We start from the raw sequence: 42,516 nt of genomic DNA on the forward strand, positions 1-42,516 counted from the left end.
TGTTTTTAGCAAAAAAATGAGGAGCTCCAGCCGAAGGATGTCTAATAATAACCGCATCAGCTCCAAGCGCCTCTATTGTTTTTGCAGTATCCCTAAGGGACTCACCTTTAGTTAAACTACTGTTCTTTGCGGAAATATTTACGACATCAGCGCTCAATCGTTTTGCTGCTAATTCGAAGGAAATTCTTGTTCGTGTGCTAGGTTCGACAAATAAATTTACAACTGTTTTTCCGCGTAAGGTAGGAACTTTTTTAATATCACGAGCTAATATCTCTTTGAAAGATTCTCCCAACTCGAGAATACATTGGATCTCTTCCTTTTTTAGTCCTTTAATGCCAAGTAAATCTTTTTTCTCAAATGCCATTTAATCCTCCGTCAAAAAAATCCTCACTTTAAATGAGGATTAATTAATATCTTCACGTATATCTACCGAATCTATCTGGTTTTCTTCTTTTAAATTGACCCAAACGCGTTCCTTCTGTGATGTCGGAATATTTTTACCAACATAATCAGCGCGAATAGGCAACTCGCGGTGCCCTCTGTCAACTAATACGGCTAGCTGAATACTCGTCGGGCGACCAAAATCTATAATCGCATCTAACGCAGCTCTTACGGTTCTGCCCGTAAACAAGACATCATCAACTAAAATTATATTTTTTCCAGAAACGTCAAAGGGGATTTCGGTTCTTGAAACACGATGAGGTATTAGTCGATTGGCTACATCGTCCCGATAAAAAGAAACATCTAAAATACCCATGGGAACTGATTTTTTCTCTATTTTTTCAATGTATTTGGTTAATCTTTGAGCCAGATATATGCCCCGGCTTTGGATACCTACTAACGCTATTTTTTCAGCTCCCTTGTTTTTTTCCACAATCTCATGGGCAATCCTCTTTAATGCCCTTTTTATCGTGGCCTCATCCATTATTAATTTTTTCTTTTTAAACTTCATTTCATTCATTTAATCTCCTGAATAAAAAAAATACCCTCCGATATCATTAAAGGTAAGGTATTTCGTTAAACTTTTCTAAATTATTTTTTTTCAAATCACTCTGCTCCTTCCTGATCTCTCGGGACCAGTTTAAAGGTTAAGTTATATTATCAATTTTATTGTGTAATGTCAACAGATAGCATTAACCTTAATTTTTGACCTATTTTTAGTTACTTGTTAACTTTTGTATTTATCAATCATTCAATCAATAAACCCTAAAAACTCGCACCTTATAGTCGTGTTTTTTTATTTAAGCTCAATCATTTCAATAGAAGAAGTTTCGCAATCCAGAAACAAAAGTCGATTCCTTAAGGGTTTCCCAATCTTTAAAAGAATTTTAACAACCTCTTGAGCTTGAAGAGCGGCAACTAACACTGGGGTAACAACTGGAATACCTAAAGATACCTCCACCCCTCTTTCTTCTTTTCGAAAGAAGCTGTCAATTAAATCCAACCCGGGGTCTTCGGGAAAGATAGTGGATATTTCTCCAATAAAACCTGCAATTGCACCATGTATTAAAGGAATTTTTAATTCTTTAGCGGCTTTTTGAAGAGCCAAACGCGTAGAAAAAGTATCCAAAGCGCTAACTATTACATCACTATCCTTTAAAATTTTCTTAAATTCCTTTTCGCCGGCTTTTATTTGATAAGGGCAAACTTTGACAGAGGAATTAATTTTAGCCACTCTCTTAATAGAAGATATAGTTTTCTCTTCTCCAATATTTTCTTCGGTCACTAAAAGCTGCCTATTTAAGTTGCTTTCCTCAAAAATATCTCCATCAATAACCAGTATTCGGCCAACTCCAAAGCGGGCCAAAAGCTCAACAACGGTTCCTCCTAAACCACCTAACCCCACTACGGCAACTTTTGATTTAAGTAGTTTAATTTGACCTTTGATGTTAATTGTTCCAATATTACGCAAATATCTTCGAGGAATAGTTTCATTTTCAAGAGCCATAATTTCAACTTGATAACCATAAAGATTAAATGAGATGGCAATTTTTTGCACCTCTTTAAGAGAAATGCTGTTTACCAGGGTCCCATTCGATACTTTGATCTTTTTAAAATGTTTTTTTATCTCAATAATAATTTTTTCTTTTCCATGGTCATCCATATTTTTTCGCCTTATTTTCTTTGCTATCCTCCTCCAACTGGTGGGAAGAGAGCCACTCTATCTCCATCTTGAAGCACTTGCTTTGAATCAGCGTTTCTCCCGTTAATTATTATTATATGAACATCCTTTTCGGGAATATTAAATTTATTTAAAAGACTTGCAATCGTTGTCCCCTCCTCAATCTCTACAGTTGAAAATTGAGGAATCTTGTTTTTTTCGGCATATTTTATAAGTGTGGCGTAAAACCGCAATTCTATTTTCATTTTATGCCTCAATTTTAGAAAAAGGCCTGGCGTACGCCAGGCCTTTTTCTCTCTAGTCTTCGTGCACGCTGTCTAAATCTTCGTTGGAAACATCAAACACCGTGTTGTGAGGCGGCAGCTTCTCCTTGGTCATAAAGAGAGGTAATCTATCATGTGCCTTGGTAAAACCAACCCTCTTATTGAAGTCCCGCTCCGTCTGAAGCACTTTTTTGCCCAGTTTCGTTACATCATCACCTGTAAGTTTCAAACCATACATAGCATTCAGCATATCAACTACAGCTGGATTAGCACGTTCATTTGTGAGGGTTGCAAAAGCAACAAAGAGACATAGCCCTGTGCAGTCAGTCGCGGCAGTTGCAACCTGAAAGGCCTTGGAAAGATCCGCTTTTCCTTTTGGATCCAGCGGGTCAACTTTCCCGCCACACCCGGCAATCTCCATAGCTATAACGTAACCGGCAGTGTGGTCAGCGCCCATCGGAGATGTGGCGTAAGTAACTCCTGTGCCCTTCGTGGCCCTTGGGTCGTAAGCAGGCATTCCCTGTCCTTTAACCTGGGGCACACGTTCAATGCCATAGACTTTTCCGAGGCAAGTACAACCGCTCCCCACAATTTTTCCTAAGGGAGATCCTTTTTCGGCCTCTTTAAGAAGGTTGATAGCGCCTTCCCCGTCGCCGAAAGAAATTATTCCGGCCTCCATGGCCACTCCGATTGTGTCACCCATCTCTATGGTATCCAACCCGATGTCATCACAGAGTCTGTTTAGTCGGGCAACGATGTCGAGGTCACCAATACCACAGTTGGCCCCCAAGGCCCAGATACTCTCGTACTCAAAACCACCGGTTATTTCAGTTCCATCCTCAAGTTTGTAAACGTTGGAGCAGTCAATTATGCAACCCGGTGAACAAGGATGGGTGGGATTTCCTTTTCTCTTAAGGATGATCTCCCTCATCGTTTCCCCACTGATATTATTTGCTTCCTCAAAACGGCCGCTGGAGAAATTTTTTGTAGGAAGCGCTCCGGCTTCGTTTAGGATATTGATGAGAATAGCCGTTCCGTAAAGAGGTAGCCCTTCACCGCTAATTGAGTCTTTTTTAAGGGTATCGGCAAAAACCTTGGCTGCCTTGTTAAAGGAATCTTTATCTTTAATGTTGACTCCTGGCGCGTCTGTTCCGTCAACCACAATGGCTTTTATCCCCTTGGAGCCCATTACCGCACCAAGCCCTCCTCTTCCAGCTTGCCTGGTTGGAACGCCATCAATATCAGTAACCGAAATATTGGCCGCGGCCATCTTGGCTTCACCAGCCGGGCCTATGCAAGCAATAGCTACTTTCTCGCCATATTTTGCCCGCAGCTTTTCAACGGCGTTATATACCAGTTCGTTCTTTAATTCGTTAGACGGTTTAAGAGTAGCGCCATCTTTATTGACCAATAAAACATAAGATTCGCCATCTTTCGCCTTGCCTTCGATAATTATCCCCGCAATCTGTAATTTGGCGAGTCTTACGCCCAGCGTTCCTCCAACGTTTGATTCCTTAATCCCTCCGGTAAGAGGACTTTTTGCCCCAAAAGAAACCCTACCCGAATTCGGGCAATTTGTCCCTCCCAATAAACCAGGGGCAATCACTAACTTGTTTTCTTCACCCAACGGATGACATAATGGATTTACTTCTGCCGCCACTACGGCTGAAGTAAATCCTCGTCCGCCCAGTCCATCATATTCCTTGGAAACATCCTCCAATTTTACTTCTTTTTTTGTTAGATTAACCCTTATTATTTTTGACATGCCATGCCTCCTTTTTCCTAATAAACCACCTAAAAAAATTTGTTCTAAAATTCAAATTATCTAAGACTAACCACTTTCCTAAAAAACAAAACTGAACTCGGAGCACTTAGTTTAATTTTAATCCTTTCATATTGAAAAATATTCTTAATAGATTTATCGGCACAACCCAATAAATTCTTTATTTTTTTAAAGAAAGCGAAAATGTTTCCCATAAAACAAACTATTACCGCAAACAAGTCAGACAACATACCTTCTTAAGCAAACAAAAAACTGAAGTTATCAATATCTTACCTGAAATTCTTCAAACTCACCCTTATAACCTTCCTTCTTAACCTTAACATTAGTTACCTTAGCTGAGGGCGGACCTTGATATACCAAATCAATAACTTTTTTAACATCTTTTTCTTCACCTTCCAAAATCATTTTAACCGAGCCGTCAGACGCGTTCTTTACCCAACCAATTACTTTATTGTTTTCGGCAATCTCCTTGGTATATGAACGAAAATACACTCCTTGAACCTTTCCGGTAACTTTTACATAAACACAAACTTTTGCCATATTTTCACCTTGAAACATTTACATTTTATAGTTTCAACTATTCACTCTTGTTGATTGATAATAATGATTAAAACTTTTAATTAACGCCTGCTGATTTATCGCTATTACTTATATCGATTAACGGTAAACCTAAATAGCTCAACTTGTTCATCAGGGTTAATGCACGCTTTTTGCCTGGCTATATCAACTTGTTTTTTGGCGGTTTCAATACCTTCAATATCCGGTAATAGAAGACCTGTTCTGAACCCTGACCTCACAATGACTCCATATTTTTTAGGATTTAAATAACTTTCATCCGGAATTAATTCAGAGGGATTTAAAATATCAACTGAATAGGTTAAATTGGTTAATTCAGATTCGGTAAGAGGAGAAAATCTTGGATCAGAGGTCGCTGCTTGTGCTGCATTTTTTATAATTTCTTCTGCAATATTTTTTTGGCAAGGGAAAGTCGTGCCTACGCAACCCCTAAGTGTCTTACCACGCTTTATGCTTATAAAAACCCCTGCTTTTTTATTTAAAAGTTCTTTAGTCAAGTCGTTTGGTGGATTTAACATCTTTCCTTTTTTTATATAATGCTCAACCGCACTACGAGCTAACTTTACGGGATTGCTCTCTTTTTTTCTAAGTTCCTTTATTCTTGCAGATTCTTCAGCCATTATCTTTGTTAAAAAACTCTTCTCTTTATCTTCTTCAACTGGCGTAACCATGGCAACCATATAACCCACACCAAAAGGTCCTTCGTATGACAATACTTGCGACTTAGTCCTCCATCCATCGAAAACTCCGCCTAAAGTTATGAAAGAACGCAATCCACATTCTCCGGCATCTTCAATGAGAGCTTTATCGATTTTAAGCAATTCTTCAAAAGCACCTTTCTCGATTATTTTCTTAACCTTTAAGTCGAAGTCTATACCTCTTGGACTATATCCAATCGGAGCAGAAGGGGTAAGCCTATGTGAAAGATCGCCACTTGCAATAAAAGCGACTTTTTTATTTAATTTTTTAGCAGCTCTTTGAACAGCTATGCCCAACTGATAATGTTTTAAATAACTTAGGTATGAAATAGACAATGAAACTATGGGAACCTCAAATTTTTTTCTAAAATAATACAACGGAACCAATACTCCGTGGTCAAGTTCCTCAAGATATTTATATCTCTCACTCCCCAAATCAACCATAGGTATGTCCAAATTAACAGCTTCCTCAATTGTGAGGTTTGCCATCTTCAGATCATTCTCAATATTAAATTTTAGAGAAAATTCCCCAAATTGGGCAAAAGAACCTTTAAGTTCAGGGGATGTCTTTACTGCTATTGCATCGGAAAAAGCGGGGCTATGCGGAGATATAAAAACTAATATATCGGGATTTAAAGAAGCTACTTTCTCTGCCATTTCATGCATGGCTTTTTGAGTGGCCTTTATTTTTAATAAACTATTTCCGCCAATTTCAGGTATCAATATTGGCGGATGAGGCGTTATGTAACCAATTATAATAGACATGAAGTCCTCCACTCACATGACTATACAAGCTCCCCTTTTAAAGACCAAGAACGTGCCTCTTTTATCTTAACTCTTACCAGCTTGTTAATCAACGATGGCCGGCCTAAAAAATTGATCACTTTGTTAGTTCTGGTTCTACCCGTTAAAACATCACCATTCTTCTTGCTCAAACCCTCAACCAAAACTTCAACTTCATCCCCAACAAAAGATAGATTACATTTAAGACTGTTTCTGTTTTGTACCTCTAAAAGCCTGTTAAATCTATCCATCTTAACTTCATCTGTAATTTGATTTTTCATTTCAGCTGCTTTCGTTCCTTCTCTTGGTGAATAAATAAACGTAAAGGCATTATCAAACTTTGCTTGTTTAACAACATCAAGTGTATCCAGAAAATCTTCTTCTTTTTCTCCTGGAAAACCAACCATTATGTCAGTTGTTATGCTGCAGGATGGAACAATTTCATAAATTTCTTCAACAAGATTCAGGTAGCTCTCTTTTGTATATCCTCTTCCCATAGCTTTTAAAACATTGTCTGAACCAGCTTGAATCGGAAGATGCACGTGTTCACAAACCTTTTCGCGTTCAGCAAGAGCTAAGATTACATCGTTGTTAAAATCACGCGGATGGGAGCTAATAAACCTAATCCTCTTAATTCCCTCGATTTTATTTAATCTTTTTAAGAGTTCAGCAAATCGTAGTTTATTGTAAATATCTCGTCCGTACGAATTTACATTTTGGCCGAGCAAGGTTATTTCTAAAAATCCTTCATCGGCTAGTTTTTCAACTTCGAAAACAATATCTTCAAATGGTCGGCTCATCTCCCTTCCCCGCACATAGGGAACGATACAATAAGAGCAAAAATTGTTACATCCGGTTGATATACTTACCCAAGTCCTAACAAGATTTTTACGTTCAATGGGAAAAATTTTGAGCTCGTCGCGTGGAGCCCGTAAAATTTCACAAACAACCTTCTTATTCTTCGCTTTCTCGATAAGGTTTGGAAGACTTGCAATATTGTGTGTTCCAAAAACCACATCAACGTGAGGTAATATTTTTTGCAGATTTACCCCCTCTTTTTGAGCAACACAACCACCCACTGCAATTATTAACTCTTTTTTCTTTTCTTTAAGCGATTTTAACGAGCCAACAACTCCAAAAAGTCTATCTTCAGCAGACTTACGTACACAGCAGGTATTAAAGACCACAATATCTGCGTCATTTATATCCTTTGCCCATTTGTAGCCGCAAGATAGAAGTAAACCGGCAATCTTTTCGGAATCATGTTTATTCATCTGACAACCATATGTCACTATAAAAAACTTTTTATTCATCTCTTCACCAAAAACAGTAGTTTAACAGGAAAATTATATCATAAATTAATTCTAACCAAACCCACCGAAATTAATTAAGAAAATGATGTTTTAGTGGAAGAATAGTTAGTAAATAGCTATTAACAAATTAAGCCTTTAACTTTTTCAAATCATCAACAATTGAGTCAGGAACATTGATCGAACCAATAAGCAATTCTCTGCTTAATCCATGACAATCTGATCCGCCGGTTACTATTAACCCAAATTTATTCGCCATTTTTTTGTATTTTCGAGTTTGAGCACTATTATGTCTGCTATGATATGCTTCTAACCCTTGAAGACCCGCCTTAACAAAATTAGGAATAAATTCATCAACTTTTGAAACACCAGGATGCGCCAGTACTGGTATTCCTTTGACTTTTTTTATAATTTTTATAACTTCTTCCGGAGTATATATGCTTTTTTTAATATAACATGGCCCTTTTTTGCCTATATATTTATTAAAAGCCTCTTGAATATTGTCAATGTAACCTTTTTCTAACATGGCCTTAGCCAAATGTACCCGCCCCACCGCAGTACCATCTCGGGTGTACTTGAGAACGTCTTTTAATAAGATGTCTAGGCCTATCTTTTGAAGGCGCTCAACCATTTTAAGAGCTCTTTCATATCTTGCTTCACGTAAATCTTTAAGATGTTTTTTAAACCATATATGTTCGTAATCAATACAGTATCCGAGAATGTGTATATCCTGACCGTCTAAATCTGAGCTTAGTTCGATGGCAGGAATTACTTCTACCCCCAACCGATTACCTTCTTTAATGGCTGGTTCAATCCCATCAACATTGTCGTGGTCGGTAATCGCGATTGCTCTTAACTTGAGTTTGGCTGCAAGCATAACAAGTTCCTCGGGCGTATAGGTTCCATCTGAAGCTGTGCTGTGTAAATGAAGGTCTATCATTTTTTAATAAACTGGGCTTCGTTAATTTTAAAATATTTCTAATGAAGCATCCTTACCGTAGCTCAATCAATGGCTTGGATTTCAGTCTCCCCTTTCTCGTGAATTATTATTGATAATGTTTGCCCACAGAGTTTGAATTAGCCTCAAAAAAACCTTTAATACCCTTATGTTTCCTTTTTTATTCTATAACAAACAAGCATCAAATTAGAGTAAATTATCACCGTCCACAGGGCCGGTGGCTTTCCTGCCCCCGGTGAGGTCGGTATCTTGCCGACTTAAATTGGTTCTGGATTTTATTTAAATTTTTACTCTATCGTAAAATTATCAAATTAAATACCATATCATTTTTGTTTTCACTTAAAAATGTTTTTTTCCTGCTTAAAATCAAACTTATTCTTCCCCTTCAACTTCCAATACGATTTTTATTTGATTTTTTTCCCTCAAAATTTTTGGAGGGTTTTTTAAATATAAAAAATATTTTTTACCTATTTTGCCAAACTCTTCTTCCACCAAACAAGATAGCTTGTCTAAATCATCTTTTTGAATATATTTTACGAGGTTTGATGGATAGTTGAAATTGGCGTTAGTTGATAATTTAATCTCTCTCTTTTTGCCCTTTTTAAATAAAGCTGAATATAAGTCATCAAGGGGTTCTACATCTCCACTAAAAATTCGGTTAACATTTCGTTTAGATACATCCAGGCCATAATAATCATTCGATGTCTCTGCAAGAACGTTCACGCTTCCAATGCAACCAAGGCATTGCCAGAGAGGCAAGCTTCCTTTTTCAAAATTTTCAAGAAATACTGCCTTGCCACCTTTATTTGAATTTAATAAATTTTGACTTAAATAATACATTGTCGCTAAAACTTGAGTTGGAAAACCAAAAAAAACCTTTATTTCTTGATGTTCAATACAAAACTCAACCAGTAACCTTAAAATATTATGAGGCCCTTTAGTAACATGGGCTTCTCCATGGCGTATTTTTATTACAGGTAATGTAGATTGGTCTTTGCGTTCTGGGAGTTTTGTGGTATCTATGTTGACCTTAATAATGCTTCCTCTGTTGGCCGCGGACATTACAACATTTATTTCTTCTGTGTTATTTTTTATGGCATACAATGCCATTCCGCGACCATGAATGCCATATTTATCTGTAACGATACTATCTAATTTGGAAGTAACCCGTGGCTCAAAAATTTTCGGTACTAAATTAGATGGAATTCCACATCCATCGTCTACGATAACAATATTCCTATCATTTTTTTCTTTATGAAAAGCAATAAATATATTTTTACAACCCGCGTCTCTAGAGTTACGGATAAGTTCCACTACAACATCTTCGACCGAGCGTATATCATGTTTTGCTTGTCTTTTTTCCGCTTCGCTTATATTTAAGCGAACAAAACCATTTCCTAAATATTCCTCAACTTTTTGATATTTGTCCCCGGTAACTCCCTCAATGAAATTTATTAATTCATCTGTTTTTTTTGAAGACAAGGCTACCTCACAAAAATCAGTTATTTAGCGTATTCTGTTGCCCTTTGCTCACGAATTACCGTGACCTTGATTTGTCCAGGATATTCCATCTCAGCTTCTATTTCCTTGGCAATTTCTTTAGCAAGCAAAGCAGATTCCGCATCATCTATTTTTTCAGGCTTCACCAAAACTCTAACTTCTCGTCCGGCTTGCATAACAAAAGATTTTTCAACACCCTTGTGCGAATCTGCTATCCTTTCAAGATTTTCTAATCGCTTGATATAACTTTCAAGAGTCTCTCGCCTAGCACCTGGCCGAGCAGCAGAAATTGCATCTGCTGATTGAACAAGGACAGCTTCAATAGTTTTAGGTTCAACGTCTAAATGGTGCGCCTCTATTGCATGGCAGACCGCTTCTGATTCTTGAAACCTTTTGGCTAAATCCGCGCCAATAACAGCATGAGAACCTTCCACCTCATGATCGATTGCTTTACCAATATCATGTAAAAGTCCTGCTCTTTTTGCCAGCTTTACGTCTGTCCCAAGTTCAGCAGCCATAACCCCCGCTAAATGACAAACCTCAATTGAGTGCATTAAAACATTTTGGCCATAGCTTGTTCTATATTTTAACCTTCCAAGTACTCTAATTAACTCTGGATGTAAATTCTGAACATTTGCGTCAAAGGCAGATTGCTCTCCCACCTCTCTTATTTTTGTTTCCACTTCTTGTTTGGCCTTCTTATACATCTCTTCAATTCGCGCTGGATGTATCCTACCATCAGCTATTAATTTTTCAAGTGCAATTCTAGCAATTTCCCTTCTTACTGAATCAAAACAAGAAATCACAACAGCTTCAGGTGTATCGTCTATTATTAAATTGACACCAGAGACATTCTCAAAAGCTCTGATGTTTCTTCCTTCACGCCCTATTATCCGCCCTTTCATCTCATCACCCGGTAGAATAATTGATGATACGGTAGTTTCAGCCACATGATCCGCCGCGCAACGCTGAATAGCCAAAGAAACAACATTCCGAGCCCTCTTTTCGGACTCTTCTCGAGCTTCACTTTCAATGTTTCTCACCATTAAAGCGGCATCGTGTCTTGCATCATCTTCCACTTTTTTTAATAACATATTTTTTGCCTCTTCAACCGACATTTTTGCAATTTCTTGCAGCATCTCTTTTTGTTTGCTAATAACTTCTTTTAAATCGGTTTCAAGAACTTCGATTTTCTTTTTTCGTTCGATTAAACCCTTTTCTTCTTGGTTTAAATCTTCTCGTTTCTTCTCAAAGATCTCTTCTTTTTGAGTAAAACGCGATTCCATTCTTTGTATTTCTGCACGGCGCTCCCTAATTTCCCTTTCAGCTTCCGTCCTCATAGAGTGAATTCCATCCTTAGCTTCAAGGATAGCTTCCTTTTTCTTTGTTTCAGCTTCTTTGTTTGCTTCAAGAATTATCTTTTTTGCCTCTGCTTCAGCAGAATCAATTCTTGTTTCCGCTAAATATCTTCTTAGAAAAAAACCCGCGACTACGCCTAATATGCTGAATATTAAAATTAGTAAAATGTATGTTATTGGCACTTTAAAATCCCCCTTTTTTAAGATTAAAAATAAAAAAACCGAGCGTTGCTCGGCAAATTAAAATTTACTTAGTTACTTTATAAAAAAATTTCTATTTTTAAAATTTTTAAATACATTGATTAAAATAAATTTTAATTTTTAATCTAAAATCTATATCAATCAAGAAAGAAATTTTATAAGTAAATTAACCGCCGAAACAACAATTAATAAATCAATTTATTTTTAATATTATTACATATTAATTAATAATATTATTAAACGCTATACAATGTCAATCTATAAAAAAATCATGATCCAATAATTTCTCGCATGTTCTTCTTAAAATATTAGGTCTAAAACCCTTACTTGCCAAATAATTATAAAGCCTTCTTTTTTTAGTATCGTCATTAAGTCTCTCGTATTTCTTTAATTGTTTTCTTGCCACCTCAAAAACTATTTTTTCCTCTTCTTCCTCGGGGTAGATACTATTAAGTTCTTTTTCAATTAAGTTCGCATTAACTCCCTTTAGAAGCAGTTCTGATTTTAATCGATTTCTACTTAACGATTTACCTTCTTTTCTAGACTCAATCCAAATTCTAGCAAATAATAAATCATCTAAATAGCCAAAATTTTCGAGATATTTTATAACTTTCTCAATAAGTTTTTGACCATAACTTTTTCGTTTTAAATAATCAACTACCTCTTTAGTGCTTCGAGGCCTATATTTAAGATAGTTTAGGGTTTTGTTTATTGCCCCCTTCTCCTCATCGGAAAAGGTTTTTTCCTCAAACAACGCTATGCCTTTACCTCTTTCTTATCTTTTTTATCTTTTTTATCAACTTTTTTTCCATTTTCAACTAATCCTACAGCAATTTTAACTTTTTCTTCTATCTCGTTGGCTATTTTAGGATTTTCTATTAAAAACTGTTTTGCGCTTTCTCTGCCTTGACCCAATCTCTCATCATTGTACGTATACCAAGCTCCGCTTTTATTTGCTATTCCATGTTCAATCCCCATATCTAATATGTTACCTTCTTTTGAAATTCCCTTACCATAGATAATGTCAAATTCGGCTTTTTTAAAAGGAGGGGCTACTTTATTTTTAACCACTTTTGCCCTGACTCGATTTCCAATGATATCTAACCCCTGCTTTATCGATTCAATTCTTCTGATATCTATTCTAATCGTGGCGTAAAACTTAAGCGCTCTTCCGCCTGAGGTTGTTTCGGGATTCCCGAACATTATGCCAATCTTTTCTCTCAGTTGGTTTATAAATATAACAACGGTTTTCGACTTACTGATGGCACCGGACAGCTTTCTGAGAGCTTGCGACATTAATCTTGCCTGAAGGCCCACGTGTGAATCTCCCATCTCCCCCTCAATTTCAGCCCGAGGAACCAATGCCGCAACGGAATCAATAGTTATAATATCAACTGCTCCACTTCTTACAAGCATCTCGGTAATTTCAAGCGCTTGTTCGCCTGTATCGGGCTGAGAAACAAGCAAATTCTCTACGTCTACGCCCAAATTACGAGCATAACCTGAATCAAGAGCATGCTCGGCATCAATAAAGGCTGCCACCCCACCATTTTTCTGTGCCTCCGCAATAATTTGTAATGCCAAAGTAGTCTTGCCGGAAGCTTCGGGTCCATATACCTCAATAATTCTTCCCCTGGGAACACCTCCGATACCCAAAGCAATATCTAAGGCTAAAGAGCCAGTAGGAATTGTTTCGTAATCGAGCCTTGTCGGATGATCCCCGAGCCTCATAATAGCGCCCTTCCCATATTTTCTTTCAATTTGTTCCTTTGCCAATTCTAAAACTTTTTCGCGCTCCATTTTTCCTCCCAGAATCATATTTTTCTAAAATTTTATACGAACTAATGTTCGATGTCAATCCGTTTTCAGTTTTAATTCTAAAATTTTTTCATATACCGGCCCTTGAGACATCAAGCTGCTTCTTAAAAGAGAGATGTTACTAACTTCTACTCGACTTTCCGAAAAACCTTTCGCCTCTATTTTTTCAAAAAATTTCTCAACATTATACAAATTTTTTAATCTCGCAAATGTAATGTGAGGAAAAAATATCTTTTCGTCTTTAGCAAAACCAATTTTAGCAAAATTTTCCTCTATCGCTTGTTGCAATTTAACTATATTCTCTCCCCCGCTCTTTATCCCAACCCAAAGAACACGAGCTCTTTTAATTGAAGGAAAGACCCCTAAACCATTTATGTAAAAATCGAAAGGACTAAATTTTTTAAGAGAATTTTTAAGACCAGATTCAATTTCCGGTAGTAATTCCTCCTCACAATTTCCTAAAAATTTTAAAGTTATATGAAGATTTTCCTCCGATACCCATTTAACATCTTTTATTTCCTTGTGTGTTTCGTTTTTAAACCAAGCCATCTCATGCTTAAGGTGGCTTGGGAGTTCTAATGCCACAAACAATCTCAACATAAAATTAATTCCCCTTTATTTTTTAGCAAAAACGACCTAATAATTTCCAATGCTTTTTGAGAAGCTTCCCATTTTATTTCTTCCCTTAAACCAGAAAGCTGAAATTTACCACAATAAGTATCTTTTTTGCTCCACAAAGCAATAAAAACAGTCCCAACAGGTTTGTCCTTACTTCCACCAGCCGGGCCGGCTATTCCGGTAAGTGCCACCGATATATCAGTATCGCAAATTTGAGCTACTCCCTTGGCCATTGCTTTTGCGGTTTGAGAACTTACGGCTCCATAATTTTTTAAAATTTCCCTGGGTACACCAAGAACAGCACTCTTAACATCGTTGTTATACGAAACAATTCCGCCTTGAAAATAATCAGAGCTTCCGGAGATGTTAGTTATACGATTTGAAAGTAGCCCTCCCGTACAAGATTCGGCAACAGAAAGAGTTTGTTTGCGTTTCCTCAAAAGCTCGCCAATCACTTTTTCTAAAGTCTCTTCATTTACTTCAAAAACATAATCACCAAGATTCTCGCGAATCTTTTTTTCAGCTTCAAGTAAGACTTCGCGAGTAAAAACAGGTTTTCCTTTGACAGCAATTTGTATATTTACCTCACCAGGGTGAGGTAACAGGGAAACAGTTAATTTTTCATCTGCTAATAGCTCCTCGATCTTTTTTTGAATCTCAACCTCACTTAACCCACACACTTTAAAGGTAGCAATATCTATAATTTCACCGCAATTAACTCTTTTTTTAAGATAAGGAACGACCGCTCTGTGAAACATTTCCTTCATTTCAGTGGGAACACCCGGCAAAGCTAAAATAATTTTCTTTCCAATCTCGATAATTAGTCCGGGGGCCGTACCTAAGGTGGGAATTATAGGAACAGCACCCTCGGGAAGATATGCCTGTTTTAAAACAATTTCCGGCATAGGCCTTTTTAAATTAAAATATCGCTTTTTAATTAAATTTGCCGAATCATTGCTTAAAAAAAGTTTCTTTCCTGTATGTTTAGCAATAGCATCCCTGGTTAAATCATCAGCCGTTGGTCCCAAACCACCCGTTATTATTAATAAGTCAACCCGATTAAGCGACTCCTCTATAGTTGAAGATATCATTTTTACGTCATCAGGAACACTCAATATACGCTTAGCTTCAATTCCAATTTTTCCTAGTTCTCTGGCAATATAATAAGAATTTAAATCCAAAGATAAACCCAATGTTATTTCTGAACCTATTGTTAAAATTTCACAATTCACTCGGCTCACGCCCCCGCACCATCCAGATATCGATTGATTTAATAAAGTAATCAATTCCAGAGTAAAACGTAAAGAAAATTGCCACAATTAATATCACATACGTCAACAAGGTATTTGGCAAAACAATCAATGCAATAACCATCACAATTTGACTAATGGTTTTTAATTTTCCCCAAATGCTTGCGGCAATAACCTTGTTTTCCGCAATAGCCATAAGTCTTAAGCCGGAAACTAAAAATTCTCTGGCAATTATGGCCGTTGCAATCCATGCAGATAAAAGATTTAAATCAACTAAAGAAATTAAAGCGGCTGAAATTAGCAATTTATCGGCCAGAGGATCCAGAAATTTTCCAAAAACTGTAACAAGGCCTTTTGAGCGCGCAATGTAACCATCTAAACCATCAGACATGGCTGCCACTATAAATATCCCAATAGAAATCCAGTTACCGTATTTGATGTTTGAGAGCAAAAATGCCATGAATACAGGAATTAATAAAATCCTTAAAATCGTAATTTTGTTAGCTGTGTTTAACATTCAACTTCACCCACCAAATCATATCCATCAACTCCCACTATTTTTGCCGAAGCAAAGGTTCCGGTTTTAAGAGTTTTTTCTTTGTTGTTTTTTATATAAACAAGACCATCAATATCAGGCGACTGATATTGATTTCTACCTAAGAACACTGCATCCGATTCAAAAGACTCAATTAAAACTTTCATTTCTTGCCCTTGATGTCTTCTATTTTTTTCAAAAGCTATTGAATCCTGTAAAGTAGTTAATTGATGATAACGTTCTCTTTTTATTTTGTTAGAAACTTGGGAAGGTAAGGTGGCCGCTTTTGTTCCCTCTTCGGCAGAAAATTCAAACACCCCGATATAATCAAGTTGAGCCAATTTTGTAAAATCGAGCAATTCCTCAAAATCTTTATCTGATTCCCCGGGGAAACCTACAATTAAAGAACTTCTAATAACCAGATTGGGAAGATGCCCTCTTATTTTTTTTATTAAATCTAAATAATCATCAACAGAACCTTTGCGCCCCATTATATTTAATATTTTTTTGCTTGAGTGTTGGAATGGCAAGTCAATATAATGACACACTTTGGGATTGTTTGCCATAACCGCAAGCAACTCTTCTGAAAAACCACTGGGCTGAATATATATTAATCTTATCCAGTCAAGTTGCTCTATTTTTGAAAGTTTTAAAATTAATTCAGGTAATTTTCTTTCGCCGTATATATCAACGCCGTAATCGCTTGTGTCTTGGCCAACGAGGATAATTTCCTTAACTCCCTTACTTGCTAAAAATTTTGCCTCCTCAACTAATTTGTTTATTGGAAGACTTTGATAATTCCCTTTTATAGAAGGTATCGCGCAATAAGTGCATTTGTTGTTGCATCCATCTGATATTTTTAAATAAGCATAAGGCAAAAGAGGCTCTATTCGTTTAAGCTCCTCCTTGACATATGCTAAAGGTTTACTCACTTCAACGAGGCGTTTTCCGCTGGTAAATTCGTTAATCTCCTCCGGAATTTTTGATAAATTATTCACGCCCAAAAGAATATCAATCTCCGGAATCTCCTTGAACAATTCATCGGGGTATCTTTGAACCAAACATCCCACAACAATAAGTACTTTACATATTCCTTCTTTTTTATAGCAAGCATACTCAAGTATTGTTTCTATGGATTCTCGTTTAGCGAATTCAATAAAGCCACATGTATTTATTATTATAACGTCGGCTATTTTTGGGTTAGAGACTAAATTATAGCCAAAACTAAGAAGCTCGCCCTTTATATGGTCAGAATCTACTTCGTTTTTGGGACAACCAAGCGTAATAACCATTATATTTAAACCCAACTTCTTACCCCCTATCTATAATTTTGAAATTGCAGAGGGATTGAAAAATCGGAGGACTTAACTAAAGCAATTGCTTCTTGAAGCTGGTCTTTATTTTTGCCAAAAACCCTTAATTTATTATCCTCAATTTGTACTTTAACTTTAATCTTTTTTTCCTTAATGAATTTATTTATCTTTTTTGCAATTTCCTGCGATATCCCCTGAACGATATCAAACTTTTGTCTAACCCTACCACTAATTGCAGGTTCAACTTTGCCAGCACTCAAAGCTTTTAATGAAATTCCCCGTTTAACAAATTTTTGCTTTAATACATCTGAAATATTTTTAAGGACAAAGTCGCTCTCTGCAATGATGACTATTTCACTTTCTTTTTTATTTAAGATAACCTCGCTGTAACTTTTTTTAAGATCATACCTCGTTTTAATTTCTTTAATTGTTTGATTAATCGCATTATCTACTTCTTGCATATCAATTTCGGATACTATATCAAATGAATTTTCTTTTGCCATACAATCAACTCCTGATTATTTTGATGTAAACGTTTTTTCCTCTAAACCGATTCCTAATTCCCCGAGCAACTCTCCGTCCTTTTCTATTTGAACTAATTGCCCGTTGCCACTTTTTATGATCACCGACCCCTTAGCTATCCACTCTTTAAACTCACCTTTTTCCAATATTCTTTCCAAAACTTTTTCTCCGTCAACAAATACACGCAACCAAACTGTATCAAGCGCCGTCACTTTAATTTTAAATTCTTCTCCCGTAAGGTTAGGCGCCTCGTTAGGAGCAAGCACGTCGTTTGCAGGTTGTTTAGCATCCTCTATCGCGGATTCTTCCTTAGGCGGTAAAACTTCTTCTAAAGGAACTTCGTTTTTTTCCTTCGCCCCAGGAACAACTTCAGATCTGCCTCGTAATGCTCGTGCTCCCAAAACAATGAGGGTAATTAATATAAAAATTCCTACCACAAAAAAGACAAAATTTAATCTTCGACGCATATACACACTTGTTTTATTAAAATCAAGATATTTTTCTTCTTGCTGTCTTAATGATTCTCCATATCCGCTTTCGTACTCTTTAATAAGAGGATTGCTGTCTATTTTTAAAAAAGAGGCGTAAGTTCTAATAAAACCCTTAACATAAGGACTACCAGGAATAATACCAAAATTGTCGTTCTCAATTGCTTCAAGATAACGTTTTCTTATTTTGGTATTATTTTCTACATCTTTTAGGCTTATTCCCAGTTGTTCCCGTCTATTTTTAAATATTTTTCCTATTGAACCCACTTTAATCTCCAACTCTTAAACAGCAACACCTTACTATCTTAATTGTTGCTTATATAATTCATCAACACATTAACGTTTCCTTTTAATTTAAAAAGTTAATTTAAATTAACTTTTTATTTCTTTTTCATTTTTTCTAAATCTTCTTTAGTAAGCAATACTATCCGCGGCTTACTCCCCTCTGACGAACCAATAATTCCTCTTTCTTCCAGAATATCAATTAACCTTGCAGCTCGAGTATATCCTATCCGCAAACGTCTTTGAAGCATAGATACTGAAGCCATTCCAACCAAAACAACAAGTTCCATTGCATCATCAAAAAGATCGTCTTCGTAATCGCCTAATGAAAATTTAGGTTTTTTGCTTTCCAGGACCTCTTTTTGGTAGGCCGGCTGTGATTGTTTCTTTATAAAATTCGTGACCAATTCCACCTCTTGTTCGGTAATAAAAGCGCCTTGTAATCGGACGAGCTTGTTTGATTGAGAGGTCATAAAGAGCATGTCCCCCTTGCCCACTAATTTATCCGCCCCGGCACCATCGATAATAACTCTCGAATCCACCTGTGACGACACAGAAAAAGCTATCCTTGAAGTTATGTTTGCTTTGATTAACCCGGTAATAACATCAACCGAAGGCCGTTGCGTTGCAATTACAAGATGAATTCCAACTGCTCTGGCTAATTGAGCTAAACGACATATTGAATCTTCAACTTTCCCCGGCGCAACCATCATCAAATCAGCTAATTCATCTATAACAATGACAATATAGGGCATGTGGTCATCTTTGTTTTTCAATTGCGCATTATAGCTATCAATATTCCTCGTTCCTTGCTCAGCTAAAAGCCCAAGTCTGTTCTCCATTTCTTTTACAGCCCAAACTAAAGCATGTGATGCTTCTTTAACATTAGATATAACCGGAGTTATCAAATGAGGGATTCCATTGTAAAGGTTTAGCTCTATTCTTTTTGGGTCAATCAGTATCATCTTTACTTGATCGGGCCGGGCTCGAGCTAAAAGAGAGATTAAAATACAATTTACACATACGCTCTTACCGCTTCCCGTAGCCCCGGCAATTAAAAGATGAGGCATACCCCCAAGATCAGCCACCACTGAATTACCCGATATATCCTTACCCAGACAAATCTTCAAAATTTCATCTGATTGAGCTTCATTGCTAACCAGGATATCTCCAAGGGTCACAAGCTCTCTTTGCTTGTTCGGAACTTCAATTCCCACTGCTGATTTACCTGGAATAGGAGCTAATATTCTAATGTCAGGAGAGGCCAAGGCCAAAGCAATATCATCAGCCAAGCTAAATATGCGATTAACCTTAACTCCAGAGGCCAGATGTATTTCATATAATGTTACCGTCGGACCTTTTACAACCTTATCAATTGACGCATCAACTCCAAAGTTACTTAATGTCCTTTCCAGAATTCTTACGTTTTCTTTAACATCTTTTTTTAATTGTGGGCCCTTTGAAATTGTTCTTTTTAAAAGAGCGGGAGACGGAAGCTGGTATTTTCCTATCTCAATCTTGGGTGTTTCAATTTTTATTTCAGTTGTTTTCTGAGATGCAAAATTATTTGCTTCTTCAGAAGATATCCTTGTTTTGGCCTGGGTTTCTTTGTTGTTTAAACTTAGTTGCTCATAAAAATTCAGCTTTTTCTCTTCTGAAAAGTCTAAATCAGCTTGCCTATCGTCAAAAAAAACTTTATTTTTAGTTTTAAATTTTAGGCTAAATAGTGCTTTTACGCTTTTAACTAAGAAGGAAAGCTGTTGCAAAATAGAAATACCTGTGAAAATCACAATTCCAATAACAAGTAGAGCTATAAGAACTATATAAGCACCAATATTTCCCAGAAGAAATCTTAAAACATAGGTAAAAGTTGCACCAACATAGCCTCCACATGAAACAATATATTCAAAACTAAACTCTTGAGATGGCGGCGTATTTAAATGAATTAAGGAAATGGTACTGATAAAGGAAATGGCAAGTCCTAAGCCAGTTGATTCCACATTTACTTTAATGTTTTTTTTTGCGAAAAACGAAAAACCCCACACTGTAAGAAAGACAGGAATAATATATCTTCCCATGCCAACCGAGTATTTAAGCCCCTCTACAACATATTTACCTATTAATCCCCTATCTCCGGCGAAAAGACTTATCATTAAAATTGCAGAAAGTGCAAACAGAGCCACACCGTAAACATCACTTAAATTCTCTTTGTTTTTTTTATTTTCTACCAAAGTTTTTCTTTTTTGATTAGCCATACCTCTCTCCAATTTATCTAATTAAAAGAAACGCTGCTCCCACAAACCAACAATAATACGCAAAAATCGTGAGTCTTCCCTTTTTCAAATAATTTAATAGGTACTTAATACACAAATAACCGCTTACAGCAGCCGCCAAAAAACCCGCTAACAAAGGCATGCTTTTTTGCTCTCCGTACAAACAAATAAAATCACCTGTTTTTAAAATAACCGCGCCTAAAATTATCGGTATCGCCAACAAAAACGAAAATCTTGCCGCGGAATCTCGGTTTAAACCCCTAAAAAGACCGGCGGCGATTGTTGCCCCTGAGCGAGAAATCCCGGGAGCTATAGCGCATCCCTGAGCCAACCCTATTATCAGGGTATCAGAAAGGCTTATATCATCCAAAACCCTGAGTTTTTTTGAGGCCGCTTCGCTTATCCACAAAAAAGTCCCGGTTACCATTAAAAGCAAAGAAACAGTTAAAGGATTTGAAAAAAGTCCCTCGAAAAAGTCTTGAAATAGCAATCCTATAAAAATAGCCGGAATTGTGCCGATTATTATCAACCAAGCCAGCTGGCATTCCGGTTTTTGCCGCGCCGTTTTTTTCTTAAAGCCATTAACAAACGCGATAAATAACTCCGAGATTTCACTCCTAAAAAAACAAATCACAGCCGTCAAGGTACCCAAATGCAACATTACATCAAAACTCAAATCAGGCTGCGCCCATCCCATTAAATCTGGTATTAAAACTAAGTGTGCCGAACTGCTTATTGGAGCAAATTCTGTTATACCTTGCACGATTCCTAATATAACAGCTTGGAAAAGACTCAAAATTTTACACCTCTATGCCTCGATGATAACCGGCATAACCATTGGGCGCCGCCGCGTTTTGTTATAAAGAAACTTATTTAAATCTTTTGTTATTATTGATTTTAATACAGCTTTGTCTGTAACTCCTTCAAGAGCGGTTTTTGATAAAGTTTCTTCAACTTTTACTATTGCTTCATCAATAAGCTCTTTTGTTTCTTTAACATAGACAAAACCCCGCGATATAACATCCGGCCCTGCAATTATTTCGGCACTTTGTTTGCTTATCCCAACAACTACAATAAAAACCCCATCTTTTGAAAGAAGTCGTCGGTCTCTCAGCACAACGTCTCCTATATCCCCAACCCCTAAACCATCGACAAAAACATCACCCGAAGAAACTCTTCCGGCTTTTTTGGCTCCTGACTCATCAAACTTTAACACATCACCGTCTTCACAAATAAAAATATGATCTGCCGGTATGCCAGTTTGTTCTGCCAAATTGGCATGGTGCCTAAGATGTCTATATTCACCGTGGATTGGGATAAAATATTTAGGCTTAACTATATTGATTATAAGCTTGAGTTCCTCTTGAGCTGAATGTCCCGATACGTGAACACCTGAAATTTGCTCATAATAGGCCTCGGCACCAGATTTATAAATTTGATTTATGATTCTAGATACTGACCTCTCGTTACCTGGAATCGGCGATGCGGATATTACCACAGTATCTTTAGTCTGCATTTTTACTTGTTTATGGTCGTTTGAAGAAATTCTTGCCAAAGCTGATAATGGCTCTCCTTGGCTTCCCGTGCATAGTACAACAACTTTACTGGGGGGATATTTTTCAATCTCTCTAACATCTATTAATATATCCTCTGGCATTTTTAAATATCCAAGCTCTGAGGCTATTCGCGCGTTATCTACTATACTTCGCCCCGATACCGCCAGCTTCCGGCCAACCTTTACAGTCACATCCACTATCTGCTGAATACGGTGAAGGTGCGAAGCAAAAGTTGCAATAATTATCTTCTGCTCAGCATCTTCAAAAATTTTAAGCAAGTTAGCGCCAACAGTTTTTTCGGGAAGTGTGTAACCGGGGGTTTCCGCGTTTGTACTATCGGATAATAACGCCAGTACTTTTTTTGGACCCAAAGATACTAGTTTTTGAAGCTCCATGGGTCTTCCATCAACTGGAGTTTGGTCTATCTTGTAGTCTCCGGTATGAACAATTAAACCCAAAGGAGTCTCGATAATTATTCCAACACCATCCGGGATACTATGGCAAACTCTAAAAAATTTAAACTTAAAAGACCCAATTGTTAATTCATCACTTGGTAAAATTTCTCTTGTATCAGCATCAAGGTTATGTTCATTAAGTTTTTTTTCAATCAAGCCAAGTGTTAGCTTTGTTCCGTAAACAGGGGCTGATACTTCCTTTAAAAGATAAGGCAAAGCGCCAGTATGATCTTCGTGACCATGAGTTATTATTATGGCTTTAAGGCGCTCTTTATTATTAACTACATAGGAAAAGTCGGGAAGAACTAAGTCTATGCCTAACATTTCTTCTTCAGGAAACATTAATCCTGAATCTATTAGCACCATATCTTTTCCGCTTTCAATAACCATCATGTTTTTACCGACTTCGCCGACTCCGCCGAGAAAAACAATTCTAACATCTGCTGTTTTTTTTCTTTTAAACATATAAGTTTTCCTTAATTTAGAGTACTTCCAGCTTTTCCATTATTTTTTTAAGTTTTGATATCTGTTCATCGTCTGCATCTATCATTGGTGGCCTAAGCCCTCCCACATCAATTCCCTTGAGCTTAACCCCAGCTTTAACCATTATTGGATTAGTTGTTAAAAACAATACATCAAACAATGGCAATAACCTTAAGTGTATTTTCAGGGACTCTTTGTAATTCCCATTTTTTAAACAAGAAACCATCTTTTTAATTTCCTTACCAACAAGATGCGAGGCAACGCTTATTACACCGCACCCACCTAATGCAAGTACTGGATATGTGGCAGAGTCCTCTCCGCTATAGAGAAAAAAATCTTCGGGAGTTTTGCTTTTAATTTTGGCAATTTGCTCAAAATTCCCGCTTGCTTCCTTGACTCCAACAATATTGGGAACCTCCGAAAGAGCAATCACTGTATCGGCTTCTAAGTTTCTGGCCGTTCGTCCGGGAACATTGTAAAGAATCACAGGAAGCGACGTGCTCTCTGCAACCATTTTAAAGTGATTATATAATCCCTTTTGAGGGGGTTTGTTGTAATATGGAGTCACCAACATACAACCATCGACCCCAATACTCTCGGCTTTTTTGGTGAGATCTATACTCTCTTTTGTACTATTGTAACCTGTTCCTGCTATAACAGACCCCTTGCCCCCCACTACTTCTTTTACTACTTTATATAAGTTTACTTTTTCATCATCAGAAAGCGTTGGTGACTCACCTGTAGTTCCTGATACGACAACCCCGTCAGAGCCATTATTTATTAAATAAGACGCTAACTCTTGGGCACGAGCGTAATCAACACTTAAATCCTCCTTAAAAGGAGTAACCATCGCAGTTAAAACTTCTCCAAACACTTTTTAAACCTCCCTAAGTTTACAAATCTGTTATTTTATCTAAACCGTAAGTTAGCCCTTTGTGTTTTTGAACTCTCTTTACCGCCAAGAGCACCCCCGGCATAAATGAGGTTCTCTCTATTGAATCGTGGCGTATTGTCAGGGTTTGTCCTTTCGAGCCAAAAATAACTTCTTGATGAGCAACTAAACCAGGTAATCGAACGCTGTGGATATGAATATTGTCAAAGACGCCTCCTCGAGCACCTTTTAATACTTCTTTTTCAACCAAATCGGGGGCATCTTTTTTTTGCGAGACAGAAATCATTTCAGCTGTTTTTATGGCTGTTCCCGATGGAGCATCGATTTTTTTGTCATGATGAAGTTCAATTATCTCAACATTTTGAAAATATTTGGAAGCTATTTCGCTAAACTTCATCATAAGTACTGCCCCGATTGCAAAATTTGGAGCAATAAAAACGTTAACATTCTTGTTTGCTATTAAGGATTCAATTTCTTTTAAATTATCGGTACCAATCCCCGTAGTCCCTATAACACTGTTGACCCCACAATTTACAGCTGTTCTAATATTGTCCATAACCACATTCGGATTTGTAAAATCGACCACTACTTGTGGTGATAAGTTGCGTAAAACAGTATCTAAATCGTTTTCGATAAAAATATTTAACTTGTTGTGTCCGATTAATTCTCCAACATCTCTTCCAACACAACTTACATCAACAGCACCAACCAAAGATAGTTCGGAATCTTCGCAAACCGCCTTGCAAACCTCAAGCCCCATTTTACCAGCGGCACCAGAAACAACTACTTTTATCATAAAATCATCTCCATCAATTAAATCACAAACATATCTTTTTTAACGGGTCCAATTATAGTAAGAACAGTTTTTTCCGGTAAAAATATATTTCGGGCAACCCTCTGTACATCTTCTAATTTAACTTTCTCAATACAATTAATCAATTCACTTAGCGATAATATTTCCCCATGTGTTATCTCAGACTTACCCAGCCTCATCATCCTGGTCCCTGTGCTTTCTAAACCTAAAATAAGCTGTCCTTTTATCTGTTCCTTGGCCCGATTTAATTCGTCAACTTTTATTCCTTTCGTTACAACCTTATTTATCTCGGTTTTTATCAAGTCTAAAACCTTTTCAGCATTTGCTGGCCTCGTTCCCGCATAAACAACAAATGAACCGGTGTCTCTATAAAATGAATGATAAGAATAGACGGTGTAAGCAAGTCCGCGTTTTTCTCTTATTTCTTGAAAAAACCGGGAACTCATTCCGCCACCCAAAACGCTATCTAAAATACTTAAGGCAAACCTATCCTTGTGAGCCGCAGGTAATCCCTCGCAACCATAACAAATATGAGCTTGTTCCGTTTTTTTATATTCTATTTTCACGCGCGATTTTACATCTATTTTAGTTTTTTTGTTAAAAACACTGTCTCTATCGGTTCCCCTAAGATAAGTGTGGGCTAAATTAAAAACATCTTCATGTTTTAGATTACCGGCTGCGGTGATAATCATGTTTTTTGGAGTATAGTGTTTTTTGAAGCAGCCAATCACATCCTCGCGTTTAAATTTCTTAACTGTGTCTAAACTGCCAAGTATTTTTTCGCCAAGAGGATGTCCATCCCATAAAGTTTCAGCAAATAAATCGTGTACTCGTTCATCGGGAGAATCTTCATGAAGGCTTATTTCTTCTAAAATTACCTCTTTTTCCGATTTAATATCATCACTTCTAAATGCTGGTTTAGAAAGCATGTCTGATAAAACTTCTGCAGCAATCGGTAAATTTTTATCAAGAAGACGAGCATAATAACAAGTACACTCTTTGCCGGTAAAAGCGTTTATTTCCGCTCCAAGACCATCAAATGTTTCGGAAATTTCTTTGGCAGACCTATTTTCAGTCCCTTTGAATATGAGATGCTCAATAAAATGAGACATCCCATTCAAAGATTTATGCTCGTCTCTTGAGCCGGTTTTAATCCAAAATCCTACCGAAATCGATCTAACATAAGGTATTGATTCAGTTACAACCTCGATTCCGTTCTTAAGAAAACTCTTTTGAACCTTTTTTTCCATAAACCGGCACCTTTTTATCTTTCTTTTTCTAATTGAAAAACTCTTCTTAGCTAAAGTTGATGCTTATTTATTTTCTTCAACATCAATTGCTGAAAGATTTATTCTGCCCAACTTATCAATCTCAATAACTTTAACTAAAATCTTATCTCCAACCTTAACTACATCTTCCACCGAAGCGATTCTCTCTTTTGCAAGCTTCGAAATGTGAACAAGCCCATCTTTTCCCGGAAGAATCTCGACAAAAGCGCCAAAGTTCATAATCCTCACAACGGTTCCCATGTAAACCTCGCCAGCTTTGATTTCTTTCACTAAAAGTTCTATTATTTGCCGAGCTTTTTCTCCACTTTCCCCGTCAATTGAAGATATATAAATCGTCCCATCGTCTTCAATGTCAATGTTGGCTCCTGTTTCTTCAATTATGCCTCTAATTACCTTGCCTCCGGAACCAATTACTTCCCTAATCTTCTCTTGTTTAATCTTCATTGTAATTATTCGAGGAGCAAATTTTGACAATTCTTCTCGGGGTTCTGAAATTACGGATATCATCTTATCGAGAATAAATAAGCGCCCTTTTTTTGCTTGCTCTAATGCTTTTTTTAAAATTGCCGTATCTACACCACTTACTTTCATATCCATTTGCAAAGCGGTAACGCCATTAGAAGTACCGGCAACCTTAAAATCCATATCACCCAAAGCATCCTCTACGCCTTGAATATCAGTAAGAACAGCAACTTTATCATCTTCTTTAACCAGTCCCATGGCAACTCCGGCGACCGACGCGTTTATTGGAACACCGGCATCCATAAGAGCAAGCGTGCTTCCGCAAACACTCGCCATCGAAGAAGAACCATTTGATTCAAGAACTTCTGAAACCAGTCTAATTGCATAAGGAAAATCTAGCTCGTTGGGTAAAACAGGCAAAATTGCCTTTTCAACCAAAGCCCCGTGTCCTATTTCCCTTCTTTTTGGACCCATTAATCGCCATATTTCACCTGTACAAAAAGGTGGAAAATTATAATGGTGCAAAAAGCGCTTAGATTCTTCTATTTCTAATCCATCCAAACGTTGAACCTCGCTAACTGTTCCCAATGTGAGAACAGTTAAGGCTTGGGTCTGCCCGCGAGTAAAAAGACCCGATCCATGAGCTCTCGGAAGAACTCCGGCTTCACATGAAATTGGTCTTATCTCATCCAGCTCTCTTCCATCTGGACGAATTCCTTTATCTAATATCATCTTACGAACTTCTTCTTTCTCTATTTTTTTAAAGACGCTCTTAATATCTTTTTCTTTATCAGGAAACATATCTAAAACTTTTTCCAGTGCGTCTTTTTTAACAGAGGTGATGGCTTCTTCGCGCGCCAATTTGTCCGAATTAATAAGCGCTTCCTTTATTTTTTCGGTAATTTCCTCGCGAGCCTTTGTCTCAATTTCGCCAGTCACATTAAACAAAGGAATTTCCCTCTTTTTCTTGCCCAATTCACGCTGAATTTCCTCAATAAATTTAATAAACTGTTTTATGGCTTTATGGCCCTCTTCTAAAGCTTGCAATACAGTTTCTTCATCAACTTCTTCGGCTCCGGCCTCAACCATAACTATTGAATCTTTGCTTCCAGCTACAATTAAATTTAATTTTGATTTTCCGAGTTCCTGAAAAGTAGGATTGATTCTCCAATTACCATCAACTCGCCCAACTCTAACCGCAGCTATAATTTTTTCTACGGGGATATCCGAAATTGCCAATGCGATTGAAGCCCCGTTTAAAGCAAGCACATCTGGCGGATTAACGTTATCCACTGAAAGGATAGTTGCAATTATTTGAATCTCATTCCTGAATCCTTCCGGGAAAAGCGGCCTTATGGGCCTATCAATCAATCTGGCAGTGAGAATAGATCTTTCACTCGGCCTACCTTCTCTTTTAATAAAACCACCGGGAATCTTTCCCGCAGCGTACATTTTTTCCACCACATCTATGGTGAGAGGAAGAAAATTTAATCCTTCAAGCGGCTCTTTTGATGCAACAGCTGTAACTAAAACAATGGTATCGCCACACTGAACAAGAACAGATCCGTCTGCTTGACGCGCAACTTTACCAAATTGAAACTCAAAAACTCTTCCTCCAACATTTAACTCTTTTTCAACAATATTCATTTAAAATTTAACCTCCTGATTTATCTCAACGCAAAAAAAAAGAGAATATCTCTTCTTAACTTCGCAAATTAAGTTTTTTTACAATTGTTCGATATCTTTCAATGTTTTTCTCTTTTAAATAATTTAATAATTTTCTCCTTTTGCCAACCATTTTTAATAATCCATGCCTGGAATGGTGATCTTTTTTGTGTTCTTTCAAATGATCGGTAATTTCACTTATTCGTCTTGTAAAAATTGCGATTTGAACTTCTGGTGAACCGGAGTCTCCTTCATGCAGACCGTAATTTTTCATGATTTCTTCTTTTTGTTCTTTAGATATTGTCACCGTCTTTCACCTCCCTTATTATTACTCCCAAAACCAAGAGCAACGTCGGTAATTCGTTGTCCTAGTAAAAGGCTAATGATTCTTTATGCTTTTTTCGCTTGTCCAATACTACCATACTTGTTGAATTCGGTAAACTTGCCGCAGAGCAACTTTTTGGCTTTAGCAATATCCTTTTCAATTTGACAAGCGAGAGAGCTTTTGTCTTTAAATTTTTTTTGCTTGCGAATATTTTCAACTATCTCTATCTCAATTTTGTTTCCATAAATATTTTTATCGAAACCAATTATATGAATTTCTATCCGAGGCCGTTTAACATTAAAAGTTGGGCAACCTCCTATGTTCACAACACAGGCTTTTGCTTCACCATTTAACTGCACAAAACCGGCATAAACACCCTCACGTGGCACAGAATCCTTGTCTTTTGTTTCAATATTTGCAGTGCAAAATCCAATATCTCTACCCCGTCCACATCCTTGGACCACTTTCCCTATTAATTTTGGGTAATGACCTAAAATTTTTCGGGCTTCCAAAATCTTGCCACGTTCTAAAAGCTCTCTTATTCTGGTACTGCTTATCGCTTTTCCTCCCACATATACAAGTGGGATGCTTTTGACCGCATAGCCCCTTTCCCTTCCATAATTAGTAAGTAATTGAATATCTCCGGCCGAATTTTTCCCAAACCTAAAACCCTCACCTACAACAACTTCAATAACGTTCAGTTTTTTTAAAAGAATTTCGTCGATAAAAGCTTGAGCGGGCATTTGAGAAAACTTCTTAGTAAACTTAATTATCAAGAGCAAACCTACTCCCATTCGTTCAATTAACTTAGCCTTTAAGTCAAAACCGGTAAGAATGGGAAGATGAGCGCCGGGCACAAGTATTTCAAGAGGATGCGGCTCAAACGTAACCACAACGCTTTGGACCTTTAAATCGTGAGCATCTTTTACAATCGTTTCTATAATTGCTTGATGACCTCGATGCACCCCATCAAAGACGCCTATGGCGACAATTGATTTCTTTTTTTGTAATTTTAACTTCTCGACCCCAAAAATAACTTTCAAGTAATAATCTCACCTAACAAAAACACGAATTGGCCTGGCTAATATTCCCTCTTTTTTATCATCAACCATCTTAAGTATTGCAATTAATGATTTGCTCTCATCAAGCACTTTAATAAATTGTCCTTTTTTAATTTCTTTTAATTGTCCCTCCGCCATTTCATCTGTTAAAGGACGACCATTTAAAATATCTTTAACATAAGATCCTTTTAGAGTAATTGAAGGAAACTGCTTTAAAGCATCTTGAATCAAAATAATATGGTCATTTATGGTAGATGAGGAAGCTAATTCTTTAACTTCCTCAATAGAATGAGCATCATCTAAACTATAATTGCCGCAACTTGTCCGGATAAGTTTCTTTAAACGGGCTCCGCAACCAAGAAAATCACCTACATCAGCACAAAGTGTTCGTATATAGGTACCTTTTGAGCACTTCACTTTAAATGTGACAACCGGATAAGGGCCTGATTCCATCTTTAAAAAATCAATTGAATGAATGGTAATTTCTCGTGAAGGACGATCCACTTCCTTTCCCTCTCGTGCCAATTTATACAATGCTCGTCCTTTTATTTTGACAGCTGACACCATTGGCGGTGTTTGAAAAATTTTACCTTTAAAATTATTTAACGCCTGTCTTACCTCTTTTTCTGATAAACGACACGGGGCCTGAAAGACAACCTTACCGGAAGCATCTTGAGTATCGGTTTTAATGCCTAAAACCATTTCCGCCCAATATTCTTTGTCATCATTTTGCAAAAACTGAGCAATTTTCGTAGCTTTTCCAATCAATAAAATTAAAACACCTGTTGCATCAGGATCAAGCGTTCCTGTATGCCCTACCTTTTTAATTTTTATTATCTTTCTAATATTTTCAACCACGTCGTGCGAAGTAACCCCGGCAGGTTTATTTATGACAATAAGTCCATCTTTAATCATAAATTTTTCAATGCCTCCAACATCAACTTAATTGTGCCCTCTTGATTTTTTTCCGAAAGATAGCCTGCCGCATTTCTGTGTCCGCCGCCACCAAAACGGCCTGCAATTTTACTGACATCTATTTCATTTTTAGATCTTAAGCTCACTTTCCATTTACCGTCTCTGGTCTCTTTTAGAACAATTGCGACTTTGATATTCTCAATAGACCTTATAATCTCAATTAAACTTTCAGTTTCTTCAATCTTAGCCCCGGTTGAAATCAAATCTTTTTGAGTAACTGTGGCATAAGCAACTCCTGAAACTATTTTTAAATTTTTAAGCATTTTAGCCAATAACTTCAGATAAGAGACTGTGGTGGTTTCATAGACGTTATGAAAAATTTCAGCAGGTATCACCCCGTAATCTAAAAGTTCCATAGCCATTTGAAAAGCTCTCCTGTTAGCATTTGAATATTGAAACCTTCCGGTATCTGTAACCAAGCCCACGTATAGGCAGGTTGCAATATCTCTATCAATTTCTATTTTTGTTTCTTTGATAAGCTTGTAAATAAGTTCGGTTGTTGCCGGCGAACTTTTATCAACACAATTTATTTGAGCAAATTCATCGTTACCTGGATGATGATCAATGTTAATAGAAGTAGATGATTTCTGCGCCTGCTCTTTAAAACAACCGAGACGCTCTAAATTTGCACAATCGAGGGCAATAAAACACTCAATTTCTTCAAGATGTTTCGAACAATCTGAAAGCATTTCCAGGCCAGGCAAAAATGAATATTGTTTTGGAATACTTAAGCTCGTCTTAGCGTTTAGTTCGTCGGATTTTGGAGATTGCCCCCAGTTCACAAAGACGCTTTTTCCTATTTTTTTTAAAAATAAACCCAACCCTAACACAGACCCTATAGCGTCTCCGTCCGGCTGAGTGTGAGTACTCAAAATAAATTTTTTCTTTTCCAGTATAACTTTACTTATTAAGGCAATCTTGTCATCTAATTGCTCTTTGTTGCCGGAAGACGAGCAGACACCACAAGAAAAAAACCTTTTCACTGTTAACCCTCGCCTTCTTCTTCACGGATGCGATGAATTATTTCCGATATTCTCGCTCCTCGCTCCATTGACTCGTCCCACTTAAATTCCAAATCAGGGAGAAACTTCAAACTCAATTTTTCCCCTAACTTGGTTCTTATATGACCCTTAGCTTTTCTTAATACATTAAGAGTAACTTTTTTCTCTGATGAATTTAAAATGCTTATAAAAATTATGGCGCGCTTTAAATCGGGCGAAACATCGACTCCTGTTACGGTGATCATTCCAATTCGAGGATCTTTTAATTTGCTCAATATTTCGCTAATTTCTTCTTTAATTGCCTTAGCAACTTTGTTTGAACGCGGATAATTCATTTTTTCCCTTATTTTTTAGCTATCAGGAGAAAAAACTGATATTTTTCCCTGAATTTTTTCGACAAGATACATGTCAAACACTTCTTGTTCTATTCGTCCGAATATCCTTCTTAAATCATGCTCATTCTGTGAAACACAAACAATTCCAATCAAGGCTCTTTGGCACAAATCTTGATGTTCCATTTCCCCAACTGAGACGTTATATTTATTTCTAATTTTAGAAATTATACTCTTTACTATGCTTCTTTTGTCTTTTAATGAATGAGACTCCGGAATATGTAAGTCAAGCTCCAACAAACCTAAGATCATTTTACCCACATCACAAAAATATATCCCATTAACTTGCAGGTTTTTCAATCACTTGAAAAAATTCTAAAATATCGCCCACTTTAAGATCCTTAAATCCTTCAAGGCAAATGCCGCACTCATAACCACTTTTAATTGAAGCAACGTCTTCTTTGAATCGATGAAGTGACGAAATTAATCCTTCATGAACAACTATTCCGTCTCTTACCACCCTAACCTGGTCTTTTCTATTAATTTCACCTTGCGTAACAAAACAACCGGCAATTGTGCCAATTTTAGAGGCTTTAAATATTTCCCTAACCTCAACTCGCCCTTTTTCCACTTCTTCAAATGTTGGCTTTAAAAGACCCTTCCTGGCAGCTTCTATGTCTTCAATAACCTGATAAATTACTCGATACATTCTCATATCAACATTCTCTTTTTCTGCAAGTGCCTTAGCTTTATCATCAGGACGAACATTGAAACCAACAACAACCGCGTTTGACGCAGCAGCAAGCGCTATATCCGTCCCGGATATGGCTCCTACTCCTTTATGAATAACCCGTACTCGCACTTCTTCTTGATTTATCTTTTCCAAGGAACTACATAACGCTTCAACCGAACCTTGAGTATCACCTTTAACTATAATGTTTAAATCTATTAGCTCACCTTTTTTAATCTGGTCAAAAAGATCTTCTAAGGCTATATGCCTGTGCGGCTCTTTTTCAAGAATTCTCTTTTTCAATAGACGTTCTTCAGAAATTTGACGAGCCTTTTTTTCGTCCGGTGTTTGTTTTAATAAATCACCAGCTTGAGGAGTTTTAGACCATCCAATTATTTCTACAGGCTGGCCGGAAGTTGCAATAGAAATACGCTTACCCTTGTCATCTATTAAAGCTCGAACCTTACCGTAAGTGTAACCCGCAACCACTGAATCTCCAACCTTCAAGGTTCCACGATTTAAAAGAATAGTCGCAACCGGCCCTCGTCCTTTATCCAAAAAAGCTTCAACTACAGTTCCTCTTGCCATCCCTTTAGGGTTTGCTTTAATTTCTTCCATCTCTGCTATAAGCAGTATCATATCCAAAAGTTCATCTATATTAGTTTTTTCTTTGGCTGAGACATTAACAAATACTGTCTCTCCTCCCCATTCTTCCGGCACTAAATTATATTCTGTGAGTTGTTGTTTGACTTTGTCTGGATTTGCCTGGGGTTTATCTATCTTGTTTATCGCTATTAAAATGGGAACTCCGGCCGCGTTAGCATGATTAATTGCTTCAATTGTCTGCGGCATCACTCCATCGTCGGCAGCAACAACAATAACTGCTATATCTGTAATTTTAGCCCCTCGTGCTCGCATGGCCGTAAAGGCTTCATGACCCGGAGTATCAATAAAAGTTATTTTTTTACCCTTATGTTCTATTTGATACGCTCCAATGTGCTGTGTTATCCCTCCCGCTTCAGTTGAAACTACATCAGTTTCTCTAATCGCATCCAGTAAAAGAGTTTTGCCGTGGTCTACGTGCCCCATGACGGTTACTACAGGTGGCCTTGGTTTTAAATCTTTAGCATCTTCTTCTATTTCCTCTTCTTCTTCTATTTCCTCTTTTATTTCTTCCTCTAAAGAAATTATTTTAACCTTAATGCCAAATTCATCAGCCAATAGCTCAATTGCCTCGTTGCCAACAGGTTGATTTATCGTGGCCATTTCTCCTAAATTCATAAGTATTTTAATGATTTCTGAAGGAGATTTTTTAAATATCTCGGAAAGCTCCTTCACAGTTGAACCCTCCGCAATTTTGAGTTTTAGTTCGTCGTCTTCCTTCTCTTCGGAAACCAATTTCGCCTTTTCTTTTACCATTCTTTTTGGCTCAGATTGCTTTAATTCCTCTGTTTTCTCTGTTTTACACATTGTTTTATCTTTCGTTTTTTTGCTAATATTTTCGCCAAATTTTTCTTTTAATAGTTTAATGGCAACATCATCAATTGTAGCAAAGTGATTTTTAACACTTATGCCATTTTCTTTAAGTTTCTTCATTAACTCAGTGCTTGGAATATTCAACTCTTTTGCTAATTCATAAATTCTTATTCCCAATCAAATCACCCTTTATCTATACTCATCTCTTTGTTCTTTGTAATTTCTAATAGTTTATCACTTAAAATTTTTACAGTTTCTTTATCGATATTTTTACTTAAAGCTCTCTCCAATTTTTTTCCTTTTATTGCTTTATCGAAGCACTCCATACAACAAACATAAGCCCCTCTACCACTTGCCTTACCCTTTAAATCAAGCACAATCTCCCCGGTAGGAGTACGAACTATTCTTATAAGTTCTTTTTTAAAAAAAGACTCCCCGCAACCAATGCATTTTCTGATGGGTGCCTTTTTATCACTCATTTAATCATCTATTCCTTTGTGAATACCACAGTAATTGCTTCCAGGTTTTGCTTTGTTTTTACAAGGTTTACCAGATTTAGTGGTTGCTTGGCATAGTCCTTCTTCAGCTAATGATTTTTTTAAAGTTGCTTTTTCAGACTCCTTGCCCTCAACTTCCAGTTTTTCTGAAACCTGATTTTCACTTATTATGTCTATTCTCCAGCCAGTAAGCTTGGCAGCTAAACGTGCATTTTGTCCTTCTTTCCCTATGGCCAAAGAAAGTTGGTCATTGGGGACAATTACTTGTGCCGTTTTTTTATCTTTACTTATTATAACTGTTTTAACCTTAGCCGGACTTAGCGCGCTTGCAACATAAGTAGCTGAATCTTCGTTCCACTTAACCACGTCAATTTTTTCTCCGCGAAGTTCCCCTACCACCATGCGAACCCGAGAACCTTTTGGGCCAACACATGCTCCAACCGGATCTATGCTTTCATCACGAGAGCTCACTGCAATTTTTGATCTGAAACCCGGTTCTCGAGCAACGGATTTTATTTCCACATATCCATCGGAAATTTCAGGCACCTCAAGTTCAAAAAGACGTTTTAATAACCCAGGATGAGTTCTAGAGATAATTATCTGAGGTTCTTTGCTGGTCCGTCTCACTTCAACAATATAAGCTTTTATGCGCATCCCATGTTCGTATCTTTCTCCAGGAACCTGTTCCTCTGAAGGCATAAGTGCCTCAACCCGACCTAAGTTTACTAATGTATAGCGTTGATCACTCTGCTGTATAATACCTGTAACGATATCGCCTTCTCTGTCAATGTATTCCCCATACATCATTTCGCGCTCTGCTTCTCTTATCTTTTGAAGAATTACTTGTTTAGCCGTCTGAGCCGCAATTCGGCCAAAATCTTTTGGAGTGATTTCTTTTTCAATAATCTCTTTTTTACCTTTTTTTTCAACTTCGGTTCGCGAAAATACCTTAATTTTGCCTGACTCGGGATCTATTTCCACATAAACATTTAAATTAGCACCATAATTTTTTTTATAAGCCGAAGCTATAGCTGTTTTAAGCGCTTCTAAAATTATTTCAGGATCAATTTTTTTCTCTCTTTCAATTTGCCTAATAGCATCCATTAAGTCTAATTTCACTTTACTTCTCCTTTCATAAACTTATAAATCTATTTCCACTACAACATTAGCTTTTTTTAATTTGCCATAAGGAATCTCATACATTTCACCGTCACAGTTAACCACAAATAAATCATCCTTTGCAGACTCAAGAATTCCCTTAAACTGACTTCGTTTTTTTATCGGCTCTTTCGTTTTAACGCAAATTTTTGAACCAATATATTTTTTAAAATGCTTTGGTTTTGTTAATGGCCTCTCTATTCCTGGTGAAGAAACCTCCAATATATAATTTTGGCTAAGTAGATTGACGTTATCTAATTCTTTAGATATAGCGCCACTTGCCTTAGTACACATATCAATAGTAACTCCCTTGTCTGAATCGATGTATATTCTTAAGACCATTCCAACCGACTCTTTTTTAAACTCGATATCCACCAGTTCAAACCCATTGGCTAACAATGCTTGATTTACCAAATCTTTAATTTTTGAAATTTTCGCTATGTCCATCATTGCCCTTTAAATTATATATCTTTAAAATATGAAAAAAGTGGGCATTCGACCCACTTTCTAAGCTTTTTACCTGCTGATTGATATTAGCATAATATTTATGGCTTCGCAATAGTCGTGATAAAAAATGACGTTATAAATATGCGAAACTTAACTTATTTATCAATCTTTATGTTTAAAAATTAAATGAAATAATATATCTCGATACATACCTAATCTCGATAGAATTCCTTTACGCAAACCCATTTTTTCTTCTTTCATAACATGTGTCACATTGGGCAAAACAACTTCTTTAACCCGTGCATGCTTTCGTTTAGCTTGTTTGGCAAAAGCAATTTCTACACCATACCCACAATTGGTAAAATCCGGCATCCTTTCCAATATCTCTCTTTTGAAGGCCCTTTGCCCTGAAATGCGAGGAACTAATGCTTGAGAAATATCTGTCGCCATTCTTCCTCCTGTAAATTTCCCCAGTGTCATATCCAAATCTTCTTCGAGAAGCGGCTTAATTAAACTTTCAATGTGCACTGTTTTAAGGCCAATTAAATCTGCATCTATTAAAACTAAAATTGCAGCATCGGTGGAATCTATCCCCGTACTCAAGGCCGCTCCCTTACCTCCATTTTCCTCACGATTAATCACCTTTACTCTTTTATATTTTTTTGCAACTTCAGCCGTGTCATCAGTTGACCCATCATCGACCACAATTATTTCATCAATTAATTGAACCTTTATGGCCTCATCTAAAACTAACCCTATTCTCTTGGCCTCATTATAAGCAGGTATTATTAAGGCAATTTTTGTTTTTGCTTCTTCCAACTATTGTCTCCTTAATATGCTTTGGCAAAATATACCATTGATCCTGTTTTGCCACACAAAATACATCGGCCCTTTTTCTCGTTAAATGGAATGCATCGAATTGTCGCCATAGTTTTTTCTTTAATTTTAACTTCGCAATCCTGGTCACCACACCAAAACGCCTTAACAAAACCTTGTTTATTCTCAATTAAAGAGGTTAGTTCTTCAAAGCTAGAAGTTTCTCTGGTATTTTCGTTTCTAAAACTTTTTGCTTTTTCAAAGAGACTTTTTTGAATATCGTCTAATACTTCAATAATCTTGTTTTTTAGCTTATCAATTGGGATAAATTCTTTTGCATGTGTGTCCCGTCTAACTAAAACAACTTGATTTTTTTGAACATCTTTTGGCCCAATCTCTATTCTTAAGGGAACACCTCGAAGCTCCCACTCACTGAACTTCCAACCCACCCTGTGTTCACGTCTCCTGTCTACTTTAAGTCGGCAAACTCCGGTGAGCATTTTTTCAATTTCACGCACTTTTTCTTCAACGGCCTCTTCTGATTCTTTTTTGCCTAAAATTGGCACAACTACGGTTTGAATGGGAGCAATTCTGGGTGGTAAAATAAGACCCGAATCATCTCCGTGAACCATAATAAGAGCTCCAATTAAACGCGTTGAAACGCCCCAGCTTGTTTGCCAAGCAAACTTTCTTTCTCCATCCATATCTTGAAAAGTAATATCAAAAACCTTAGCAAAATGCTGGCCGAGATTATGTGAAGTTCCCGCCTGAAGAGCCTTGCCATCCGACATAAGCGCCTCAAGTGAATATGTCTTAAGAGCCCCGGCAAATTTTTCCCGTTCAGTTTTTCTTCCAATATATACCGGAATAGCTAAATCCTTTTCTATAAAATCCTTGTAAACATGGAGCATTTTGAGAGTTTCTTCCTCAGCATCCTCTTCAGTTCTGTGTACAGTGTGCCCTTCTTGCCACAAGAATTCCGTTGTACGTAAAAATGGCCTGGTTACTTTCTCCCACCTTACAACATTTGCCCATTGATTAATTAAAACCGGTAAATCTCGCCAAGAATCGATCCATTTTGCATACATGCTGCCAATAATGGCTTCCGACGTAGGTCTAATAGCTAACCTTTCTTCAAGTTTTTCCTTACCGGCATGAGTTACCCAGGCCACTTCGGGAGCAAAACCTTCAATGTGTTCAGCTTCCTTTGCCAGTAAACTTTCCGGAACAAATAAAGGGAAGTAAGCATTTTCATGCCCTGTATCTTTTATCTTTGCATCTAATAGCGTTTTCATATTTTCCCACAAAGCGTAACCATAAGGCCTTATAACCATACAGCCTTTAATTGGCGAGTAATCAGCAAGTTGGGCTGCAATAATAACATCTGTATACCATCGCCTAAAATCAACGCTCTTATCAGTAATCGTTTCAACAAAATTATTTCTTTCGTCTGCCTCCATAAAAATTAACCCCTTTCAAATTCTGATACCAACGTCAAAAGCGCCTCAACCAAATCGCCTTCGGGAACTTTTTTAATAGGTTTACCTTTAGCAAACAATAAGCCTTCTCCCTTCCCGGCGGCAATACCCAAATCAGCCTCGCGTGCTTCGCCCGGACCATTAACGATACAGCCCATAACCGCAATTTTGAGCGGTATTTTACACTTCGAAAGCTTTTTTTCTACTTTTTTAGTTAATGCAATTAAATCAATTTCGCACCTTCCGCAAGTGGGACAAGATATAATCTCAGGGCCTACACACCTTAATTCAAGAGCGCGTAAAATTTTAAAACCGACTTCGACCTCTTTTATTGGATTCGCTGTAAGAGAAACTCGAATTGTATCACCAATTCCCTCTCTAAGAAGGGTGCCTATGCCTATTGCCGATTTTACTGTACCTGTTACCAGAGTTCCCGCTTCGGTTACCCCGATATGCAAAGGACAATTTACTTTGCTGGCAAGGAGCTCGTATGCTTCAATAGTCGCTGTAACCGACGAAGCCTTGACTGAAACAATAAAGTCTAAAAAATCCAAATCTTCAAAAAAACCAACATACTCTAAGGCACTATTTGCTAAGGATTTAGCCAAGCTCTCTCCCGAATCTCGATATTTCTTGTGAAGAGAACCTGCGTTCACTCCTATTCTAATTGGTATCCTTTTTTCACGAGCTTTTTCAATTATTTCTCGAACACGTGATTCGTTACCTATATTGCCCGGATTTATGCGAATTTTATCAGCCCCCGCATCAAGAGCGGCCAAGGCAAGTTTGTAGTTAAAGTGAATGTCTGCCACAAGTGGAATCTTTATAAGTTCTTTAATATGCGATAAAGCAGCAACTGCTTTTTTATCTGGAACAGCCACCCTCACAAGCTCGCAGCCTGCTAATTCCAATTTTTTAATTTGAGACACAGTTTTATCAATATCGTGTGTCTTTGTGTTTGTCATCGACTGCACCGAGATAGGTGCATCGCCCCCGATTTTTAGGCTTCCAACTTTTATTTGTCTACTTTTTACACGTTTCACTATCGACTCCCTGCCATAAAAAAACCGGAAATATCAGAAAAAGTAACCACAATCATTAAAAAAATAAGCAAAGCTACTCCAATAGCCTGAATAGTAAAGATAGTTTGAACTTTCGGCGGCTTTTTGGCAATTAATTCATAACCCATAAAAGCAAGTTTTCCGCCATCTAACGGTGGTATCGGAATTAAGTTTGCAATTCCCAAACCCACACTCATTTGAGCTAAAATTCCTAAATAAACGATAATTCCCTCTTGAATGCCGATAGATATCTCTTTAACTAAACCAATGGGACCAATTATCTTGCCCGTAAAACCTTCTAAATGCTTCCTTGTTATCAGTAAAAATATCGATTTTAAAGTCATCCAAATAATTTCAATGGTCGCTTTTAAGCCCTGATATAGCGCAGAAAAAATATTAAACTTTCTGGTGGTCATCTTCACCTCTACTCCTAAAAATCCATGACCGTCCTCTTCAATAATTTTAGTGACAATTTCAACTTTTTTGTTATTGCGCAGAACCACGAAATTTAAGGTTTTATTCGGACTTTTCTTAATTGTGTTGGTTACCTCGTCCCACGCTTCAATCTTTTCTCCTTCAATGGAAATAATTTTATCTCCTGCCTTAAACCCTGCTTTAACAGCTGGGTAGCCCAGGATAACTTCCTCAATTGTTGTGGTTGGAGTGGGCACGCCAATCATAAAAATAATTGCTATTAAAAATACAGGGAGAATAAAATTCATAAATGGGCCGCCTAAAAGAACACAGACGCGTTTACCCCAGGGTTGGTCTCCTAAAACTCGCAGTCTTGTTTCTTTTCCTGAGATATCTTCAGGATTAATATCTTCAAGCTTGACATAGCCCCCCAACGGGAAAGCAGCTACTCCATAAACCGTATCCCCTCTCTTCAAAGAGATTAATTTTGGGCCATATCCCAAAACAAATTCATAAACTTTTATATTTAAAAATTTAGCTGCTATAAAATGCCCAAATTCATGAACGAAGATTAAAAGCCCTATTCCTAAAATCGTAAGAATTATCTTTCCAAAAATAACGGCCAAAACCATCCTAGCCCCTTTCCCGTTTTATTACTTCTCTTGCTCGTATTCTTGCCCAATTGTCAACTTCTTTTAGAAGATTTAATTCCACTGGCTTTACTGCTTTGTGCTCCGAAAGAACTGTGTAAATCACTTTTGAAATAGATAAGAACGGAAGTTCCTCATTTAAAAAAGCAGCCACCGCCTCTTCATTTGCCGCGTTTAAGACAGCAGGAAATGTCCCACCCTTTTCGCCAGATTCAATTGCATATTTTAAGCATGGGAAATTTGTTAAATCTGGTTCTTCGAAAGTAAACTGTCCTATTTTTATGAAATTAAGCATCGAAACCGGTGAAGCTATTCGTTTAGGATAAGAAAGAGCATATTGTATGGGAATTCTCATATCGGTGGGACCCAAGTGCGCTTTTATCGAACCATCAATAAATTCAACCATAGAGTGTATGATGCTTTGTGGATGAATTAACGTTTCAATCTTATCGTAATCCAGGTTGAACAAAAAATGGGCTTCTATAACTTCTAATCCTTTGTTCATTAAAGTTGCGGAATCTATTGATATCTTCTTCCCCATGTTCCAGCGAGGATGCGCGAGAGCCTCTTTGGGCGTTATGTTTTGTAACTCGGAAAGTTTCTTTCCCCTAAAAGGACCACCTGACGCAGTTAAAATTATCTTGTTAATCTCATCAGTTTTCTCTCCAATTAAACACTGGTAAATAGCACTATGTTCACTATCTACCGGAATTATCTTTGCTCCAGTTTTAGGAAGTAAGCGATTTATTATTTCGCCACCAATAACCATAGATTCCTTATTGGCTAAAGCCAGCGTTTTGCCAGACTTAACAACCTCGACAGTCGCCTCAAGGCCCGCAGAACCCACTAAAGCATTTAAAACAATGTCTGCATCAAAAAGTGCCAACTCGGCAAGCCCTTTCTCACCACAAAAAATCTTGATATCTTTTATAAGAGAGTCACGCAAAACTTGAACCATCTTAAAATCAGGCATAGCAATTGCTTGAGGGTTAAACTCATTTACCTGCTCTATTAAAAGTTCGATATTTCGATAAGCTGACAATCCAACCACTTGAAAAATATCTCGATGCTGTCTAACAACATCGAGAGTTTGTCTTCCAATTGAACCGGTTGAACCGAGAATGATTATTTTTTTCATGTTAATCCTTATAATAGCATTTTAATTAGATAAAAAGCCGCTGGAGCCGAGAGAATAAGACTGTCAAATCTATCCAATATTCCTCCATGCCCCGGAAGTAAGCTTCCACTATCTTTAAGACCGGCTATTCGTTTCAGCTTAGATTCGAAAAGGTCACCCATTTGGCCGAAAATGGCAATTCCTGCCCCCAGTAAAATCCTCTCAATAAAATTTAAAAATGGGATAAAACAGAAGCTTCCTGCCGCAATAGACGTTATTAAAAGCCCTCCCATAGCACCCTCTAAGGTCTTGTGGGGGCTAATTTTAGGAGCTAATTTCGTTTTTCCAAATAGTGAGCCCACAAAATAAGCCGATGTATCGAAAACCCAAGTTGCTAAAATAACCGCAAGAACAAGTTGGACCCCACGCTCAGCTATCCCTCGAATTAAAATCAAGTGGCTCAGTGAAAATCCAATATAGATGGAAGCAACTACAGTTAAGGCAGCACTCTTAAATGAAAACAAATTACCCGCAATAAATTTTCGCATCAACGTCAAAAAAAACACGATAATAAAGGCAAGAACGAAACCCTTAAGCCCATAAAAAAATGCAGAAAGACAAAAAATTATCCCGTTAAGCAAGGTAAGAAAAAGATCGGGCCTTGCGTCTGGCTCCTTAAAAAAAGAGCAAAATTCTAAAAGCGCCAAAACC

General features: G+C 37.2%; 42 protein-coding genes (1 of these 42 running past the window's edge). All 42 read right to left on the bottom strand.

The window, feature by feature from the left end; all coding sequences use genetic code 11:
- Nucleotides 1–364: the start of an aspartate carbamoyltransferase catalytic subunit gene (locus Q7U95_RS00695; RefSeq protein ID WP_308751354.1), read on the bottom strand. 578 nt of this gene lie to the left of the window's left edge; only the first 364 of its 942 coding nucleotides appear in the window; the start codon lies at nt 362–364; its stop codon lies off the left edge, out of view.
- 39 nt (nt 365–403) lie between these two features.
- Nucleotides 404–961: a bifunctional pyr operon transcriptional regulator/uracil phosphoribosyltransferase PyrR gene (gene pyrR, locus Q7U95_RS00700; protein WP_308751355.1), complete on the bottom strand. Its 558-nt coding sequence runs from the start codon at nt 959–961 to the stop codon at nt 404–406.
- A gap of 276 nt (nt 962–1,237) precedes the next feature.
- The gene (locus Q7U95_RS00705; RefSeq protein ID WP_308751356.1) at nt 1,238–2,104 is read right to left on the bottom strand and encodes a HesA/MoeB/ThiF family protein; all 867 of its coding nucleotides are present in this window, start codon (nt 2,102–2,104) and stop codon (nt 1,238–1,240) included.
- A gap of 23 nt (nt 2,105–2,127) precedes the next feature.
- Nucleotides 2,128–2,367, bottom strand: a complete 240-nt coding sequence (locus Q7U95_RS00710; protein ID WP_308751357.1) for a MoaD/ThiS family protein — start codon at nt 2,365–2,367, stop codon at nt 2,128–2,130.
- Nucleotides 2,368–2,419: 52 nt separating this feature from the next.
- A complete protein-coding gene (locus Q7U95_RS00715) occupies nt 2,420–4,150 on the bottom strand; it encodes an aldehyde ferredoxin oxidoreductase C-terminal domain-containing protein (RefSeq protein WP_308751358.1) in 1,731 nt (576 codons plus the stop codon).
- 279 nt (nt 4,151–4,429) lie between these two features.
- On the bottom strand, nt 4,430–4,708 hold the full coding sequence (locus tag Q7U95_RS00720; RefSeq protein ID WP_308751359.1) for an acylphosphatase: 279 nt from the start codon (nt 4,706–4,708) through the stop codon (nt 4,430–4,432).
- 104 nt (nt 4,709–4,812) lie between these two features.
- On the bottom strand, nt 4,813–6,207 hold the full coding sequence (amrA, locus tag Q7U95_RS00725) for an AmmeMemoRadiSam system protein A (protein WP_308751360.1): 1,395 nt from the start codon (nt 6,205–6,207) through the stop codon (nt 4,813–4,815).
- Between the two features lie 20 nt (nt 6,208–6,227).
- Nucleotides 6,228–7,538, bottom strand: coding sequence for a tRNA (N6-isopentenyl adenosine(37)-C2)-methylthiotransferase MiaB (miaB, locus tag Q7U95_RS00730; protein ID WP_308751361.1), 1,311 nt, complete (start codon nt 7,536–7,538; stop codon nt 6,228–6,230).
- A 127-nt stretch (nt 7,539–7,665) separates the two neighbouring features.
- Nucleotides 7,666–8,475: a PHP domain-containing protein gene (locus Q7U95_RS00735; RefSeq protein WP_308751362.1), complete on the bottom strand. Its 810-nt coding sequence runs from the start codon at nt 8,473–8,475 to the stop codon at nt 7,666–7,668.
- A 390-nt stretch (nt 8,476–8,865) separates the two neighbouring features.
- A complete protein-coding gene (locus Q7U95_RS00740; protein WP_308751363.1) occupies nt 8,866–9,975 on the bottom strand; it encodes an ATP-binding protein in 1,110 nt (369 codons plus the stop codon).
- Nucleotides 9,976–9,995: 20 nt separating this feature from the next.
- Complete coding sequence (rny, locus tag Q7U95_RS00745) at nt 9,996–11,534, bottom strand: ribonuclease Y (RefSeq protein ID WP_308751364.1); 1,539 nt, start codon at nt 11,532–11,534, stop codon at nt 9,996–9,998.
- A 271-nt stretch (nt 11,535–11,805) separates the two neighbouring features.
- Nucleotides 11,806–12,306 carry a RecX family transcriptional regulator gene (locus Q7U95_RS00750; RefSeq protein WP_308751365.1) on the bottom strand — a complete coding sequence of 167 codons (501 nt, stop codon included), beginning with the start codon at nt 12,304–12,306 and terminating at the stop codon, nt 11,806–11,808.
- Between the two features lie 2 nt (nt 12,307–12,308).
- Nucleotides 12,309–13,352 (bottom strand): recombinase RecA, encoded by a 1,044-nt coding sequence (recA, locus tag Q7U95_RS00755; RefSeq protein ID WP_308751366.1) that lies wholly within the window; start codon nt 13,350–13,352, stop codon nt 12,309–12,311.
- A gap of 54 nt (nt 13,353–13,406) precedes the next feature.
- The gene (thpR, locus tag Q7U95_RS00760) at nt 13,407–13,970 is read right to left on the bottom strand and encodes an RNA 2',3'-cyclic phosphodiesterase (protein WP_308751367.1); all 564 of its coding nucleotides are present in this window, start codon (nt 13,968–13,970) and stop codon (nt 13,407–13,409) included.
- A complete protein-coding gene (locus Q7U95_RS00765) occupies nt 13,964–15,220 on the bottom strand; it encodes a competence/damage-inducible protein A (RefSeq protein WP_308751368.1) in 1,257 nt (418 codons plus the stop codon). The genes thpR and Q7U95_RS00765 overlap by 7 nt, the downstream gene beginning before the upstream one ends.
- Nucleotides 15,210–15,755: a CDP-diacylglycerol--glycerol-3-phosphate 3-phosphatidyltransferase gene (gene pgsA, locus Q7U95_RS00770; protein ID WP_308751369.1), complete on the bottom strand. Its 546-nt coding sequence runs from the start codon at nt 15,753–15,755 to the stop codon at nt 15,210–15,212. Before pgsA ends, Q7U95_RS00765 begins: the two co-directional genes overlap by 11 nt.
- Nucleotides 15,749–17,080, bottom strand: coding sequence for a 30S ribosomal protein S12 methylthiotransferase RimO (gene rimO / locus Q7U95_RS00775; RefSeq protein ID WP_308751370.1), 1,332 nt, complete (start codon nt 17,078–17,080; stop codon nt 15,749–15,751). Before rimO ends, pgsA begins: the two co-directional genes overlap by 7 nt.
- Nucleotides 17,081–17,091: 11 nt before the next feature.
- Nucleotides 17,092–17,589 (bottom strand): YajQ family cyclic di-GMP-binding protein, encoded by a 498-nt coding sequence (locus tag Q7U95_RS00780; protein WP_308751371.1) that lies wholly within the window; start codon nt 17,587–17,589, stop codon nt 17,092–17,094.
- A 15-nt stretch (nt 17,590–17,604) separates the two neighbouring features.
- Nucleotides 17,605–18,363, bottom strand: coding sequence for a RodZ domain-containing protein (locus tag Q7U95_RS00785; RefSeq protein ID WP_308751372.1), 759 nt, complete (start codon nt 18,361–18,363; stop codon nt 17,605–17,607).
- A 113-nt stretch (nt 18,364–18,476) separates the two neighbouring features.
- A complete protein-coding gene (locus Q7U95_RS00790; protein WP_308751373.1) occupies nt 18,477–20,633 on the bottom strand; it encodes a DNA translocase FtsK 4TM domain-containing protein in 2,157 nt (718 codons plus the stop codon).
- 13 nt (nt 20,634–20,646) lie between these two features.
- The gene (uppP, locus tag Q7U95_RS00795; protein ID WP_308751374.1) at nt 20,647–21,447 is read right to left on the bottom strand and encodes an undecaprenyl-diphosphatase UppP; all 801 of its coding nucleotides are present in this window, start codon (nt 21,445–21,447) and stop codon (nt 20,647–20,649) included.
- 12 nt (nt 21,448–21,459) lie between these two features.
- The gene (locus Q7U95_RS00800) at nt 21,460–23,127 is read right to left on the bottom strand and encodes a ribonuclease J (RefSeq protein WP_308751375.1); all 1,668 of its coding nucleotides are present in this window, start codon (nt 23,125–23,127) and stop codon (nt 21,460–21,462) included.
- 16 nt (nt 23,128–23,143) lie between these two features.
- Complete coding sequence (gene dapA, locus Q7U95_RS00805; protein WP_308751376.1) at nt 23,144–24,019, bottom strand: 4-hydroxy-tetrahydrodipicolinate synthase; 876 nt, start codon at nt 24,017–24,019, stop codon at nt 23,144–23,146.
- 19 nt (nt 24,020–24,038) lie between these two features.
- The gene (gene dapB, locus Q7U95_RS00810; RefSeq protein ID WP_308751377.1) at nt 24,039–24,833 is read right to left on the bottom strand and encodes a 4-hydroxy-tetrahydrodipicolinate reductase; all 795 of its coding nucleotides are present in this window, start codon (nt 24,831–24,833) and stop codon (nt 24,039–24,041) included.
- Nucleotides 24,834–24,850: 17 nt separating this feature from the next.
- Nucleotides 24,851–26,101: a pitrilysin family protein gene (locus Q7U95_RS00815; RefSeq protein ID WP_308751378.1), complete on the bottom strand. Its 1,251-nt coding sequence runs from the start codon at nt 26,099–26,101 to the stop codon at nt 24,851–24,853.
- Between the two features lie 63 nt (nt 26,102–26,164).
- Nucleotides 26,165–28,249 carry a polyribonucleotide nucleotidyltransferase gene (locus tag Q7U95_RS00820; RefSeq protein WP_308751379.1) on the bottom strand — a complete coding sequence of 695 codons (2,085 nt, stop codon included), beginning with the start codon at nt 28,247–28,249 and terminating at the stop codon, nt 26,165–26,167.
- Between the two features lie 55 nt (nt 28,250–28,304).
- Entirely contained in the window at nt 28,305–28,574 is a 270-nt protein-coding gene (rpsO, locus tag Q7U95_RS00825) for a 30S ribosomal protein S15 (RefSeq protein WP_308751381.1), read from the bottom strand.
- Nucleotides 28,575–28,657: 83 nt separating this feature from the next.
- Complete coding sequence (locus Q7U95_RS00830; RefSeq protein ID WP_308751382.1) at nt 28,658–29,635, bottom strand: bifunctional riboflavin kinase/FAD synthetase; 978 nt, start codon at nt 29,633–29,635, stop codon at nt 28,658–28,660.
- A gap of 9 nt (nt 29,636–29,644) precedes the next feature.
- Nucleotides 29,645–30,568, bottom strand: a complete 924-nt coding sequence (truB, locus tag Q7U95_RS00835; protein ID WP_308751383.1) for a tRNA pseudouridine(55) synthase TruB — start codon at nt 30,566–30,568, stop codon at nt 29,645–29,647.
- The gene (locus tag Q7U95_RS00840) at nt 30,565–31,611 is read right to left on the bottom strand and encodes a bifunctional oligoribonuclease/PAP phosphatase NrnA (protein ID WP_308751384.1); all 1,047 of its coding nucleotides are present in this window, start codon (nt 31,609–31,611) and stop codon (nt 30,565–30,567) included. Before Q7U95_RS00840 ends, truB begins: the two co-directional genes overlap by 4 nt.
- A 2-nt stretch (nt 31,612–31,613) precedes the next feature.
- A complete protein-coding gene (gene rbfA / locus Q7U95_RS00845; RefSeq protein WP_308751385.1) occupies nt 31,614–31,964 on the bottom strand; it encodes a 30S ribosome-binding factor RbfA in 351 nt (116 codons plus the stop codon).
- Nucleotides 31,965–31,979: 15 nt separating this feature from the next.
- The gene (locus tag Q7U95_RS00850; protein WP_308751386.1) at nt 31,980–32,273 is read right to left on the bottom strand and encodes a DUF503 domain-containing protein; all 294 of its coding nucleotides are present in this window, start codon (nt 32,271–32,273) and stop codon (nt 31,980–31,982) included.
- A 28-nt stretch (nt 32,274–32,301) separates the two neighbouring features.
- On the bottom strand, nt 32,302–34,344 hold the full coding sequence (gene infB / locus Q7U95_RS00855) for a translation initiation factor IF-2 (protein ID WP_308751387.1): 2,043 nt from the start codon (nt 34,342–34,344) through the stop codon (nt 32,302–32,304).
- Between the two features lie 5 nt (nt 34,345–34,349).
- Complete coding sequence (locus Q7U95_RS00860; protein ID WP_308751388.1) at nt 34,350–34,646, bottom strand: YlxR family protein; 297 nt, start codon at nt 34,644–34,646, stop codon at nt 34,350–34,352.
- Nucleotides 34,647–35,783: a transcription termination factor NusA gene (gene nusA / locus Q7U95_RS00865; protein ID WP_308751389.1), complete on the bottom strand. Its 1,137-nt coding sequence runs from the start codon at nt 35,781–35,783 to the stop codon at nt 34,647–34,649.
- A 21-nt stretch (nt 35,784–35,804) separates the two neighbouring features.
- Nucleotides 35,805–36,269 (bottom strand): ribosome maturation factor RimP, encoded by a 465-nt coding sequence (rimP, locus tag Q7U95_RS00870; RefSeq protein ID WP_308751390.1) that lies wholly within the window; start codon nt 36,267–36,269, stop codon nt 35,805–35,807.
- 162 nt (nt 36,270–36,431) lie between these two features.
- A complete protein-coding gene (locus tag Q7U95_RS00875; protein WP_308751391.1) occupies nt 36,432–37,088 on the bottom strand; it encodes a glycosyltransferase family 2 protein in 657 nt (218 codons plus the stop codon).
- A gap of 11 nt (nt 37,089–37,099) precedes the next feature.
- Nucleotides 37,100–38,545 carry a proline--tRNA ligase gene (gene proS / locus Q7U95_RS00880; protein WP_308751392.1) on the bottom strand — a complete coding sequence of 482 codons (1,446 nt, stop codon included), beginning with the start codon at nt 38,543–38,545 and terminating at the stop codon, nt 37,100–37,102.
- A gap of 5 nt (nt 38,546–38,550) precedes the next feature.
- A complete protein-coding gene (ispG, locus tag Q7U95_RS00885; RefSeq protein WP_308751393.1) occupies nt 38,551–39,606 on the bottom strand; it encodes a flavodoxin-dependent (E)-4-hydroxy-3-methylbut-2-enyl-diphosphate synthase in 1,056 nt (351 codons plus the stop codon).
- Nucleotides 39,606–40,670 carry a M50 family metallopeptidase gene (locus tag Q7U95_RS00890; RefSeq protein ID WP_308751394.1) on the bottom strand — a complete coding sequence of 355 codons (1,065 nt, stop codon included), beginning with the start codon at nt 40,668–40,670 and terminating at the stop codon, nt 39,606–39,608. Before Q7U95_RS00890 ends, ispG begins: the two co-directional genes overlap by 1 nt.
- Nucleotide 40,671: 1 nt before the next feature.
- Nucleotides 40,672–41,826, bottom strand: a complete 1,155-nt coding sequence (locus Q7U95_RS00895) for a 1-deoxy-D-xylulose-5-phosphate reductoisomerase (protein WP_308751395.1) — start codon at nt 41,824–41,826, stop codon at nt 40,672–40,674.
- Between the two features lie 8 nt (nt 41,827–41,834).
- Nucleotides 41,835–42,516: phosphatidate cytidylyltransferase (locus tag Q7U95_RS00900; protein WP_308751396.1), on the bottom strand; the 682-nt coding region annotated here is incomplete at its 5' end.

This window comes from Candidatus Oleimmundimicrobium sp. (assembly GCF_030651595.1).
Taxonomy (GTDB): Bacteria; Actinomycetota; Aquicultoria; order UBA3085; family Oleimmundimicrobiaceae; genus JAUSCH01.

Bases quoted from the DNA above. Each gene is read 5' to 3' on its own strand.
- pyrR (WP_308751355.1), bottom strand. From the start codon at position 961: ATGAATGAAATGAAGTTTAAAAAGAAAAAATTAATAATGGATGAGGCC.
- Q7U95_RS00705 (WP_308751356.1), bottom strand. From the start codon at position 2,104: ATGGATGACCATGGAAAAGAAAAAATTATTATTGAGATAAAAAAACAT.
- Q7U95_RS00710 (WP_308751357.1), bottom strand. From the start codon at position 2,367: ATGAAAATAGAATTGCGGTTTTACGCCACACTTATAAAATATGCCGAA.
- Q7U95_RS00715 (WP_308751358.1), bottom strand. From the start codon at position 4,150: ATGTCAAAAATAATAAGGGTTAATCTAACAAAAAAAGAAGTAAAATTG.
- Q7U95_RS00720 (WP_308751359.1), bottom strand. From the start codon at position 4,708: ATGGCAAAAGTTTGTGTTTATGTAAAAGTTACCGGAAAGGTTCAAGGA.
- amrA (WP_308751360.1), bottom strand. From the start codon at position 6,207: ATGTCTATTATAATTGGTTACATAACGCCTCATCCGCCAATATTGATA.
- miaB (WP_308751361.1), bottom strand. From the start codon at position 7,538: ATGAATAAAAAGTTTTTTATAGTGACATATGGTTGTCAGATGAATAAA.
- Q7U95_RS00735 (WP_308751362.1), bottom strand. From the start codon at position 8,475: ATGATAGACCTTCATTTACACAGCACAGCTTCAGATGGAACCTATACG.
- recA (WP_308751366.1), bottom strand. From the start codon at position 13,352: ATGGAGCGCGAAAAAGTTTTAGAATTGGCAAAGGAACAAATTGAAAGA.
- thpR (WP_308751367.1), bottom strand. From the start codon at position 13,970: ATGTTGAGATTGTTTGTGGCATTAGAACTCCCAAGCCACCTTAAGCAT.
- pgsA (WP_308751369.1), bottom strand. From the start codon at position 15,755: ATGTTAAACACAGCTAACAAAATTACGATTTTAAGGATTTTATTAATT.
- Q7U95_RS00780 (WP_308751371.1), bottom strand. From the start codon at position 17,589: ATGGCAAAAGAAAATTCATTTGATATAGTATCCGAAATTGATATGCAA.
- Q7U95_RS00790 (WP_308751373.1), bottom strand. From the start codon at position 20,633: ATGGCTAATCAAAAAAGAAAAACTTTGGTAGAAAATAAAAAAAACAAA.
- Q7U95_RS00800 (WP_308751375.1), bottom strand. From the start codon at position 23,127: ATGTTTAAAAGAAAAAAAACAGCAGATGTTAGAATTGTTTTTCTCGGC.
- dapB (WP_308751377.1), bottom strand. From the start codon at position 24,833: ATGATAAAAGTAGTTGTTTCTGGTGCCGCTGGTAAAATGGGGCTTGAG.
- Q7U95_RS00815 (WP_308751378.1), bottom strand. From the start codon at position 26,101: ATGGAAAAAAAGGTTCAAAAGAGTTTTCTTAAGAACGGAATCGAGGTT.
- Q7U95_RS00820 (WP_308751379.1), bottom strand. From the start codon at position 28,249: ATGAATATTGTTGAAAAAGAGTTAAATGTTGGAGGAAGAGTTTTTGAG.
- truB (WP_308751383.1), bottom strand. From the start codon at position 30,568: ATGATTAAAGATGGACTTATTGTCATAAATAAACCTGCCGGGGTTACT.
- rbfA (WP_308751385.1), bottom strand. From the start codon at position 31,964: ATGAATTATCCGCGTTCAAACAAAGTTGCTAAGGCAATTAAAGAAGAA.
- Q7U95_RS00850 (WP_308751386.1), bottom strand. From the start codon at position 32,273: ATGATCTTAGGTTTGTTGGAGCTTGACTTACATATTCCGGAGTCTCAT.
- Q7U95_RS00860 (WP_308751388.1), bottom strand. From the start codon at position 34,646: ATGAGTGATAAAAAGGCACCCATCAGAAAATGCATTGGTTGCGGGGAG.
- rimP (WP_308751390.1), bottom strand. From the start codon at position 36,269: ATGGACATAGCGAAAATTTCAAAAATTAAAGATTTGGTAAATCAAGCA.
- proS (WP_308751392.1), bottom strand. From the start codon at position 38,545: ATGGAGGCAGACGAAAGAAATAATTTTGTTGAAACGATTACTGATAAG.
- Q7U95_RS00890 (WP_308751394.1), bottom strand. From the start codon at position 40,670: ATGGTTTTGGCCGTTATTTTTGGAAAGATAATTCTTACGATTTTAGGA.
- Q7U95_RS00895 (WP_308751395.1), bottom strand. From the start codon at position 41,826: ATGAAAAAAATAATCATTCTCGGTTCAACCGGTTCAATTGGAAGACAA.